Genomic DNA, 40553 nt, shown 5'->3' on the forward strand with positions numbered 1-40553 from the left:
TCTCGAACTATTGGGAAGCGGTGCGCGGCCAATATGCTGCGTTCGAGTCGAGCCTTCAGGCCCCCGCGTCCGAGGTGTACCTGCACGAAATGCCCGGCGGCCAGTTCACCAACCTCAAGGCGCAGGCGCGGTCCATGGGCCTGGAGGAACGCTGGCACGAGGTCGCGCAGGCCTATGCCGATGTGAATATGATGTTCGGCGATATCGTCAAGGTGACGCCCTCGTCAAAGGTTGTGGGCGATATGGCCCTGATGATGGTCAGCCAGAACCTGACCCGCGCGCAGGTCGAGGACCCCAAGGTCGATGTCAGCTTCCCGGATTCGGTGATCGACATGATGAAGGGCAACCTTGGCCAACCGCCGGGCGGCTGGCCCAAGGCCATTCAGTCCAAGATCATGAAGGGTGACAAGGCCTTCACCGTGCGCCCCGGATCCTTGGCGGCCCCGGTCGATATCGAAGACACCCGCGCCAAACTGTCGGCCGAGTTGGACGGCACCAACATCGACGATGAGGATCTGAACGGCTACCTGATGTATCCCAAGGTCTTCCTGGATTACATGGACCGCCACAAAGACTACGGCCCCGTCCGCACCCTGCCGACGCTGACCTTCTTCTACGGCATGGCCCCCGGCGATGAGATCACCGCCGAGATTGACCCTGGCAAAACGCTGGAAATCCGCCTTGTCGCCGTGGGTGACACGCAAGATGACGGCGAAGTGCGCGTGTTCTTTGAACTCAACGGCCAGCCCCGCACCATCCGCGTGCCCGACCGCAAAGCCAAAGCCACATCGGCCGCGCGGCCCAAGGCAGAAACCGGCAACCCAAGCCACATCGGCGCGCCCATGCCCGGCGTCGTGGCCAGCGTTGCGGTTCAAGCCGGCGCTCAGGTCAAACAAGGCGATCTGCTGCTGACCATCGAAGCCATGAAAATGGAAACCGGAATCTCAGCAGAACGAGACGCAATCGTCAAAGCCGTCCACGTCACCCCAGGAGCGCAAATCGACGCAAAAGACCTTCTGGTGGAGTTCGAATAAGACCCCGCGGGGCAAAGACTATCCTTTTGCCCCGCGCCCAATCTGTCATTTTTGTTTGATTGAGCCTTGGCCTGCCTGTTTTTATGAATGGGTCAGGTCAAGGTATTTTAATGTCACGATTTCCCAAACGCGCACTTAAGGCAACTGAAACGTTCTTCCCGCCCGTATTGGCGCGGTTTTTAGCGGATTTGGAAACCACCAAAACCACCGAAGACGTCTGGGATTTGATCGTTGGCCTGTCCACCGCCTACGGCCTGCCAATCGTCGACTATGTCTACGCAACCGATTACAGAAATTGGGAACGCGCGCAGTTCATTCGCACCACCCTGCCCGGCGAATGGCTGGAAGAGGTGCAAAAGCGACCGCTGATCCGCCACACGTCGGTCTTTCGAATGCATGGCTGTGTACACCTGACCCCTGTCGTGATCGGTTCAGAATTCCTGCCGGAAATCGAGCCGGTTTCGGACGACAAGCGCGATCATATCATGATCGGTGATGCCATGGGGCTGAAGTCCGGGCTGGCCATTCCTTTGCGCATGGGCGACCCCGGTCAGGCAGGGTTGATTGCTTTTGGCGGGCCGCATCGCCGCGATAAATTCCTATCTATGCTGCCTGAGATCGGCTGGGTTTTACACTCTGCCGCGCTGAGCGCCCATGCCCGCTATACTGAGTTGTTCAAGCTAGAGTTCATCGGCCGCAACCAATTGACCCCAAAGCACAAAGAGTTGATTCAGCTTGTCGGTCAGGGCCTGATGGACAAGGAAATCGCACACATTCTTGGCATCACCTTTTCGGCAGTACGCCAACGTCTTGTCGCGGTGCAGGCCAAGACCGGCACACGCAATCGCGCCGAACTGGCCGCCCTGGCGCAGCGCGTGGGGCTGATCGACGATCCGATGCTGCGCACCCACGAAGACGACCTGACGATCTTCATCACCACGGGCGATGGCACCTCAGGGACGGAACTGCGCCGCCCGACGCCCGGAACGGAAGCTGCGGAATAAAATTTGAACGATTAAGCCCTGCCCGGCCCCGGCTACCGCGCACGGTTTGTTAAGGAACGGCCCTTACCCCTTCTGACTATCAGATGTCCGGGATTGCCCGGCACTCCACGACAGCAGAAGGGGGGTCAGGGCCCATGCCTGACGATGTGCGCCAGTTCCAATTGCCCAAACGACGGGGCCGATCGGATGACGATCCGCTTTTGACATTTCTAAAGGCGTCTCTTGGGCGTCCGGTGTTGCTCGATTTGTCGGATGTCGACCGGATCGACAGCCTGCGCTTGCGCACTTTGCTTAGCGCCAATCGCAAATGGCGACAGGACGGGGCGCGCTTGGCCATCACCGGCCTGACAGACGCCTGCGCTGACATGTTTCGCCTGCTGGGCGTGGATCCCATCATCTTTGAACAGGAGCGTGTTTAATGGCCCTCAAAGTCCTTGCTATCGACGATTCCCGCACCATCCGCGAATTGCTTCGGGTCGCGATCGAAAACGTAGGGTTCGAATATGAATGCGCTGTCGATGGGGTCGATGGTGTCGGCAAATTCTCTCAGGTTGGGCCAGATGTCGTGATCACCGACATTAATATGCCCAACCTAGACGGGTTCGGCGTGATTGACGAATTGCGCAACGGCACCGCCAAGACCACGGTCCCGATCATCGTTCTGACAACCGAAAGTTCGTCTGACCTGAAGATGCGCGCACGCGATGCCGGCGCGACCGGCTGGATGGTCAAACCCTTTGACGATGATGCGCTTGTGTCCGTTCTGCGCCGGGTCACAGGGTATCAGGCATGAGCATTCGGGACACGTTCTTTCAGGAATGCGAAGACCTGCTCGCCGCGCTGGTCGATGGGCTGGCGGAACTGGAAAGCTCTGGTCAGGACAGTGAAATCGTCAATGCCGTCTTTCGGGCGGTCCATTCGATCAAGGGCGGCGCTGGGGCCTTTGGCCTTGATGATGTGGTGTCTTTTGCCCATGCGTTCGAAACCGTTCTGGACCGCGTGCGCGAAGGCGACTTGGCCGTGGATGGCAAGCTTTTGCGCGTTTTCCACAAATCCAGCGACCAACTGACCGATCTGGTAGAGGCCGCGCGGGATGAAACCGCCATTGAAACGACCGCCCGCGACAGCGTCCTCAAGGATCTCGAAACCTACCTTGGCGATCAGGTTGAGGAAGAAGAGTTTTCCTTTGACGCACTGACTTTGGACGTGCCGCCCGCGTTGGAAATCCCGGCCGAAGACAGCGCGTCGCGCGGGGTGTACGAAATTCTGTTCCGCCCTCATGCCGCCCTGTTCAGCAACGGTCACGAACCATCGCTGGTGTTTGAATGCCTCTCGCAGATGGGCGATCTAACGGTTGAGCTGCAAGACATCTCAATCCCCGACTTTGAATTGCTGGACGATTCAGGCCTGCAACTGGCGTGGCGGTTGGAACTGACAACCTTTGATAGCGAAACCGTTCTGCATGACGCGTTTGAGTTTGTCGAAGGCCTCTGCGACCTGGAAATTCGCCCTTTGACACGGCCAACGGATCCGCTGCCGACAATTGCGTCAGAGGTACCAACGCCTCAACCCACACCGTCATCGGACAAGCCGCAGACCAAATCCGAAAAGGAACCCAAAGCGCCGAAAGCCACGCTGCGGGTTGATCTTGATCGGGTGGACCGCCTGATCAATACCGTGGGCGAATTGATCATCAATCAGGCAATGATTGCCCAGCGGATTGAGGAATTGGATCTGCCCGGCACCTCGCAGGTCCTGAACGAGCTTGAGGATTACAAGCTTTTGGCCCGCGACATCCAAGAAGGTGTGATGGCCATTCGCGCCCAACCCGTCAAACCTTTGTTTCAACGCATGTCGCGGATCGTGCGTGAAGCGGGCGAAGCGACCGGGAAACCGGCAAAACTGTTGACCACCGGCGAAGGTACAGAGGTTGATAAAACGGTGATTGAACGTCTGGCCGACCCGCTGACCCATATGATCCGCAATGCCGTCGATCACGGGCTGGAAAAAACCGACACTCGCATCGCTGCTGGCAAGCCCGAGGAAGGCACCATACGCCTGACCGCAGCACATCGGTCCGGCAATGTGATCCTTGAGGTGAGCGACGATGGCGGCGGCTTGAACCGCGAAAAAATCCTGCAAACGGCATTGGACAAAGGCCTTGTCGCCCCGGATGTCGAATTGACAGAGCCTGAGATCGATAATCTTTTGTTTCTGCCGGGTTTTTCGACCGCGAAAGAGGTGTCAAACCTGTCCGGACGTGGCGTTGGGATGGATGTGGTGCGCAATGCGGTAGCGGCGCTTGGCGGCCGGATCAGCATCACCTCTGACCCCGGCCAAGGCACGACCTTCACCATTGTCCTGCCACTGACCTTGGCCGTGATGGATGGGTTCGTGATCTCGGTTGCGGATCAAACCATGGTGGTTCCAATCTCTTCGATCATTGAAACCATCCATCCGATCCGACGGAACATTCACACCATTGGTCAAAATGGCCGATTGCTGGCGCTTCGCAATCGCTATGTCCCCATCGTCGACGTCGCCGAAAACCTAGGCCTCAAAAGCCTCAACCGGCTGGACGACCAGATTTTCTTGCTCGTGTCTTCGGTCTCGCACGGCACCTGTGCGCTTGCCGTTGATGCCATTCACGACCAGCGGCAGGTGGTGGTCAAAAGCCTGAAAACCAGCTGCGGATCGATCACCGGCATTTCGGCGGCCACGATCCTAGGCAACGGCAAAATCGCCCTGATCCTCGATACCGAAGAAATCGCCCGCACCGGAGCATCCGCGAGCGAACTCGCCCACGAAAAGCTCACCCAAATGGAGCCAGCCCTTGTCGACGCAAACTGAACCCGCCCCGATTGATAGCATTGAATTCGTCACCTTTTCGGCTGGGAACCAGATTTTCTGCCTTGAAATCACACAGATCCGGGAAATCCGTCGTTGGACGCCCGTGACCGCGCTGCCTCACACCCCCCCCGACATTTTGGGCGTGATGAACCTGCGCGGCGCTGTCATTCCAATTTTCGACCTGTCCGCGCGCTTTGGTTTGGGGGCGACCCCATCGAATGAACGCAATGTGGTCATCGTCGCAGCCAGCGCCTCTGACACGGTGGGCATGTTGGTCGAGTCCGTGTCAGAAATCCTATCCATCGAAAGCGATCAAATTCAGGAAACGCCGGATCTGAAATCTGACGCCGCGCGAAACTACATCACTGGCGTCATTGCCCACAACGAAACCATGATCCGCGTCGTCGATCTTGGCGCCGTGGTCGGGGGTGACAATGCCTAATACCACCTCAGCGATATCGCTTGATCTGCCCGACGATGTGTTTCAAAGCATCTCGGACAGGATGCAGGCGTTGTACGGAATCCACCTGCCACCCGAGAAAAAGCCTTTGGTTCACTCCCGCCTGGCACGCCGCGTGCGCAGTTTGCGTTTGGGCAGTTTCGACGCCTATCTGACCTTTCTTGAGGCCGAGGATAATGCCGCCGAACGGCTAGAGATGTTGGCCGCGCTGACAACCAATGTCACCTCGTTCTTCCGCGAGGCGCATCATTTTCGCATTCTGGCAGAGCAAGTTTTTGCCAACCGTCCCAGCAAAGCTCCGCCGATCAAAATTTGGTCAGCGGGCTGTTCAACTGGGGCCGAGCCGGTTTCTGCTGCAATCACGTGGTTGGAAAATGGCGGCACGCTCGATGGATTGCGCATTTTGGGCACCGACATCGACCATAAGATCCTGCGCAAGGCAGGCTTGGGCGAATATAGCAAATCCGAGGTCGCAAACTTGTCGCCCGACCGACTGGAAAAGTTTTTTTCCCAAACCAAGCACGGCAATTTCAAAACCTCACATGCGGTTCAGTCGTTGATGACCTTCCGCAGCCTGAACTTGAATGAACCCTTCCCTTTCAGCGGTAAATTTGACGCCATCTTTTGCCGAAATGTCGCAATTTATTTTGATGAACCGACCCAAGCACGTCTTTGGGACAAACTATCGGATTGTTTGATGCCCGGTGGCGTCCTGTTCATCGGCCACTCTGAACGGCTTGATCCAAAGACATCCAGCAAACTGAAAAACATTGGAATTACGGCGTATCAACGCCACATCAACGGAGAATGACATGGGTATTAAACATGCCTTGCGCATCATGGTTGTCGACGACATGGCAACCAGCCGCGGCCTGATCACCCAAGCTCTGGATGATCTGGGTATCAAGAACTACGTCACCGAAAACGATGGCGCGGGGGCCTATTCCGCTTTGACCCGAACGCCGGTGCACTTGGTTCTATCCGATTACAACATGCCAATCATGAACGGCATGCAATTGCTGCATAAATTGCGCACAACGCCGGCAACCCAAAAAATCGGCTTCATCCTCGTTACGGGCAAGCCCACGCCTGAGGTCGTGCAACAGGCGAAATCGCTTGGGCTGAACAACATGATCAAGAAACCGTTCACAACGGCGTCTATGCAAAAATGCATTGAAAGCGTTGTGGGGCCACTATGACGGACCATATCCCTGCGATCTTGCGGAATCTGGCGTCAGATCTGACCCAACTGGAAACCGTCATGATCCCGCTGTTGGCGCGCAACGATGCCAACAGCGACAAGTTGCTCGAACTGCAGGATTTGGACCGGATCATTCAAAGCCTGGTGGCGATTGCCGCGCATTTGGACTGGTCCGCTACGCCCAACCAAGACGCCCATGCGCATTTTCAGGCGTTCCCGATCCGAACGCTCGCCCGGCAACTTATGCCTGACATCGCAGGACAATCCGACAATACCGCCGCCAGCATCGAGCTGTTCTAGGCAACTTTTGACACGAACACGGAAACCAAGGGGGCGAACATGTTCACGACCTTCAATAAGATAAAAGTTTCGACCAAGATGCCGCTCTCTTTCGCGGCATTGGGCCTGACCTTGTGCGTTCTGCTTGGGTCAATCACCTATTCCCGTTTCCAATCCAATGCCATGGGACAGATCGAAACGCAGTTTTCATCCCTTGCCAAGTCCCGCATTGCTGAACTTCAAGCCTGGCTGGAAACGATCGACAAAGACATCCAACTTCTGGCCTCAGACCCGAACACGCTGGCAAGCATCAGCGATTTTGTCGCCGCTTGGAACCTCATTCCGGGCGGGCAACGGAACAATCTGCAGCGGCGCTATATTGAAGACAATCCGCATCCGATTGGCGAAAAGCAAAACCTCTATTCCTCAGCCGCCGGCGATGCCTATGACATCGCCCATGACGCGCACCATGCGTCTTTTCTGCGCTGGACCGAGCTTGGCGGCTATTACGATGTCTTCCTAATCGATACGCGCGGCAACATCGTCTATACAGCTTTCAAGGAAATCGACTACGCCGACAACCTGCTAAACGGCCCTTTGTCCAACTCTGGACTGGCGGTGGCCTTCCGTGATGCCCGAGAAGCCGAAGCAGGCGAAGTGATTTACACCGATTACACACGCTATGCGCCCAGCATGGATGCGCCGGCCGCCTTCGTCGCCTCTCCGGTTTTCAACGCCGCCGGACGGCGCATGGGGGTGGTGGCATTGCAAATGCCTATCGATATCTGGAACGGTGTTTTGAACAATCCTGTGGGGCTTGGCCAAACCGGACATGTCTTTGTGGTCGCTGAAGACTTAACCGCCAAGTCAGATTCGCGGATCGAAGCAGGCCCCCGTTTGCTCGACAAGCTGACGATGACGCCGCAGATGCAGAATGCGCTGAATGGCCAATCCACCTTTCTTGAGGACACAACCGATCAACGTGGTAATGGGATCATGGCATACTCGGCCCCCATGCAATTTCACGACACGCAATGGGCGGTGGTGGTCGAAGAAACCCGCGATGAGCTTTTGGCCGCTGTATTGGACCTGCGCAGCCAAGTCATTCTGTGGTCTGCCGTTTTGGCGGCAATCGCCGCTGTGGCGGGATGGCTGATTGCGCGAAGCATTTCGCGCCCGTTGGACCACGTGAAACGGGCCATCGAAGGCATCGCAGCATCAGATTATACAACAGACGTTCCGCACCTGACCCGCGGGGATGAAATCGGGATCATCGCAAACGCCGTCGAAGGATTGAAAGACAGCCTGGCCCAAGCCGACGAAAGCGAACTGGCCAAAGCGAAACTTCAACACGATCAGGAGTCGGTCGTCAGCGAACTTAGCAATGCCCTGACCCTTTTGGCCCAAGGAGACCTGACACAATCGATCGATTCCGCTTTTCCGGAAGCCTACGAACGCCTGCGCCAGAACTACAATAAGTCAGTCGAAACTCTGAACGACGCGCTGTCACAGGTGATTGAGGCATCCGAAGGGATCAGGCGTTCATCGGGTGAAATTTCGCAAGCATCAGATGACCTATCCAATCGAACCGAAAACCAAGCCGCCACGCTTGAAGAAACCGCAGCGGCCTTGGATGAATTGACCGCAAGTGTAAAATCGGCTGCCGACGGCGCCCGGTCGGTCGAAGAAATCGTCACCGAGGCCCGCAGTGAGGCTGAAAAAAGCGGCGTCGTTGTCCGAAGCGCGGTGGATGCGATGACCAAGATCGAATCCTCGTCTGAACAAATCTCGCAAATCATCGGGGTGATTGATGATATTGCATTCCAAACCAACCTATTGGCTTTAAACGCGGGTGTCGAAGCCGCAAGGGCCGGTGACGCAGGCAAAGGTTTTGCCGTGGTCGCGTCTGAGGTGCGGGCACTGGCGCAACGATCATCCGAGGCGGCGCATGAAATCAAAGAGCTTATCAGCGGCAGCGCCCATCAGGTTGAACATGGGGTTGAATTGGTCGGGAAGGCGGGCGACGCGCTAGAAAGCATCGTGGATCGCGTGGCCAATATTTCGCAACTGGTGTCCGAAATCGCAACGGGCGCCAGCGAACAATCCAGCGGATTGAACGAAATCAACATCGGTGTCACGCAGCTTGATCAAGTGACGCAGCAGAACGCCGCAATGGTCGAAGAAGCCACCGCCGCAAGCCATATGCTGCAAAAGGATGCCCTTACCCTGGCAAACCTCGTGGCGCGGTTCCAAGTTGCGGGGTTCGAACAGAATGATGATCTGATGTCCCCCTTCGACACGGATGACTTTGAGGGCCCCAATGACACGCTAGAGATGGAACCTGCGCCGCTAAAGCTCACCGGAACCGACGGCGGTGCCAGCGGCGTATGGCAAGACTTCTAAGAAAAAGGCGAAGAACGAAACAATGGAAAAAATATCCGTTCTCCTTGCCATTCCCGGGCGCCCAAAAGCGCTAAAGATCGAAGACGCGATCCGCAAGGCCAGCGACATCAGGGTGTTAGGACACGCCCAAAATTTAATGGAGACTTTCAGCACCGTCGAAGAGCTTTTGCCCAAACTGGTCGTTATCGACGAGGGTCTGACACGCCTTGCTGAATTTGAAGTGATGCGCGGACTATTCCAAACCTTGGATGTGCGCTGGTTGGTGCTTGGTTCGCATATCCCGGCCACGACCACGGGATCAAAAGCCGGCGCAGATCTCTTTGGCCTGTCCCCAAACGCCAGCGGCGAAGAATTGCTTTCGCAAATCCGATCCGTGGTTCGCGCAGGGCGCAGGCCCGCAAAGGCCCGCGTCCAGCAGTCGAACTGGCAAACTTTCGGCGACAGCGTCATCTTGATCGGCGCATCCACAGGTGGTGTTGATGCCCTGCTTAAGGTCTTGCGGCACTTCCCCAATGATGGCCCGCCATGCTTTGTCGTGCAGCACACAGGCAAAGGATTTGGCAGCAGCCTGATCCGCCTTTTGGATAGCCAAACCGGCGCACAGGTCGTCCGGGCGGAACACGGCATGCCAATCCCGCGCGGAACGATTTGCGTTGGTGCTGGCATCGATCGGCATTTGGAAATCCGTAACGAAAAACAACCCGTTGCCCTTTTGGTGCCGCGGGCTGCCGTCTCTGGGCACAAACCGTCGGTCGATGCATTATTTGCGTCCGCCGTGCCCTTGGCAAACCGTTGCACCGCAGCGCTTTTGACCGGGATGGGCAAAGACGGGGCCGCCGGGATGCGCGCCTTGCATGACGCGGGGGCGGCAACCATCGCCCAGGATCAAAGCACTTCGGTGGTCTACGGGATGCCTCGCGCGGCAATGGAAATGGGCGGCGTTCAACAACAACTACCGCTCGACCAGATCGGGCCTGCCCTGCTGAAAGCCGCACAAAAATGTGCAGTCAACAACCGAAACAAGAGGATTGCATGACAAATCTTGCCGAAACTGGGCGGGTCAGCAGCGGCCGCAGCATCAATGTGATCCAAGGTGACTTCAAAATTTCGCGCAGCGACGGGGACGTTCTGACCACCGTTTTGGGCAGTTGCGTGGCTATGTGCCTGTATGATTTGGGCGCAGGCATTGGCGGAATGAACCATTTCCTGCTGCCAGAACGCAAGGACACCTGCCATTCCGACATCCGCTTTGGCGCTCACGCGATGGAGCTTTTGATCAACGCGCTTCTGCGCTGTGGGGCGGACCGATCCAGGCTGAAAGCCAAGCTGTTTGGCGGTGCAACGATGTCGACAAATTTATCCGACATTGGAAAAGCCAACGCTGAGTTCGCGGTCAATTTTCTGGCGACCGAAAACATCGCCTGCGTATCGACCAGCCTTGGCGGTACGACGGCGCGGCGGATCCGGTTTTGGCCGACCTCTGGCCGGGTCCAACAGCTGCAAATCCCCAATTCGCCAGAACTTGTGGCGCGCCGCACGAATATAACCAACCAGCCGCAGCCCGATGTGACCCTATTCTGATCGAAGGCTGCGGATCCTCTTCCCCCTTTTCGGCAAAGCTGACATACTGACAGACACAGGATAGCAAAAACCAAGAGCAGCCCAAATGCCCGACGATCTTCTCGCCTCTGCCGCGCCGACGGAATATGACGCCTCTTCTATCGAAGTGCTCGAAGGGCTTGAACCCGTCCGAAAACGGCCCGGCATGTATATCGGCGGCACGGACGAACGCGCGCTGCACCACATGGTGGCCGAAATCCTCGACAACTCGATGGACGAAGCCGTGGCAGGGCACGCCAACCGGATTGAGGTTGAGCTGCATGAGGATTACGCGATTACGATCCGCGACAACGGGCGCGGAATTCCGATTGATCCGCACCCAAAATTTCCGGGAAAATCAGCGCTTGAGGTAATCCTGTGCACCTTGCATGCGGGCGGCAAATTCGGCGGTGACGCCTATGAAACCTCGGGCGGTTTGCATGGTGTTGGCGCATCGGTTGTGAACGCGCTATCGGATTCGATGGTCGTTCAGGTTGCGCGGAACAAGGAATTGTTCGAACAGCGATTTTCGCGCGGCGTGCCGCTTGGCCCGGTCGAAAAGATCGGGCAAGCCCCGAACCGCCGTGGCACATCGACCACGTTCCATGCCGATCCCGAGATTTTTGGCAGCCACCGATTCAAACCGTCACGGTTGCTCAAGATGGTGCGATCCAAGGCTTACCTGTTCTCAGGGGTTGAGATTCGGTGGAAATCGGCCATTAAAGAAGGCGACACCCCGACCGAGGCGACTTTCCATTTTCCCGGTGGTTTGGCCGACTACCTGACCGAAACCTTGGGAACGGCATCAACCTATGCCGACAGGCCCTTTGGCGGCACCGTGGATTTCAAAGAAAAATTTGGCGCGGTAGGCAAGGTTGAATGGGCCATCAACTGGACGCCGTCGCGCGACGGGTTCATTCAATCCTACTGTAACACAGTCCCGACGCCCGAAGGCGGCACGCATGAAGCCGGATTTTGGGCCGCTATTTTGAAGGGCATCAAGGCCTATGGCGAGCTGATCAACAACCGCAAAGCCAGCCAGATCACCCGCGACGACCTGATGACCGGTGGCTGCGCCGTGGTGTCGTGCTTTATCCGTGAACCGGAATTCGTGGGTCAAACCAAAGACCGACTTGCTACGACAGAGGCGCAGCGCCTAGTCGAAGGGTCGGTGCGCGACCACTTCGACAACTGGCTGGCGGCTGATACCAAATCGGCAGGTGCAATCCTCGACTTTGTGATCCTGCGCGCCGAAGAACGCCTTCGCCGCCGTCAGGAAAAGGAAACTGCCCGCAAATCGGCAACCAAAAAACTGCGCCTGCCCGGCAAGCTGGTGGACTGTTCCGCAACAAGCCGCGAAGGCACTGAATTGTTCATTGTTGAGGGCGACTCGGCCGGCGGATCGGCCAAAATGGCGCGTGACCGCAAAACCCAAGCCTTGCTGCCGCTGCGCGGTAAAATCCTGAACGTCCTTGGCGCCGCGTCGAACAAGCTCAATTCCAATGCCGAAATCAGCGATCTTAGCCAGGCATTGGGCGTTGGGCTGGGTACGAAATTCAACATTGACGATCTGCGCTACGACAAGATCATCATCATGACGGACGCAGATGTTGACGGCGCGCATATCGCATCGCTTTTGATGACCTTTTTCTTTACCCAGATGCGCCCGATGATCGACCATGGGCATCTGTATCTGGCCTGTCCGCCGCTTTACCGCCTGACCCAAGGCGCGCGAAGGCTTTATGTGGCGGATGATACTGAAAAAGACCGCGCCATGGCCAAGGGTTTGGGCGGCAAAGGAAAAATCGACGTTCAGCGTTTCAAAGGCCTTGGCGAAATGGATGCCAAGGACCTCAAAGAAACCACGATGGACCCGAACAGCCGTAAACTGATCCGCGTGACGATTGATGAGGATGAGCCGGGCGAAACCGGCGATCTGGTCGAGCGCCTGATGGGCAAAAAGCCCGAAATGCGGTTCCAATACATTCAGGAAAACGCGCGGTTCGTCGAAGAACTGGACGTCTGACGCCAAGGGGGGGGCAGCCGTGGCCAATCCGCTTTATGACACGCTGTTTGCGAAACACGCTGGCAGCGACAAGCCATTTCTGATTTTGGCAGATAGCCAGATCACTTACGCTGAGTTTTTGGCCATGGCGGCGCAAACCGCCAATGCGTTGTCCCAGCTTGGGCTGGCCCCCGGCGACCGCGTGGCGGTGCAAGTCGTAAAATCCCCGCAGATGCTGGCGCTCTATGCCGCTTGTGCGCAGGCTGGCGTGATTTTCCTGCCGTTGAACACGGCCTATACCGCAAACGAACTGGCCTATTTCATCGAAAACTCTGGCGCCAAGCTGGTGGTTTGCGATGGGGCGCGATTGGATGAAATGCAGGCGATTGCCGCGCCGCTTGGCGCTACGCTGCGGACGCTGAACGCCGATGGCACCGGCAGCCTGAGCGATTTGGCAGCCGAGCAGCCGACCGAATTTGAAACCGTTGCACGGGATGGCGAAGATCTGGCCGCATTCCTGTACACATCTGGCACGACGGGCCGCTCCAAAGGCGCGATGCTGACGCAGAACAACCTGCTGTCGAATGCACAAACCTTGGTCAAGTACTGGCACTTCACCGGCGATGACGTGCTGCTGCATGCCCTGCCCATTTTTCATACGCACGGGCTGTTTGTGGCGACGAACATAATGCTTGCCGTCGGCGGCTCTATGATTTTCCTGCCAAAATTCGACCTTGAGGCGGTGATTGCGCATCTGCCCCGCGCCACTAGTATGATGGGTGTGCCGACCTTCTACACCCGCCTGCTGGGCGACGGGCGGTTCACCGGCGATCTGGTGTCGCATTTCCGGCTGTTCATCTCCGGATCGGCCCCGCTATTGGCGGAAACGCATGTGCAGTTCGAAACCCGGACCGGCCACCGCATTCTTGAACGCTATGGCATGACCGAAACCAATATGAACACCTCAAACCCCTACAAGGGCGATCGGCGTGCGGGAACGGTTGGCCTGCCCCTGCCGGATGTTGAATTGAAGATCACCGATCCCGAAACCGGCACCACCCTACCGCAAGGTCAGATCGGCATCATTGAGGTGCGCGGCCCCAATGTGTTCAAGGGCTATTGGCAAATGCCCGAAAAAACGGCGGCCGAGCTGCGCGAGGATGGGTTCTTTATCACCGGCGATTTGGCACAGATGGACGCCGACGGCTATGTCACGATTGTTGGCCGCGCGAAGGATCTGATCATCTCGGGCGGGTTCAACATCTACCCTAAGGAAATCGAACTGGTACTGGACGAACAACCCGGCGTCTTGGAAAGCGCCGTGATTGGCGTGCCCCATCCTGATTTTGGTGAAGGCGTGGTGGCGGTTCTGGTGCCTCAGGCGGGGGCAGAATTGGACCTTGCGGCCATTGAGACCGCTGCGGCCCAAGCGCTCGCCAAGTTCAAGCTGCCGAAACGCTATGTGGTTCTTGGCAGTCTTCCGCGAAACACGATGGGCAAAGTGCAAAAGGCCGCGCTGCGCAGCGACTACGCGACCAGCTTTTCTGCATGATGGCAGGGCAAAAACGCACGGGTCCGCCAGTTGTGCGGTCGATACAAGTGGCGCTACCCTAGCCCCCAGATCAGGAGGGCGCCATGCGATCATTCGATGAGATTTACGCCATCGCGGCAGAGCGGAAAGGCGGGCCAGAGGTGCTTGAGGCGCGGATCGGGGCCGCTCCGCTAAGCGCAGACGCCTTGCAGGCCCTTCCCGAAGATCGCTGGCTGGCGGAATTTGCCAAGCGCATCTTTTCGGCAGGATTCAACTGGAAAGTCATCGAAGCAAAATGGGACGGGTTCGAGGCGGCCTTCCACGGTTTTGACCTGGACCGCTGTGCCTTCATGTCGGACGATGCATTTGACGCGCTTTTGCAAGACACTCGGATCGTTCGCAACGGGGCGAAAATCGCCGCCGTGCGCGACAATGCCGTGTTTCTGCGCGACCTGCGCGCCGATGGCGGGGCGGGCAAGGTTCTGGGCCAGTGGCCGGACGACGATTATATCGGCCTGCTGGAATTTCTGAAAAAACACGGCGCCCGGCTGGGCGGTGCCACCGGGCAATACGCCCTGCGCTTTGTCGGTAAGGACAGTTTCATCCTGTCCAGCGACGTGACCGCGCGGCTGATTGCCGAAGGTGTGATCGACAAGCCCGCCGGGTCGAAATCGTCGATGCGGGCGGTGCAGGCGGCGTTCAACGAATGGCGCGCGCAGTCCGGTCGCGGCTTGACGGAAATCAGCCGTGTGTTAGCCCTAAGCGTCTGAACGACAGGAGGCACATCATGCGCATCGCATTTACCGGAGGGTCTGGCAAAGCCGGACGGCACGTCATCCCCTATCTGCAAGAACAGGGGCACCACGTGTTGAACCTTGATTTGCAGCCACTTGACCTGCCCGGCGTCGACAACCTGATCGTCGATCTGACGGACAGCGGCCAAGTGTTCAACGCGCTGAGTTCCTACGCCAATTTTGGTGAGTTGGAGCCGGGCACAGGCATGCCGAAATTCGACGCCGTGGTGCATTTTGCGGCGCTGGCGCGGATCCTGATCAAACCTGACAACGAAACCTTCCGCACCAATACCCTGTCCACCTACAACGTTATGGAAGCGGCGGTAAAGCTTGGCATTCCCAAGGTGATCTTCGCCAGTTCCGAGACGACCTATGGCATTTGCTTTGCCGATGGAGAGGTCAAGCCAGACTTCATCCCCGTCGATGAAACCCATCCCACCGTGCCGCATGACAGCTACGCCATGAGCAAGATCTGCAACGAGGCGTGCGGACGGTCATTTCAGGCGCGGTCGAACATCGATATCTACGGGCTGCGCATCAACAATGTGATCGAACCGCAGGAATATGCCAGCGACTTTCCGGCCTATGTGACCAACCCGGACCTGCGCCGCCGCAACATCTTTGCCTATATCGACGCACGCGACCTGGGCCAGATGGTGCAATGTTGCCTGACGACCGACGGGCTTGGCTATGAGGTGTTCAACGTCTCGAATGACGATCTGTCCGTCGCCCTGTCAAACGATGAGGTGCGCAAGCGGTACTACGACGGCGTGCCGGTCGTGCGCGACATGTCCGGCAATGAGACGATGTATTGCAACCGCAAAGCCAAAGAGATGCTGGGGTTTGCCCCACAGCATTCGTGGCGCGATGTGCTGACCGAAGTCTGACTACGGATCAATCACCGTGACCCCATCCATGGTTGAGATCATCTCAAGATCTTCGTCATAGATTTCGGTCAACTTGTCGATGAAGGCTTCGTCCCAGCCGGGGACATCCAGTTCTTCTTCGATCACGTCATCGCGGGCGTATTTATCAAGGAACGCAAGCTTGGCGCGGCGGCGCTGAGCTTCGTTCAGTTCGGGGTTTTCGGCCAGATAGGCGCGGAACCGTTTCATCCCTTCGGGCATCATGATTTCGGTCAGCAAATCAAACGCCCCGGCGATTTTGCTGCCCGCCGGAACACCGGCGATGCGGCGGATCAATTCCCCCCACAGCAGGGGCGTATCTTCGTTGCACCAAACCGTGATGGGCATATCCGGCAGTTCCATGCGAATGCGTTCGATCAGATGCGACCAGCGCAGGTGCAACGGATCAATCCCGCCCAGCAGATTGCCGACCGTTTCGTGGGGCGTGACCGCCAGAACCGCAGGCAACAGCGTCGCAGGATTGCGCAGCGCCAGATACAGTTCCAACTGATCGCCCGCGAACATTTCCGACATGGCGCGCAGGCGCATTTCAGCGTTGCGGTAATACCGCCCGCCAGAAAACATCAACTTGGGCACGCAAAAGATATTCTCATGGCTGAGCACCATGCGTTCGACCTTATCACTGTCTTCCGACAGGATGGCATCCATCAACACATCGCGGGCTTCGGGCGACGGGCGATTGTCACCAAGCGTGGCCAGCGTATCAGACAGCAACGCACGATAGCGGCCAGGGCCAGGAATGGCCGTGCCTGAGGCGCGAAACCTGTCGGCATTGCGCAAAAGAACCTTGAGCAATTTGTCGTCATCGGTGCAATGCACACCGCCGTGTAAAATAATACGCATACCTGAGGTCTTTATTGTCACTGCACCTCGGTACTATAAGCGGTTTTATAAGCAGTTAAACCGAATAAAAGCGACAGGAGCAGCAATGGCCCTTGCCGAGACCTCTGAGCCGATCAAGCGTGCCTCGCGCTGGGGCGTTTCGCCTTGGTCGATCGGTGCTGTTGCCATTGCTTTTGTCGTTCTGGCCCCCATCCTTGCGGTTCTGGTGATGGCGCTGTTCCCGACCCAGAACATCTGGCCGCACCTTCTGTCCACCACCCTGCCCCGCTACCTGATCACGACAGGCATTCTGATGTTCTCGGTCGGGCTGATCGCCGCCATGGTCGGCACGGGCGCGGCTTGGCTGGTATCGCGCTATGATTTTCCGGGACGGCGCAGCTTTGAATGGCTGTTGCTGCTGCCACTGGCGATCCCTGCCTATATCGGGGCCTATGCGCTGGTCGACTTTCTGGAATACGCTGGCCCCGTTCAGACCGGGCTGCGGCAGATCTTTGGCTGGGAAACCTCGCGCGATTATTGGTTCCCGGAAATCCGGTCGCTTGGGGCGGCGATCATTGTACTGTCCGCGGCGCTTTACCCCTACGTCTACCTGCTGACCCGCGCCGCGTTCCGCGAACAATCGGCCAGCGCGGAAGAGGTCGCGCGGTCCTTAGGCGCGGGGGCCGTATCGCGGTTCTTGCGCATCGGCCTGCCGCTCGCCCGCCCCGCAATCGCGGCGGGCGTGGCCATTGTCATGATGGAGACGGTCAACGATTTCGGCACCGTCGACTATTTCGCCGTACAAACCCTGACCACCGGGATTTTCAGCGTCTGGCTCGAAAGCAACAACGCAGGCGGCGCGGCGCAGATCGCCAGCGTTGTTCTGACGCTGGTAATCTTGCTGGTCACGCTTGAGAAAACCTCTCGTCGCAAGATGCGGTTCTTCAACCTATCCACCCGCCACCGCCCGCCCGCACGGGTGCACCTGCGGGGCCTGATGGCTTTTGGCGCGCTTTTGGCCTGCCTGATCCCGTTCGCCGTGGGCTTTATTCTGCCAACCGCCGTGATCCTCAGCCATGCGATTGAAAATGCCGATGTCTGGGCTGACCCGGCCCTGCTCAGCGCGGCGTGGAACACGATCTCGGTCGGCGGGACGGCGGCCATTCTGACCGTGCTGCTGGGCGTCTTTATGGTCTACGGCGTGCGCCTGTCCGGGCGGGGCCTGCCGCGCCTGTTGCTGCCGATCACCACCATCGGCTACGCCGCCCCCGGTGCAGTGCTGGCGGTCGGTATCTTGATCCCGCTGGCCTTTCTGGACCACCGCCTTGCCGATCTGATCGAGGGGCTAACCGGGCGGCCCGCCGGGCTGATCCTGACCGGAAGCGCCTTTGCGCTGGTGCTGGCCTATTGCGTGCGGTTCTTTGCCATTGCCCAAGGCGCAGCCGATGCCGCCATGGGGCGCGTTTCGCCCAATCTGGCGCTGGCCGCGCGGTCGCTTGGCCGCAACCAAACCCAGACCCTTGGCAGCGTCTATTACCCGCTGATCCGGGCCTCCATCGCGTCGGCCCTGCTGCTGGTGTTCGTCGATTGCGTCAAGGAACTGCCCGCCACGCTCCTGCTGCGGCCGTTCAATTTTGACACGCTGGCCACCCGCGTGCATGAACAGGCAAGCTTGGAAAACCTTGGCAACGCCTCGCCTGCGGCGGTTCTGGTCATTCTGGTGGGCCTTTTCGCGGTTGGCCTGCTGGCACGGGCAAACCGCTAAACATTTACCAGCCATTTACAAAAAACTCCTCGCATACAGTAGAAGCCGGATTGCGCTTTGCATCGTGATCGTCTAATCCGCTCTCTGAGATGGGCAATTGGCATAGCTTCTTACAAGTACGCTAATCGTCTTATCCAAATGGCATTGGGTCTCAGAACTCATAGCCCGCCCCTATAGCTCAGCTGGTAGAGCAACTGATTTGTAATCAGTAGGTCCGCGGTTCGAGTCCGTGTGGGGGCACCATTTTTCCTTAAGAGGCGGTCAAAACCAAGCCATGGGGCAGCGCGTTTTCGTGGCGGCGGGCCAATCGCTTTGCCACCAGAGTTTCCCCCGGTGGCAACGGCTTGTAGCGATACAGCCGGACTTAAAACAGCAAGTCGTGGGTGGTGCCGCCCACCAGAAGATTGATCTCTCGCTGAGCTTCGCCGTCGATCAGCGCCCATAGGATCTGGCCCGTGGGGCGATAGATGACGAAGGCCTCAGCCACACCAGCGGCGCCGGCGCTTGGGGTTTCGGTGAAGTTGACCTGGAACTGGTCTTTGGTCGCTCCTCCTTGGCCGAACATCAGCACATCGCCCTCGGCGGCGTTGTAATCCTGGATCCAGTCGGACCCGTGATCGAAGATGCCCAGATGGAAGAACCGGTCCGCGCCAGTGCCGCCATTGACCCGGTCAAAGCCAAAGCCACCGTTGATAAAATCATCGCCGGTGCCGCCAAAGATCAGGTCGGACCAAGCCTGCCCGGTCAGCACATCATCGCCATCGCCGCCGATGATATTATCGACGCCAAAACCGCCAGTGATGGTGTCATTACCCGCATCGCCGCGCAATTCGTCATTGCCGTAGCTGCCGTCGATACTGTCATTGCCATCGCCGCCGTAGATCACATCGCGAATATCATCTTCGGACGCGCCGCCGATCAGGACATCATTGCCGCCATTGCCAACCAACGTATCGCTGCCATCGAGGCCGCGCAGCGTATCGTTGCCCTCTTCTCCGCGCAGGATGTCATTCGCGGATGTTCCGGTCAGGTCAAAATCCCGGATCAACGCCCGGTCCGAATAGGACGAAAAACGCACCAGCTTGTCTGTGAACTGCAACAACTCAACCCCGCGCAGAACATCCGTCCCGAAGGCTGAGGTGACCGTCGCCTCATCGCCGTAGCGCAGGACGGTAACCTCATCCGATTTGAGATCATAGATCGCGGTATCCACGCCGACGCCGCCATCAAGCGTATCATCACCGTAATTCCCGATCAGGCTATCCGCGCCTTCGCCGCCATACAGAACGTCTTGGCCGGGACCGCCGTCAATGCTGTCGTGACCGTTTTCACCATACAGCACATCGGGGTCCGTTGGGCCTGCGTCGTAAATGGTGTTCGCCACGGAAACCGTCGTCTGCTTGCCATCGGCAGCGGTGACACGGACCTCGACCTTGTCGTCGCCGCTGGTCAGGCCGTCCACATCCAGATCAAAGCGCAGGCCAAAGGGCGACGGTTTCAGCACCGAGGAGTCGTAATTCCCAACGACTTGGCCATTTAGCAAGACCTGCACCCCGGCAATGGCGCTTTGGTCGATCGTGCTCTCGATCAGACGGGCCGACAGCTGGCTTGGGTCGGTTACGATCGTGGCGCTGCCATTGCGGATGCCATCGTCGATGATGTCCATATTCTCATCCGAGGCAGAGTTGCCAACCGCATATGTGCGGATATCGACGCCCAGCGCCTGCAACTGCTGAACGCGGTATGGCACGCCTGCGGTGTCTGCCTCGCCATCGGACAGGAAATAGAGAATGCGTTGATCGGATTGCGACTGCTGGAAATGCGCAATGGCCAGATCCAGCGGCGGCAAGAACTCGGTCCCGCCGGTTGAACGCAGACTTTGCGACGTACGCACGATATCGGCCAGACCATCGTTGTTCTGGTCGGCCCCAGCGGTTCCCGTGGCATGGACATTCGCACCCGAGGAAAAGCGGATCAACTTGACGTCAGAATCGCCCATCCGGGCGTCATTGGTGATGGATTTCATCAGCGAGTCAAAGGCGACGATCTCGGCATCCAAAATGGTACCGCTGGTGCCATCGCGGTTGGCATCCGGCACACTGATAGACCCCGAGAACCCGGACGACGTGCTGCCCGACACGTCCAGAACCACCACGATATCAGCCCCTTCGGTGGTGAACACCTCTGGCGCGACAAAGCCGGATATTGTTACCGTCCCGGCCGAAGTTTCGCTGACGCTGGTCATCGACACGCTGATCGGGCTGTAATCGTCCAAGATGGCCGATCCGTGTGTGTACTGATCGGGCGCGCCGTCGATCTGCACCGTCGCGTCATAGCCAAGAATGGTGTCGTTTCCGTCGCCGCCAAGAATGGTGTCGGCCCCATTGCCACCGGCCAGCATATCGCCCTGATCGTAGCCCGAGAACTTTTCGTTCAACCCACCGCCAAGATGCGTCATGCCCACGGAATTTGGCGTTGTCGTCATCTCGACAAAGGCCTCAAACCCGACCCGGTCCGAGGTAAGCGTTTCGGTCGTGCCGAACCCGTCGACATAGCTGGCCTGAACGGTCAGGAAAGCATCAAAATCGTTGGTGGTTACAGTGTAAGTCGCGCCGGTTTCACCCGTCACGGCAATCCCATCGCGGAACCATTGATATGAGGTGAAGCTGTTCAGCCCGTCCTCATCGGCCAGATCGGTCGGGATCATCGTCAGCACTTGGCCCTGAATGGCGCGGCCCACGATGGCAATCCCGCCGGTCGGCAAGTTGTTGGCGTTGGTCACTTCGGCGGTTTTGCCGCTGGTGACGCTTTCTTCGGTGCCATAGGCATCGGTGTAGGTCACCCGCACAGACAGTTGCGATCCGACCTCGTCCTGCGTGGGCGAATAGGTTTCCGAGGTCGCGCCAACAATGTCGAACGGCGTGCCTGTGCCGCCCACACCATTGTTGATCCACTGATAATGGAAGGTGCCGAGCCCGTCTTCGTCCGATAGGCTCGAGGCATCGGCGGTCAGTTCGCCTTTCTCTGCGGCGGTGCCAGAGATCAGAACAGTGCCGCGCGGCGTATCGTTGACGTTCTCAACGACAAACACGTTGGACTCGACCGTCTCTAGCGTGCCTTGACCATCCACATAGCTGACTGCGACCGAGATTTTGGTGCCGACATCCACCTGCTGCGCCCAGAGACGGTCATTCGTCGCCCCGTCAATGGCAACACCGTCGCGCAACCACTGATAGCTGAATTCACCCAGCCCGTCTTCATCTGCCAGTTCATTGTTGTAGGAATTGAGCTCAACCGTAATCACCGCGCCTTCGTCGGTGTATAAGACGCCACCGTCGCGGCTTTTGACAATAGTGGACCGAAGTGCCGCCCCGCCAGTCGGCGCGCTATTCACGTTCTGCACCTTTGCCGTCTCACCGCTGGTGACGGTTTCTGCCACACCGGCCCCATCCACATAGGACACTACGACCGAAAGCCGCGTGCCCACATCCTCTTGGTCGGGCGTATAGGTGGCAGCCGTTTCTTGGTAAATCTCAGCCCCGTCGCGCAGCCATTGATAGGTGAACGCGCCTAGCCCATCGGCATCCCTCAGCCCCGAGGTATCGGCCGTCAGAACCTGATTTTCGGCGGCATCGCCGGTGATGGCCACAGCCCCGGTCGCGTAGGCATTGTCAGAAAAGATCTGTGCTTTGAGGAAGTTATCATTGGACCAGCTGACGATCAGCTTGCCATCGTCAATGACGTCAACGGTCGGTTCATACAGAGTGCTGAACGCGATCTCTTGCCCATCGCGGTCCACGTTCGCCTGAAACTCATCCCCGACACGTCCGCCAAACCGATCAAAACGCTGCGCATAGACGTCGCCGTAGACCACGGTAAATCCACCGTCAGAATTGGCGACGACGCTCGGCCCACCGTTGGTGTTGTACAAAGTGCCTGTGCTGATCTGGAATTCTTCGCCAACCGCCGCTCCTGACGGATCGAAGATTTGGCCCATCGCGGCCTTAACACCAGCGCCCGAATACCAGACGACGACAGTGCTACCGTCCTTCAACACCGCAATATCAGGGTAAACCTGACCGTATGTCCCGGTGGTGCCGACCTTCATTTCCGCCCCGGCCGCCGCGCCCGAGGCGTCATAGCGCTGCGCATAGACGCCGTTCACAGAACCGGTCTGCGCATAAGACATCCATACGACCATAAACCCGCCGTCATTCAACGCTGTCAAGCGCGGCGCCAACTGCGCGTTTTCGGTGTAGGTGTTGACTTGGAATTCCCCGCCGGCCGCGTTGCCCGCACTGTCAAAACGCTGGCCGAAAATCCCGTCTTTCGACCCATCCTGACCATTTTCGGCAATGTTATTGTAGGGCGACGACTGCCAAACAACGACATAACCGCCATCTTTCAGCGTGACGATGCTGGCCCGGTCCTGATTGCCCTGACTGACGCTGTTCACCACAAAACGATCGCCAATCGCCGCGCCAGTGTTGTCATAGCGCTGAGCCACAATTTCCGCGTAAGCCTCGCCGCTGAACGCTTTGGTCCCGACGACAACGAAACCGCCATCTTTCAGCGCCGCGACGTCCGGCTGGCCGTCAAAATCAATTTCAACCGCCTGACCCACGGGATTGTCGGCGCTGTCGTATAGCCGCATCCAAACACTTTGGTAGCGTTCATACACGGCCACATAGCCGCCGCCTGCCAAAGCCGTCACGTTTTGGTCGGCGGTGTAATAGGTGCGGTCGATATCAAAGCCAGCGGTTGTCGGCTTCAACCTGCCCATCTGCCCCGTCGAAAGGACGGTCGCCGTTTCCGCGCTGACGATGCGTTCGTAATTGTCCTGCCCGTCCGTGTAAGACACGGCAACGGCGACTTCGCTGCCGAAATCCGCATCAGTAAGCGTAAAGCTGTCGGTCGTCGCGCCCTCAATCGCGGCGCCATTACGCAGCCACTGATAGCTAAGCGCGCCCATCCCATCCAGATCGCTCAGCCCAGTGGTTTCGGCGACCAAAGTTCCACCGATCACAGCGTTTCCGATTAGATCCACGTCGCCCAAAGGCGGCAAGTTCGCGGTGTTTGAAATCGTCAGCAGGTAGGTGCCAGTGCGCTGGCTCGTGCTGACGTTGTTCGAAGTGCGCGCCCAAATGTAGAACGTTCCGGTGTCCTGCGCTTCAAAGGTCAATTGGCTGTCGCGCAGATACCCGCCATCGTCATCATAAGTGATGTTGGGCAAACGATCACTGGCGGCATCGTATACGCCATAAATCATTGGATTGAACAACGTCCCCTTCTGCGAAGAGCTGCCCTCCATATCGATCTGATACTGACGCCCGGCGACCAGATCGACGGCAAACCAGTCGTCATCTCCGCTGCGCTCCAGCGTTTCAAGGATGCTTTCACCGACTTTGATTGCGCCTGCGGTTTCCGGTGTCTCGCCAATATCGTCGGCCATAGCGAATGCCTCCTTGAAAATAGGTCCGATCAAAATTCGTGAATTGTTTATGGCTCAATAGCGCCGGTCACCAGTATAAATTCGCATTTTGCGAAACCCCATGCAAACTCACATAGCAAAAACACGTTTGCTTTCCATCTATGACCGCCCAAGAACCGCTTTTTCGGGACTGCTGTGCAAGAATACATCGCATGCTTACAATTTACTCTTGTCCCGCCCTGCCCGATTGCGCCATGCCTAGGGCGTCGCCGAGCTCGGGCGCAACGCTAAGGGACCAGCATGACACTATTTGATCAAACGCCATTTCCAACGCTGTCTTACCGCCTGTTGTGGGAGGCCATTGTTGATATCACCGAGGTTCAGCCACTGGGCGAAAGCCCCAAGGGCGAACGTCGGATTGTGCCGATCATCGGCGGCGAATTTCGCGGCGGGCCGGACTTTCCGGGGCTGAACGGCAAAGTTTTGGCAGGTGGTGCAGACCGGCAATTGATCCGCAAAGACGGCGGCAAGGAACTGGACGCGCTCTATGAGATGCAGGTGGACGATGGCACGATCCTGACAATCCACAACCGCGTCGTGATCGACGAAAGCGGCCAAGGCCCGCGTCAGGCCCTGTCGCGGATCGAGGTAACGGCACCAGAAGGGCCATGGGATTTCCTGAACCGCCGCCTGATCGTCGGCACGCTGCAACCGCTGCGCCCAGCGCGCAACGCCGTGCTGATCCGAGGATGGGAAATGGCCGAGGCGATGCCAGTCTGACCTATGCCAGCGGGTCCGTGTGGTACAAGCGGACCTTCAACCCGCCGTGCGGCACATAAGGCCCCGGCGGGCGCAATGGCAGGCCCGTCGCGCGGGCCAAGCCGCCCTCAGTGGTCACGATGCCAACACGCCAGCCGGAAAACCCCGCCTTCAGCGCATCGCCCATCGAGGCATGCACCGCATACAGCAGCCTTTTATTGCCAATCCGTGCGCCATAAGGCGGGTTGACGATCACCAGCCCCGGCGGGCCGTCTGGCCGTTTCAGATCACGCACGTCAAGCTGTGCAAAGCTGGTGATCCCGTCCACGCCTGCGCGTTCAGCATTGGCCCGGCTGGCCTCAACCCCGCCTGCGTTGCGGTCAGAGCCATAGAACCGCAGATCGGTCTGCCCAACCGTGCCCGCACTGCGCATCGCTTGCCACGCATCGGGATCATAGGTCGCCAGATGTTCAAACCCGAAACTGCGTGTCCGGCCCGGATAAAGGCCCAAGGCAATCTCTGCCGCTTCAATCGGGAAGGTGCCAGAGCCGCACATCGGGTCCAGCACCGGTTCCTGCCCGGTATACCCGCAGGCCCGCAGAAACAGCGCCGCCAGCGTTTCGCGCATCGGGGCCTTGGCCACACCAAGTTTGTGCCCGCGTTTGTGCAGGGACTCGCCCGAAGTATCGACGCTGAAGGTCACAAGGTTGTCGTCGATCCGAACTTTCAGGCGCACCGGCGCGTCCGAGGCAATCGGAGCGCCCAGCGTTTCGGTGATCGCATTTTCGACCCGCTGGGCCGCAGCCCCGGCGTGGTAAATCTTGGACTTCTGGCAGGTGACTTCGACCGCGACCGGCACATCGGGGCGCAGCACATCCCCCCAAGGAAACTTGCGCGACCGTTTATCAAGCTGCGCCAGATGGAAGGCCCGGAAACTGCCGATGCGGGCCAGAACGCGCCCTGCCCCGCGCAGTTTCAGGTTGGCGGCCCACACATCGGGCCAATGCCCCATGAACGACACGCCGCCCGCCTCGGCCTTCGGGTTAGGAAAGCCACAGGCGCGGACCTCGTCCAGCAGGACAGGTTCCAGCCCCGGCGGGGCCACCAGAAAGATTTCAAACGGATCAGTTGACTGCATGCAGCAGCGCTTAGCCCCTTTCGCCCCTTGAAGCGAGAGAATTCGACGCCATCGGTCGCCGGTTTAGGCGTCGCGTTCCATGATCCACTCGACCTCGGGCGCGGCGACAAAGCGCCATTTGCGTAAGGGGCCAGCCATGACGTTCAGGTAATACATCTCAAACCCATAGGGCGCACCGCAAGGGTGATGCCCGCGCGGCACCAAGACGACGTCGCCATCGGCCACAGCCATGGTTTCGTTCAGTTGCAGATCATCGGTATAGACCCGCTGGATGCCAAACCCATTGGGCGGGTTAAGCCGATGGTAATAGGTTTCCTCAAGATAGGTGATGCGCGGATAGTCATCTTCGTCATGACGGTGGCTGGGATAGCTGGACCAATGGCCCGCCGGGGTGAACACCTCGGTCACCAAAAGGCTATCGCAGTAATCTTCGTTCTCCATCGCGATATTGTTGATGTAGCGCGTGTTGCTGCCTTTGCCGCGTTCCGTCAGGGTGATGCCATCAGGGCCAATCCGGCGCGCCTCATGCCCGCCCATGCCGGGGGCCGCGCAAACCGCGATGGTGCAATCGGTTTCCGCCGTCGCCTGCCAATCCGTGCCATTGGGCAAATAAAGGCTATGCGGCGGGGTCTTTTCAAAGACGTTCATCCGATCACCCAGAACGCCCCAGTCCTGCCCCGCCCCGGTGATCGCTGCCTTGCCTTCGACCATCACCAGCATGACCTCATTGCTGCCCGTCGCCTCGCCTACGGTGTCGCCCGCCCGCAGCTTATACAGCCCAAAGCCGACATAGCGCCAACCGGCGCTTTCGGGGGTGATCTGGTGCACTTTGCCGTGCGTGCCAAAGGGTTTGCGAAGTAGGTCAGGCATCAAAGGCTCCTGTGGTCAGTGGCGCTCAGGCCCCGTCGTCGGGGTCGGTCCACGCGATAAAAAACTGGTGCGCGGCGTAAAGGCCGATCGCGCCAAACAGCAGGGCAAAACCGGGGGAACCAGACAGAACCTCCATCAAGGCCCAACCAAGGCTGACCGCGACAATCGCAATGCGCAGCCATAGCGGGCGATAGAACGGATCTTGCAGGTTAAACATCTGGCCCCTTTCCGGCAGGCTATCCCCGCCCGTCGACAGTCAGGCCCGCATCATCGCAGACCTTCAAGATATGCTCATACCCGAGCTTGGAATACTCATATGGATTGGCATGGGCCGGATCCTGTTCCGCTTCGACGACGATCCAGCCGTTGTAATCCATCGCCTTAAGTTCGCGGGTAATGGCACCGAAATCAATGCAGCCATCGCCCGGCACGGTAAAGGCCCCGGCCACCACCGCATCAAGGAAACTGCCATTGCGCGCCCGGATCAGGTTGGTCACGTGACAGCGAATATCCTTGTAATGCACATGATGCACCCGATGACCCCATTTCTTTAGCACGCTCAGCGGGTCCGAGCCACCAAACAGCAGATGCCCGGTGTCAAACAGCAAGGTCACCTCTTCGCCGGTGTGTTCCATCAGCCAATCGACATCTTCGCCGTCTTCGATCATCGATCCCATATGGTGGTGATAGGCCATGACCATTCCTTCGCCCTTCATCCACTTGGCCACCTCGGTCAGCTTCGCGCCATAGGTGCGGATGTCATCACGGGTCAGCTTGGGACGGTTGACAACCGGCGTCGATTGATCGCCCTGCACCGTGTTCGAACATTCGGCATAGACAACGCAAGGCGCGTCCAATGCCACGAACTGTGTGACCTGTTGGCGGATCATGTCGATCTCGGTCTGTACGTCCTGCACCATCAAACTGCCCGAACACCAACCGCCGCAAAGCGCAAGATCGGCCTCGTTCAGATAGCGGCGCAGACCTTCGGTATCGGCAGGCATCCGGCGGCCACGTTCCACGCCGGTATAGCCAATCTGGCGCGACTCCGACAGGCACTGCTCCATCGTGTAATCGGCGGTCAGGTCCGGCAGGTCATCGTTCTGCCAAGCAATGGGGGAAATCCCGATTTTCACACTCATCTGGTGCGTCCTTTATCAATCCACGCGTTGCAGCGCGGTCTTTTCCACATAGGCCTTGCGGGCCTCATTCACTTCGGCACGGCTCGACACCTCAGGCACGGCCACATCCCACCAGACGCCGCCGACGCCTGCGCCGGAATAGGGGTCGCTGTCGATCACGATCACTGTCGGGATATCGCGGGCGCGGGCCGCCTCGATCTGCGCCTCAAGATCGGCAATGCCGCAGGCCTTGATCGCATGCGCCCCCATCGCGGCGGCATGGGCGACAAAGTCGATCTCGGGCTGCACCTCGACATTGGCGCTGGCGTACAGGTTGTTGAACTCGGCCCCGCCGGTGCCCATTTGCAGCCGGTTGATACAGCCGTAACCCCGGTTGTCGGTCAAAACGATTGTAAAGGGCACGCGGCGCATCACGGCAGTCGCCAGTTCGGAGTTGGCCATCATATAGCTGCCATCGCCCACAAAGCAGATCACATCCGCCTCGGGACGGGCCAGCTTGATGCCCATGGCCCCCGCCACCTCATAGCCCATACAGCTAAAGCCGTACTCCATGTGATAGCCGCCCGGCGCCGCCTGCCACAGCGTATGAAGCGCCCCCGGCATGGTGCCTGCGGCGCACATGGCAACAGTATTGGGGCCAGCTTGGCGCTGCACCGCCCCAATCACCTGCGCGTCGGTCGGCAGACCATCGCCCGTGGGCGCGGCCATCACCGCATCGCATGCCGCATACCACGCGGCGCGGCGCCCCTTGTCCAAATCCGCATAGGTCTTGCCGCCCAGCCCCGCTGAGATCCGCGCCAGCGCCACCTTGGCATCCGACACAAGCCCAAGCGCCCCATGCTTGGCCGCGTCATAGCCCGTGACATTGATCGACACGAGCCTGCGGGCCGGGTTCGCAAACACCGTCCACGACCCGGTGGTAAAATCCTGAAACCGCGTGCCAACCCCTAGGATCAGATCCGCCTCGGCCGCCGCCGCATTGGCCGCGTCCCCACCGGTCACACCGATAGATCCAAGGTTCAGCGGCATCTGCCAATCCAGCGCCGACTTGCCCGCCTGCGTTTCCACAACCGGAATACTGTGCGCCTCGGCAAAGGCGGCCAGATCGGCCTCGGCCTGCGAATAGATCACCCCGCCACCGGCCACGATCAACGGCTTTTCCGCCGCCTTCAGCGCGGCAACCACATCGGCCAATTCCGCCGCATCCGGCTCAGGCCGGCGAATGCGCCAAACCCGCGGCTCAAAGAATGACACCGGGTAATCATAGGCCTCGGCCTGCGTGTCCTGACAAAACGCCAAGGTCACTGGCCCGCATTTCGCCGGATCGGTCATGGTTTGCAGCGCTCGCGGCAGGCAGGTCAACAGATGCTCAGGCCGCGAGATCCGGTCAAAATACCGACTTACCGGACGGAAACAGTCATTCGCCGACACGGTGCCATCGTCGAAATCTTCGATCTGCTGCAACACCGGATCGGGCATCCGATTGCCAAACACATCGCCCGGCACAAACAAAACTGGCAGCCGGTTCACATGCGCCAGCGCGGCTGCCGTCACCATATTGGTCGCGCCCGGCCCAATAGACGAGGTCACCGCCATCGCCCGCCCCCGCTTATGCGTCTTGGCATAGGCAATGGCCGCATGGGCCATGGTCTGTTCATTCTGGCCGCGCCAGGTCGGAAACTCATCGCCCGCCGCATGCAGCGCTTCGCCCAAACCGGCCACATTGCCATGACCGAAAATCGCCCAGATCCCTTCGATGAACCGCGCTCCGTCCTCGGTTTTCTGCGCGGCCAGCCATTTCACCATCGCTTGCGCAGCCGTCAGCCTGATCGTGCTCATCTGCGTATCTCCTCCACAAATCCCAACTGGCCCGTTATTTTCTGACCATAAATATTCCCGGGGGTCCGGGGGCAGCGCCCCCGGCTACCCTCAATCAAGCAGCGTTCCGGCGAGCCTCTGACCGCGCCTCGTCCCAGATCTGACACAGCCGCGCATAGCGATCCGACATCATGGCCACCGCCTCGGCATCGCTCATCTCGCCCTTCATCCAAGCGCGGGCGGCATCGCCAAAGATCGTCCGGCCAACGGCAAAGCCTTTGACCAACGGGTATTTCGCCGCCACTTCAAAGCTGGCTTTCAGCTCAGGCTCCGGCGCATCCAGCCCCAGAACCACGATGCCGCGCGTGTGCGGGTCGTGCTGTTCAATGGCCTCAATCGCGTTCTGCCAAGCCTTATCGGTGGTCATCGGCTCCAGCTTCCACCAATCGGGGAAGACACCGATTTCATACCAACGGCGGATCAGATCGGCGGTGGTATCATCAGAAACCTTGCCGACCTTCTTAGGGATGATCTCCAACAGGAATTCCAGCCGATTGCGCCGCGAGGCCTCAAACAGGCGCTTCACCGTCGCTTCTTGCTGGCTCCGCATGTCCGGGGTGTCATCCGGGTGGCAGAAGACCAGCACCTTGACCACATTGTCCTTGGGCCATTCGGCCAAGCCGCCAAAATCACTGCCAAGCTCCGGCTCAATCGCCAAGGGGCGCGAGCCTGGCCATTCGGTGGGACGACCAACCCAAAGCCCCGTGCCCGTCGCCTTATAAAGCGACGTCCGGCCAATGCGACCGTCACACAGAATACCATAACCCGGCTGACCACCCTGCACTTTCAAGGCCGCCTTCAGGCACAGTTCCTTGAAATCGCTGCCCTTGCGCAGATCGTAGCCGTCCATTTCCTCAAGTTGCAAACGGTGGTCAAAGGCGAACACCCGCATGGTAGACCAATCGCCGTGGCGGTTGGTGGACCAATGCACCTGCTCCAGCTCAACGTCATTGCGCAGATCGCGGCGCTTGATGCCGCGTTCAAGGAAAAACTCCATCTCGGCCAAGGACGGATATGCCGGGGTGCAGCCATGGCGGCTGACCGCGAAGGCCCCGCAAACATTGGCGTATTTCAGCGCGGTCGGCCAGTCTTCACCATCGAGCCAGCCTTTCAGCAGACCCGAGAAAAACCCATCGCCTGCGCCCAGCACGTTAAACACCTCAATCGGGAAGCCGGGGCCGGTTTGGCCGTCGTCAAGGCTATCAGGGATCGCGCCTTCAAAGGCCACCGCGCCCTTCGCGCCGCGTTTGCAGACCAGCGTCGCGCCCGAGACCTTGCGCACGGCCCGCAGCGCGTCAATCGTATCGGTCGACCCACCCGCGATGTGAAACTCTTCCTCGGTGCCGACGATCAGATCGAAATAATGCAGCGTCTCCATCAGCTTGGCCGTGACCTCGGCGCTTTCGACAAAGCGGCTTTCGCCGTCGCCATGACCCGCCACGCCCCACAGGTTGGGACGGTAATCAATATCCAGCGCGGTTTTGACCCCATGCTTACGCGCCAATTCCAGCGCTTTGAGCACGGCCGCCTTGGTGCGCGGGTTGCTCAGATGCGTTCCCGTCGGCACCACAGACCGCGACGAGGCAATCAGCGCCTCATCAATGTCATCTTCACACAGGGCCATATCGGCACAGTTTTCGCGGTAGAAGATCAGCGGAAACTGCTCTTCGTCGCGGATGCCAAGGATCACCAAGGCCGTCAGGCGGTCCGGGTCCGTCTTGACGCCTGCGGTGTTGACCCCGTGGCGTTCCAGTTCCTCGCGGATAAAGCGCCCCATATGTTCATCGCCGACGCGGGAAATCAGCGCCGATTTCAGGCCAAGCCGCGCCGTGCCGCAGGCGATATTGGTGGGGCTGCCACCGATGTATTTCTCGAAGGACCCCATGTCCTCCAAACGTCCGCCGATCTGAGCGCCATACAGATCAACGCCTGCGCGGCCAATGGTGATGACGTCAAGTGTCTTGTCGGTCATTGGGGTCCCCCTTTCTTATCGTCAGGCCAGCGTCACGGCTTTGCCGGTTTGCGCCGCTTCAAGCGCGGCATCGGCCAGCTCAAGCGCCTTCAAACCGTCCAGACCAGTGGTCGGCGTCGGTTGGCCACTGTTCACCGCCGTCACAAAGGCCGCGATTTCATTGGCATAGGCTGCTGTGTAGCGGGTCATGAAAAAATTCATGAGCGGCGGCGTCGAAATACCGTCAGCAGTGGCGACAACCACATTGGCCTCAAGCGTGTTTTGCGCTTGCGCCATCCCCTTCGATCCATGCACCTCGATCCGCTGATCGTAGCCATAGCTGGCGCGGCGCGAATTGGTGATGACGGCCTGCTTGCCCGAGGCGGTGCGCAGGATGACGTTGACGCTGTCATAATCGCCCAGCTTGCCAATCTCAGGGTCCACAAGGTTTGACGCCTGCGCGACGACGGTCTGCACCTCTTCGCCAAGCAGCCAACGGGCCATATCAAAATCGTGGATGGTCATATCGCGGAAAATCCCGCCCGAGACCTTGATGTAGGCAGGCGGCGGCGCACCGGGATCGCGGCTGGTGATGGTAACCATTTCCACGTCGCCGACCGAGCCGTTGTCGATGGCGGCCTTGACCGCCATGAAGTCCGGGTCGAACCGGCGGTTGAACCCAACCATCAGCGTCGCGCCTTCGGCCTCAACGGTGGCGATGGCCTGTTTCACCCGTGCGGCGCTCAGATCGACGGGCTTTTCGCAGAAGATCTTTTTACCGGCTTTGGCGAACTGTTCGATCAAATCGGCATGGGTGTCGGTCGGCGTGCAGATCGCGACGGCGTCGACATCATCACTGGCGGCGATGTCGTCAATCGACCGGATATCGCAGCCGTAGGCATCGCTGACTTTTTGCGCGGCTTCCGCGAACGGGTCTGAAATGGCGACCAGCCGGGCACCGGGCGTGGCCGAAATGGCGCGCGCATGGGTCTGACCAATACGCCCCGCGCCGAGGATTGCAATTCCAAGAGTCATTACACTTGTCCTTCCGAAAACGCGCCTTTGCGCGCTGTTGTTGTTGGCTGGTGGCCTATTGGGTGGGCTCGTTAGAACGGCCAGATACGCTTTGGGTCAAGGCCCCTCAAACGACGCGGAACAGAACGTCTCAATCGTGCCAAACGTCCGCCCAAATGGCTCATTTTATCTCAGAATTAGGCCCGTCCGACGGCTCGGACAGGCCCGTTTTGACCTATGCCGCGTCCGCATATTCCGGCTGAGTTTTGGCGCCGGTGATATAGGCGACAACATCCTGACCGTCCGTGTCTTCCTTGCGAAGGTTGGCGCAGATTCGACCGCGTCGGAACACGACAATCCGGTCCACCAGATCGAACACCTGCCGCATGTTGTGGCTGATCAGGATCAGCGGCTCGCCCTGCTCTTTCAGCGTGCGGATGATGTTTTCAACCTGCGCCGTTTCCTGCACGCCAAGCGCCGCCGTGGGTTCATCCATGATGGTCAGCTTGGAATGGAACGTCGCGGTTCGGGCGATGGCCACGCACTGGCGCTGACCGCCCGACATGTTCTGGATCGTATTGCGGATGTTGGGAATTTTCACGCCCGTCTTGGTCAACGCGGCCAAAGTGTCATTGCGCATCGATTTGTAATCAAGAATGCGGAACGGGCCGAGCCAATCGAACTTGGTCTTTTCGCGGCCAAGGAACAGGTTGTCCGGCACGTCCAGCGCATCGGCCAAAGCCAGCGTTTGGAACACGGTTTCGATCCCGGCTTCCCGCGCATCGAGCGGCCCGGCGAAGTTGACGGGTTTGCCGTCAAAGATCACCTCGCCGCGGGTGCGCTGTTCAACGCCTGTGATCTGGCGCACGAAGGTGGATTTTCCCGCCCCGTTGTCGCCCATGATGGCCACATGTTCGCCCTTGCGCAGGGTGAAATTGGCCCCTTCCAGCGCGTGCACACCGCCATAGTGTTTGGTCAGGTCGCGCGTTTCGAGAATGATATCGCTCATGTCCTGTCTCCTTACATGCGGGCTGCGGAACGGCGCTGGCGCCATTGGTCAAGCACAACGGCCCCGACGATAATCACGCCTTTGACCATTTCTTGGTAATAGGCATCGAGCCGAAGGAACGTGAACCCCGAGATGATGACGCCAAAGATCAGCGCACCCAGCACCGTGCCAACGATCGACCCGCGCCCACCGGACAGCGACACGCCCCCGATCACGGTCATGGCGATGGCGTCCAGTTCGTACATCACGCCCATACCCGCCTGCGCCGTCAGGTTCTTGGAGCTAAGAACGACCGCTGCAAAGGCCGCCAGAATGCCCGCGATGGTGTAAACCAACACCTTGTGACGATCGACCGAAATGCCCGACATCCGCGCCGCGTCTTCGTTTGAACCGATGGCATAGGTGTGTTTGCCGTAGATGGTGAATTTCAGGATAAAGTGGAACAGGATCGCCAGCAGAACGAACCAGATCACCGGCTTCATACCTGCACCGATGGCGGCATAGCTATCGGTCGGGAAGGAAATCGGCTGGCCTTTGGACCACCACTTGGCCGCACCACGCGCCGCGACCATCATGCCAAGCGTCGCGATAAAGGGCGGAATACGGGTATAGGCGATCAACAAACCGTTCACCAACCCGGCGGCAAGCCCGCACAAGATGGCAACGACGATCGGAACGATCACCGGCAGATCCATGAAGGCCGGACCGAACAAAGCCTTGGGGTTGGGATAGCCATTCACTTCGGCCACTTGGGCAAAACTCATGGCGACCATGGCGGTCACACCCACGATAGACCCCGGACTTAGGTCAATACCGCCCAGGATGATCACTTGGGTCGAACCGATCGCGATGATCCCGATAATGGCGACTTGCAGAATGATGATGCGCAGGCGCTGTTCGTTGAAAATGCTGTCAAAACGGCCATTGCTATCAAACAGAAAGCTTTGCCCCATCAGCGCAAAGCCAAGCCCTTCAAAAATCAGTACAATCAGAACCAGTGCGCCGAAAACGTTGATTTCGTTCGGCCAGGCCCGTTTCGATTTGTCGAACGTCAGCCCCCCTGTTCCGTGGGTGGTGTCCGCCATGTCTTTGTCCCCTCAATCATGGTGCCGTCGCGTTTCAACGGCGCGAAGAGCGGCGCTAGGGCGCGCCGCTCTGGTGTCTTCAGGCCAAGGCCTGTCTTAGTTCTTCGAGAAATAGTCGCCCAGGTTCGCCGGGGTCACCAGTTCGAACGGGATGTAGACCTTCTGATCCACGTCTTCGCCACGTGCCAGCTTCAGCGCCGCGTTCAGCGCGCCCGAGCCCTGACCGGCCGCGTTTTGGAAGACAGTGACATCCAGATCGCCGCCCGCCATTGCGGCCAGCGCGTCCTGGGTTGCGTCAACGCCGCCCACCTGCACCGACGCCATGTCGATGCCTGCGGCCTTCATTGCCTGAATGGCACCGATTGCCATTTCGTCGTTGTTGGCGATCACGGCATCAAACGGCTCGCCTGCCGACAGCCAGTTGGTCATCAAGTCCTGCGCTTCGTCGCGCGACCAGTTGGCGGTCTGCTCGTCCACGATGGTGATGAAGTTACACATATCGGTGCCCAGAATGTCGTGCACGTCCTTGGTCCGCTGAACGGCCGCCTGGTTCGACAGCTCGCCCATCATGACATAGGCGCGTGCGCCGCCGCCCTTGCCCGCTGCACGCAGGTTCTTACAGATCTCAAAGGTTTCCAGCGTGCCGGACTCGATTTCGTTCGACGCCACAAAGGCTTGGTTGTCGGGCAGCGTGTCAACGTTGATCGGCTGACGGTTCACATAGACCAGCGGCACGCCAGCCGCTTCTGCAGCAGCGGTCATCGCCTGCGTGGCCGAGGTGTCGACCGGGTTGACGATGATGGCATCAACACCAGACGCGATGAAGTTGTTGATCTGGTCCAACTGCTTGGCCACGTCGTTCTGTGCATCTTCGATCTGCACATCAACGTCGCTCATGTCGTCGGCGAAATTCTGGATGCCGTTGCGCAGAACGGTCAGGAAGTTGTCGTCAAACAGCGCCATCGAAACGCCGATATTTTCGGCCATTGCGGTGGTGCCCATCAAGGTTGCCAAGCTGGCGGCGATCAGAGTCTTTTTCATAGGGGATCCTCCCAATTGCGGCGTCCGGCGCGCCATGTCCTCCACCGGAGCCCCGATGACGGGGCCTTCTTGCATCGGTCAGGCGGCTGGCGCCGCAATCTGCGATGCAATGAATTCAAATGACTTTTGAATTTCGGATTTCGGGTCGCTCATCGCGTGGGTCAGCGGAGAGAAACACTCGTAAGACACCGGGCCGTCATAGCCTGCGGCCAGCAACGCGGCGATCTGATCGGTGTTGCCCAAGCGGTCGTGTTCATCGACCAGAACGCGGTGTTCGTCCTCCATCTGGTCAACGCGGAGCGCCGGATCGACAACGCCCGAGATATGGATGATCCCGGTGTATTCGGGGAACAGCGGGCCGCCGCCGGCCAACGTGTGGTGAAACGTGTCATGGACCAATTTGAATTGACCACGGGCGTCCAGTTCTTCAATCATCTCGACCAGATCTTCTTTGGATCGCAGCGAAGAACGTTCGAACCCCAAGGGTTCAACCAGCGCCACAAGGCCAGCATCGGCCAGCATCGGCTTGATCGCCGTCAGCGCATTGCGCAGGTTTGCCGTGCGTTCGGCTTTGGCGGTGGCCGTGCCGTCATTGCGCGGGATCAGGCTAATGGTTTCTGCACCGCAGGCCTTGGCGGTGGCGATCAGGTCGCGAACCTCTTGCGCGACATCCGTCGTATAGCTGTTGAACGGGTAAACCTGGCTTAGACCCACCAGCCGCAGACCTTTGTCACGCGCGATAGCCCCGGCATCCGAGGCGGGCATTTCATCAAACAGCGGGCGCGCAATATCGTTGCGCACCTCGACGCCAACGCAATCAAGCGCAGCGGCCAGATCAAGGAAGTCCGAATAACCCAAGTTGGGGGTGGTCATATGGTTCAAAGCGCGCTTCATGGTTCCCTCGGTCAGCGTCGTCACCTGCGACGTTCTGACCGGGACCATCGGGCAAATGAGACGTTTCCGTCAATCGGACCATAGAGCCTTTGCATCATTCATGATGTTTTTTTGCGCATGCAGAATGATGTTTTTACGTCATTAAACCATTTCCGGCAGCATAATATGCGGCACAAGGAAATGCTGTCCTGATATCCCATCCTCGCCCACGCGATGCGCCTCAATCATAAGTTCGATCAGATCGCGGCACAATTCATCCAGCGGCGTCTGGATGACCATGGCGCAATACCCTTCGGACAAAGCGGCGCGACTGTCCGCCGTCAACTCATTGACCACAAGCGCAATTTTTCCGGGCGAACGGGCCTCTCTCAGGGCGGCAATCGTGCCCTCCATCCCCCCGCCCGCAAGGTAGATGCCGCGCAAATCCGGGTGACGGTTCAACAGATCCAGCGTCGCCTCATAGGACACCCGGCGCGTCTCAAGGTTGACCAGCGTGTCCAAGACCGTGAATTCCGGAGCATGTTCGCGCATATAGGACCGAAATCCGACCTCGCGCAGATCATGACCATGCCAGCGATTTCCGCCGACGAAAATCGCTACTTTTCCGGGACGATTCGTGGCCTTGGTAATCATAGACGCCGCCGTTCGCCCAACTTTCATGTTGTTCAGACCCAGATAGTTCCGCCGAATGCCCTGCGCGAAATCGTTCAGCAATGAAAAGGTTGGCACGCCCGCGCCTTTAAGATCCTGCACCACCTGGTTGAGCATTTGATGGTTGACGGCCACACAGGCGATGGCATCCACTCGCGCGCCCACTTCGCGCATCAGATGGGCAAAATCGTCGGGCGATTGCGAGGTCGCAAAACGGATCAAGACCTTGCCCCGAATGTCATTGCGATCCCGAACCGCGCGCTCAATCGCGCGGGCGAAGTTCTGGTAGAATTCCTGCTTTTCCTTCAGCAACACGAACCCAAGGCGCAATTCTGGCACCATCGAGTCAAGCCGGTGATTGAAAAGCCCCCGCGCGTGGTAGCCCACCCGGTGCGCAGCTTCGGCGATGCGCTTTAGTGTGTCCTCACGCACTGTACCACGCCCGTTCAGCGCACGATCAACCGTAGCAACGCTGACACCGGCCTCTTGGGCCACATCTTTGACTGTGGGACGACGCGACATGCTGCACCTCATGACGTAAACACATCATGAATGATGGACTACATATCTCATGCCATCAAGCCAAAGAAAAACCCCCGCCGGTTTTACGCGGCAGGGGTGGCTTTATTCGGCGGCCCCCAAAGCGGCGGCATGCAGATCTTCGCGATAGGGCCTTGCCCCGTCAGGAAGGGTCCGGCGAATGTAGTACTCGGGGTTCGACCTTTGCCGAACCAAGGCGGGCCACATTTCGCGGAAGGCCGCAAAGATAGACGGGCAGGGTGCGGGCAAATCATGTTTGATCTTGGCATGAAGCTCGGGCAGGCGGTGATAGGGCACCATGGGGAACATGTGATGTTCGACATGGTAATTCATGTTCCAATACACGAAACGGCTGATCGGATTCATATAGACAGTCCGGCTGTTCAAACGATGATCGATGACGTTCTCGGCCAGCCCCCCGTGCTGCAACAGACCAGTCATCACGTGGTGCCACGCACCGTAAAGGCGTGGAAGACCGATGACCATCAATGGCAAGATCGATTGCCAATAGACCGTCGATATCAAGACAGCGCTATATACCAGTGTCCAGACACGGGCCACACGGATGACCTTGTGCTGCTCTTGCTCGGGGATGAATGATGCTTCCTCAGGGTGAAGGCTGCCCAGTGCATTGTAAACCATCCGCTGCCAACCGGCCCAGGCATCGAAAATTCCGAAGAAATTCGCGATGAGCTTCGCAAAATCCGTTGGCCGCGTGACGGCGATCTCGGGATCTCGGCCTACAATGATCGTGTCGGTGTGATGACGTGCATGGCTCCAACGCCATGTGACTGGGTTGCGCACCATACAAAAGCTGGCAACCTGATAAACCGCATCATTCATCCACCGTGTCTTAAACGCCGTACCATGCGAACACTCATGCCAGCGACTGTCCATCGCCGAGCCATAGAGCACCCCATAGGCCAGCCAGAATGGCGCAGACCACCAGCTTGGCCACAGGGCAATGCCCAGCCCGGCAAAGGCAATCATGCACGCAAACAAAAGAACCGTGTCCCGGATTGCCTGCCCATTTTCACGCTCCATCAGCGCTTTCATTTCCTTACGGGGGATATCAGTATGATACCACTCCGCCGTTGCAAGCCCGGTGTCCACGGCCCTTTGGCCATCCTGCCCCAACATTGAATAATCACGCTCAGTCATCTGGCCCTCCTCTGGCTGGCGATTTCGACGACTGTAGTCCCATTCCGCATAGCCGCGAAGATTGGGGCTAGCAAAACCCATCAATATCCATCAATCTTGGCCGTCGAAATGAAAGATTTTCATCAGTCACATGACAAGGCGCCCGACGATACAAGATCTGGCCAAGGCCGCCGGGCTGGGTGTTGCCACCGTTGACCGGGTGTTGAATGGCCGCCCGAATGTCAGCGACCGGTCCATCCGCGAAGTGTCCGAGGCCGCGGCAAGGATCGGCTTTATATCCCCTCGGCTAGAGCCTCAGGCGCAACGTGCGGCCCGTCGCGTGGTGCGTTTTGGTTTTGTTTTGCATAAGCGCGGACAAGAGTTTTATCAGAATTTCGCGTCCGAGCTGGAACGCGCCGTCGCGGCACGCACCGATATCCGGGGCGAGGTCACGTTTCGCTTCGCCTCGTCACAAGCGCCGGGTGACTTTGTTCGGGAATTGATCGAAGTGGCCGAGGTATCAGACGTTATCGCGTCTTCGGCTTTGAACCACGGCCAGATCGATGCCGAGGTCAAACGCATTTCGGATCGCGGCATCCCGGTTTACGCTTTGTTAAACGATTTCGCACAAGGTTCCCGTCACGGCTATTTCGGCCTGAACAATATCAAGGTCGGGCGTATTGCCGCTTGGCTAATCGCCACACAGACAGCTGGTAAGGGCAAGGCTGCGGTCTTTGTCGGCGGCAATCGCTGGCACGGCCATGTGCTGCGGGAAACCGGGTTTCACGCCTATATGCGCGAATTTGCACCGGATATGGCGCTGCTCAATACAATGGTGAATCTTGAAACACGTCAATTGACCTATGCCGCCACGCATGAACTTTTGGAACGGCACCCAGACCTGACTGGCCTTTATGTGGCTGGCGGGGGAATGGAAGGCGCGATCGCAGCAGTCCGCGAGGCGCGCGCCCCCGGTGCCGTCGCTCTGGTGGTGAATGAATTGACTGCCGATAGCCGCCTTGGCCTAGGCGACAGGGTTGTCTCGCTGTGTATCGCCACTCCGCTGGAGCGTTTGTGCAGAGAGTTGATCGACAGAATGATTGCTGAACCGCTTACGCAGGGGGCGACAGGTCAGCGATTCTTCGAACCGGATCTGGTTTCACCAGAGTCGGTCTGAGCTAGGTGTTTTCCGGAATGCTGACCCAAACGCAAACAGCCCGCGTCATTTCTGACGCGGGCTGATTTGTTTGTTTTTGTGATCGTTTTAGAATTATTATTGGTCTTTACTAGGTTTGGCGGTGACCTACTCTCCCACGTCTTGAGACGCAGTACCATTG

34 protein-coding genes and 1 tRNA gene are annotated in these 40553 nt (G+C 58.7%); 20 read left to right on the forward strand and 15 right to left on the reverse strand.

Annotated features, from left to right (window positions below; translation table 11 throughout):
* The 16 genes from PRI8871_RS18640 to PRI8871_RS18715 form a co-directional block, all read left to right on the forward strand.
* On the forward strand, positions 1-1034 hold a 1034-nt coding region (locus PRI8871_RS18640), incomplete at its 5' end, for a biotin/lipoyl-containing protein (protein WP_146188715.1).
* A 110-nt stretch (positions 1035-1144) separates the two neighbouring features.
* Complete coding sequence (locus PRI8871_RS18645; protein ID WP_181389535.1) at positions 1145-2038, forward strand: helix-turn-helix transcriptional regulator; 894 nt, start codon at positions 1145-1147, stop codon at positions 2036-2038.
* A gap of 134 nt (positions 2039-2172) precedes the next feature.
* Positions 2173-2457, forward strand: a complete 285-nt coding sequence (locus PRI8871_RS18650) for an STAS domain-containing protein (RefSeq protein ID WP_181389536.1) — start codon at positions 2173-2175, stop codon at positions 2455-2457.
* On the forward strand, positions 2457-2831 hold the full coding sequence (locus PRI8871_RS18655; protein ID WP_108887716.1) for a response regulator: 375 nt from the start codon (positions 2457-2459) through the stop codon (positions 2829-2831). The genes PRI8871_RS18650 and PRI8871_RS18655 overlap by 1 nt, the downstream gene beginning before the upstream one ends.
* Positions 2828-4888, forward strand: a complete 2061-nt coding sequence (locus PRI8871_RS18660; RefSeq protein ID WP_108887717.1) for a chemotaxis protein CheA — start codon at positions 2828-2830, stop codon at positions 4886-4888. Before PRI8871_RS18655 ends, PRI8871_RS18660 begins: the two co-directional genes overlap by 4 nt.
* Positions 4872-5330 carry a chemotaxis protein CheW gene (locus PRI8871_RS18665; protein WP_108887718.1) on the forward strand — a complete coding sequence of 153 codons (459 nt, stop codon included), beginning with the start codon at positions 4872-4874 and terminating at the stop codon, positions 5328-5330. The genes PRI8871_RS18660 and PRI8871_RS18665 overlap by 17 nt, the downstream gene beginning before the upstream one ends.
* Entirely contained in the window at positions 5323-6159 is an 837-nt protein-coding gene (locus PRI8871_RS18670; protein ID WP_108887719.1) for a CheR family methyltransferase, read from the forward strand. The genes PRI8871_RS18665 and PRI8871_RS18670 overlap by 8 nt, the downstream gene beginning before the upstream one ends.
* A gap of 1 nt (position 6160) precedes the next feature.
* Positions 6161-6547, forward strand: coding sequence for a response regulator (locus PRI8871_RS18675; protein ID WP_108887720.1), 387 nt, complete (start codon positions 6161-6163; stop codon positions 6545-6547).
* Positions 6544-6849, forward strand: a complete 306-nt coding sequence (locus PRI8871_RS18680) for a hypothetical protein (protein ID WP_108887721.1) — start codon at positions 6544-6546, stop codon at positions 6847-6849. The genes PRI8871_RS18675 and PRI8871_RS18680 overlap by 4 nt, the downstream gene beginning before the upstream one ends.
* Before the next feature lie 78 nt (positions 6850-6927).
* A complete protein-coding gene (locus PRI8871_RS18685; RefSeq protein ID WP_245897980.1) occupies positions 6928-9231 on the forward strand; it encodes a methyl-accepting chemotaxis protein in 2304 nt (767 codons plus the stop codon).
* Between the two features lie 136 nt (positions 9232-9367).
* A complete protein-coding gene (locus PRI8871_RS18690) occupies positions 9368-10267 on the forward strand; it encodes a CheB methylesterase domain-containing protein (protein WP_245897982.1) in 900 nt (299 codons plus the stop codon).
* Positions 10264-10812 carry a chemotaxis protein CheD gene (locus tag PRI8871_RS18695; protein WP_108887723.1) on the forward strand — a complete coding sequence of 183 codons (549 nt, stop codon included), beginning with the start codon at positions 10264-10266 and terminating at the stop codon, positions 10810-10812. The genes PRI8871_RS18690 and PRI8871_RS18695 overlap by 4 nt, the downstream gene beginning before the upstream one ends.
* An 85-nt stretch (positions 10813-10897) precedes the next feature.
* On the forward strand, positions 10898-12856 hold the full coding sequence (gene parE / locus PRI8871_RS18700) for a DNA topoisomerase IV subunit B (protein ID WP_108887724.1): 1959 nt from the start codon (positions 10898-10900) through the stop codon (positions 12854-12856).
* Between the two features lie 19 nt (positions 12857-12875).
* The gene (locus PRI8871_RS18705) at positions 12876-14387 is read left to right on the forward strand and encodes a malonate--CoA ligase (protein WP_108887725.1); all 1512 of its coding nucleotides are present in this window, start codon (positions 12876-12878) and stop codon (positions 14385-14387) included.
* Between the two features lie 83 nt (positions 14388-14470).
* Positions 14471-15136 (forward strand): DNA-3-methyladenine glycosylase I, encoded by a 666-nt coding sequence (locus PRI8871_RS18710; RefSeq protein WP_108887726.1) that lies wholly within the window; start codon positions 14471-14473, stop codon positions 15134-15136.
* A gap of 17 nt (positions 15137-15153) precedes the next feature.
* Entirely contained in the window at positions 15154-16047 is an 894-nt protein-coding gene (locus tag PRI8871_RS18715) for an NAD-dependent epimerase/dehydratase family protein (RefSeq protein WP_108887727.1), read from the forward strand.
* Here the strand turns inward: PRI8871_RS18715 and PRI8871_RS18720 are convergent, their stop codons facing one another.
* Entirely contained in the window at positions 16048-16929 is an 882-nt protein-coding gene (locus PRI8871_RS18720; protein ID WP_108887728.1) for a hypothetical protein, read from the reverse strand. It lies immediately after the preceding gene.
* 85 nt (positions 16930-17014) lie between these two features.
* On the opposite strand from PRI8871_RS18720, the gene PRI8871_RS18725 reads away from it, so the two are divergent.
* Both PRI8871_RS18725 and PRI8871_RS18730 read left to right on the forward strand, forming a co-directional pair.
* A complete protein-coding gene (locus tag PRI8871_RS18725; protein WP_108887729.1) occupies positions 17015-18673 on the forward strand; it encodes an ABC transporter permease in 1659 nt (552 codons plus the stop codon).
* A gap of 167 nt (positions 18674-18840) precedes the next feature.
* Positions 18841-18916, forward strand: a tRNA-Thr gene (locus PRI8871_RS18730).
* 121 nt (positions 18917-19037) lie between these two features.
* On the opposite strand, the gene PRI8871_RS18735 is transcribed toward PRI8871_RS18730, so the two are convergent.
* Entirely contained in the window at positions 19038-24125 is a 5088-nt protein-coding gene (locus PRI8871_RS18735) for a VWA domain-containing protein (protein WP_108887730.1), read from the reverse strand.
* 279 nt (positions 24126-24404) lie between these two features.
* On the opposite strand from PRI8871_RS18735, the gene PRI8871_RS18740 reads away from it, so the two are divergent.
* Entirely contained in the window at positions 24405-24884 is a 480-nt protein-coding gene (locus PRI8871_RS18740; protein WP_108887731.1) for a DUF3237 domain-containing protein, read from the forward strand.
* 1 nt (position 24885) lies between these two features.
* On the opposite strand, the gene PRI8871_RS18745 is transcribed toward PRI8871_RS18740, so the two are convergent.
* The 13 genes from PRI8871_RS18745 to PRI8871_RS18805 all read right to left on the reverse strand — a co-directional run bounded on the left by PRI8871_RS18745 (position 24886) and on the right by PRI8871_RS18805 (position 39237).
* Complete coding sequence (locus PRI8871_RS18745; protein WP_108887732.1) at positions 24886-26001, reverse strand: THUMP domain-containing class I SAM-dependent RNA methyltransferase; 1116 nt, start codon at positions 25999-26001, stop codon at positions 24886-24888.
* Between the two features lie 63 nt (positions 26002-26064).
* Entirely contained in the window at positions 26065-26871 is an 807-nt protein-coding gene (gene iolB / locus PRI8871_RS18750) for a 5-deoxy-glucuronate isomerase (protein ID WP_108887733.1), read from the reverse strand.
* Between the two features lie 25 nt (positions 26872-26896).
* On the reverse strand, positions 26897-27088 hold the full coding sequence (locus PRI8871_RS18755) for a hypothetical protein (RefSeq protein WP_108887734.1): 192 nt from the start codon (positions 27086-27088) through the stop codon (positions 26897-26899).
* A gap of 19 nt (positions 27089-27107) precedes the next feature.
* Positions 27108-28013: a myo-inosose-2 dehydratase gene (iolE, locus tag PRI8871_RS18760; RefSeq protein ID WP_108887735.1), complete on the reverse strand. Its 906-nt coding sequence runs from the start codon at positions 28011-28013 to the stop codon at positions 27108-27110.
* A gap of 15 nt (positions 28014-28028) precedes the next feature.
* Entirely contained in the window at positions 28029-29852 is a 1824-nt protein-coding gene (iolD, locus tag PRI8871_RS18765) for a 3D-(3,5/4)-trihydroxycyclohexane-1,2-dione acylhydrolase (decyclizing) (RefSeq protein ID WP_108887736.1), read from the reverse strand.
* A gap of 94 nt (positions 29853-29946) precedes the next feature.
* A complete protein-coding gene (locus PRI8871_RS18770) occupies positions 29947-31863 on the reverse strand; it encodes a bifunctional 5-dehydro-2-deoxygluconokinase/5-dehydro-2-deoxyphosphogluconate aldolase (protein ID WP_108887737.1) in 1917 nt (638 codons plus the stop codon).
* Positions 31864-31884: 21 nt separating this feature from the next.
* The gene (iolG, locus tag PRI8871_RS18775) at positions 31885-32877 is read right to left on the reverse strand and encodes an inositol 2-dehydrogenase (protein ID WP_108887738.1); all 993 of its coding nucleotides are present in this window, start codon (positions 32875-32877) and stop codon (positions 31885-31887) included.
* Between the two features lie 214 nt (positions 32878-33091).
* Positions 33092-33865 (reverse strand): ATP-binding cassette domain-containing protein, encoded by a 774-nt coding sequence (locus tag PRI8871_RS18780; RefSeq protein WP_108887739.1) that lies wholly within the window; start codon positions 33863-33865, stop codon positions 33092-33094.
* An 11-nt stretch (positions 33866-33876) separates the two neighbouring features.
* On the reverse strand, positions 33877-34950 hold the full coding sequence (locus tag PRI8871_RS18785; RefSeq protein ID WP_108887740.1) for an ABC transporter permease: 1074 nt from the start codon (positions 34948-34950) through the stop codon (positions 33877-33879).
* Positions 34951-35046: 96 nt separating this feature from the next.
* The gene (locus PRI8871_RS18790) at positions 35047-35991 is read right to left on the reverse strand and encodes a sugar ABC transporter substrate-binding protein (protein ID WP_108887741.1); all 945 of its coding nucleotides are present in this window, start codon (positions 35989-35991) and stop codon (positions 35047-35049) included.
* A gap of 78 nt (positions 35992-36069) precedes the next feature.
* Positions 36070-36933, reverse strand: a complete 864-nt coding sequence (locus PRI8871_RS18795; RefSeq protein ID WP_245897984.1) for a TIM barrel protein — start codon at positions 36931-36933, stop codon at positions 36070-36072.
* 93 nt (positions 36934-37026) lie between these two features.
* Positions 37027-38058: a LacI family DNA-binding transcriptional regulator gene (locus tag PRI8871_RS18800; protein ID WP_108887742.1), complete on the reverse strand. Its 1032-nt coding sequence runs from the start codon at positions 38056-38058 to the stop codon at positions 37027-37029.
* A 102-nt stretch (positions 38059-38160) separates the two neighbouring features.
* Positions 38161-39237 carry a fatty acid desaturase family protein gene (locus PRI8871_RS18805; protein ID WP_108887743.1) on the reverse strand — a complete coding sequence of 359 codons (1077 nt, stop codon included), beginning with the start codon at positions 39235-39237 and terminating at the stop codon, positions 38161-38163.
* A 130-nt stretch (positions 39238-39367) separates the two neighbouring features.
* Between PRI8871_RS18805 and PRI8871_RS18810 the strand changes: the two genes are divergently transcribed.
* A complete protein-coding gene (locus PRI8871_RS18810) occupies positions 39368-40393 on the forward strand; it encodes a LacI family DNA-binding transcriptional regulator (protein WP_108887744.1) in 1026 nt (341 codons plus the stop codon).
* Positions 40394-40553 lie beyond the last annotated feature (160 nt).

The sequence above is a fragment of the Pseudoprimorskyibacter insulae genome, from assembly GCF_900302505.1.
In the GTDB taxonomy this organism is placed as follows: domain Bacteria; phylum Pseudomonadota; class Alphaproteobacteria; order Rhodobacterales; family Rhodobacteraceae; genus Pseudoprimorskyibacter; species Pseudoprimorskyibacter insulae.

Coding starts and splice junctions, on each gene's coding strand:
- PRI8871_RS18795 (WP_245897984.1), bottom strand. CDS start 36,933: ATGGTCCCGGTCAGAACGTCGCAGGTGACGACGCTGACCGAGGGAACC.
- PRI8871_RS18735 (WP_108887730.1), bottom strand. CDS start 24,125: ATGGCCGACGATATTGGCGAGACACCGGAAACCGCAGGCGCAATCAAA.
- PRI8871_RS18800 (WP_108887742.1), bottom strand. CDS start 38,058: ATGTCGCGTCGTCCCACAGTCAAAGATGTGGCCCAAGAGGCCGGTGTC.
- iolB (WP_108887733.1), bottom strand. CDS start 26,871: ATGCCTGACCTACTTCGCAAACCCTTTGGCACGCACGGCAAAGTGCAC.
- PRI8871_RS18690 (WP_245897982.1), top strand. CDS start 9,368: ATGGAGACTTTCAGCACCGTCGAAGAGCTTTTGCCCAAACTGGTCGTT.
- PRI8871_RS18720 (WP_108887728.1), bottom strand. CDS start 16,929: ATGCGTATTATTTTACACGGCGGTGTGCATTGCACCGATGACGACAAA.
- PRI8871_RS18685 (WP_245897980.1), top strand. CDS start 6,928: ATGCCGCTCTCTTTCGCGGCATTGGGCCTGACCTTGTGCGTTCTGCTT.
- PRI8871_RS18755 (WP_108887734.1), bottom strand. CDS start 27,088: ATGTTTAACCTGCAAGATCCGTTCTATCGCCCGCTATGGCTGCGCATT.
- PRI8871_RS18785 (WP_108887740.1), bottom strand. CDS start 34,950: ATGGCGGACACCACCCACGGAACAGGGGGGCTGACGTTCGACAAATCG.
- PRI8871_RS18780 (WP_108887739.1), bottom strand. CDS start 33,865: ATGAGCGATATCATTCTCGAAACGCGCGACCTGACCAAACACTATGGC.
- iolG (WP_108887738.1), bottom strand. CDS start 32,877: ATGACTCTTGGAATTGCAATCCTCGGCGCGGGGCGTATTGGTCAGACC.
- PRI8871_RS18790 (WP_108887741.1), bottom strand. CDS start 35,991: ATGAAAAAGACTCTGATCGCCGCCAGCTTGGCAACCTTGATGGGCACC.
- PRI8871_RS18675 (WP_108887720.1), top strand. CDS start 6,161: ATGGGTATTAAACATGCCTTGCGCATCATGGTTGTCGACGACATGGCA.
- PRI8871_RS18680 (WP_108887721.1), top strand. CDS start 6,544: ATGACGGACCATATCCCTGCGATCTTGCGGAATCTGGCGTCAGATCTG.
- PRI8871_RS18645 (WP_181389535.1), top strand. CDS start 1,145: ATGTCACGATTTCCCAAACGCGCACTTAAGGCAACTGAAACGTTCTTC.
- parE (WP_108887724.1), top strand. CDS start 10,898: ATGCCCGACGATCTTCTCGCCTCTGCCGCGCCGACGGAATATGACGCC.
- PRI8871_RS18710 (WP_108887726.1), top strand. CDS start 14,471: ATGCGATCATTCGATGAGATTTACGCCATCGCGGCAGAGCGGAAAGGC.
- PRI8871_RS18695 (WP_108887723.1), top strand. CDS start 10,264: ATGACAAATCTTGCCGAAACTGGGCGGGTCAGCAGCGGCCGCAGCATC.
- PRI8871_RS18805 (WP_108887743.1), bottom strand. CDS start 39,237: ATGACTGAGCGTGATTATTCAATGTTGGGGCAGGATGGCCAAAGGGCC.
- PRI8871_RS18740 (WP_108887731.1), top strand. CDS start 24,405: ATGACACTATTTGATCAAACGCCATTTCCAACGCTGTCTTACCGCCTG.
- iolD (WP_108887736.1), bottom strand. CDS start 29,852: ATGAGCACGATCAGGCTGACGGCTGCGCAAGCGATGGTGAAATGGCTG.
- PRI8871_RS18655 (WP_108887716.1), top strand. CDS start 2,457: ATGGCCCTCAAAGTCCTTGCTATCGACGATTCCCGCACCATCCGCGAA.
- PRI8871_RS18670 (WP_108887719.1), top strand. CDS start 5,323: ATGCCTAATACCACCTCAGCGATATCGCTTGATCTGCCCGACGATGTG.
- PRI8871_RS18650 (WP_181389536.1), top strand. CDS start 2,173: ATGCCTGACGATGTGCGCCAGTTCCAATTGCCCAAACGACGGGGCCGA.
- PRI8871_RS18745 (WP_108887732.1), bottom strand. CDS start 26,001: ATGCAGTCAACTGATCCGTTTGAAATCTTTCTGGTGGCCCCGCCGGGG.
- PRI8871_RS18770 (WP_108887737.1), bottom strand. CDS start 31,863: ATGACCGACAAGACACTTGACGTCATCACCATTGGCCGCGCAGGCGTT.
- iolE (WP_108887735.1), bottom strand. CDS start 28,013: ATGAGTGTGAAAATCGGGATTTCCCCCATTGCTTGGCAGAACGATGAC.
- PRI8871_RS18810 (WP_108887744.1), top strand. CDS start 39,368: ATGACAAGGCGCCCGACGATACAAGATCTGGCCAAGGCCGCCGGGCTG.
- PRI8871_RS18715 (WP_108887727.1), top strand. CDS start 15,154: ATGCGCATCGCATTTACCGGAGGGTCTGGCAAAGCCGGACGGCACGTC.
- PRI8871_RS18725 (WP_108887729.1), top strand. CDS start 17,015: ATGGCCCTTGCCGAGACCTCTGAGCCGATCAAGCGTGCCTCGCGCTGG.
- PRI8871_RS18660 (WP_108887717.1), top strand. CDS start 2,828: ATGAGCATTCGGGACACGTTCTTTCAGGAATGCGAAGACCTGCTCGCC.